At 70.0% G+C, this 54,111-nt stretch carries 52 protein-coding genes and 1 pseudogene; 25 read left to right on the forward strand and 28 right to left on the reverse strand.

Going from position 1 to position 54,111, the window contains the following annotated elements:
• Positions 1-71 precede the first annotated feature (71 nt).
• The 4 genes from G537_RS0125015 to G537_RS0125030 are packed head-to-tail and all read left to right on the forward strand — an operon-like array spanning position 72 to position 4,420.
• Positions 72-1,553: a sugar ABC transporter ATP-binding protein gene (locus G537_RS0125015; RefSeq protein WP_051249102.1), complete on the forward strand. Its 1,482-nt coding sequence runs from the start codon at positions 72-74 to the stop codon at positions 1,551-1,553.
• Positions 1,550-2,524 (forward strand): ABC transporter permease, encoded by a 975-nt coding sequence (locus tag G537_RS0125020; RefSeq protein ID WP_026872442.1) that lies wholly within the window; start codon positions 1,550-1,552, stop codon positions 2,522-2,524. Before G537_RS0125015 ends, G537_RS0125020 begins: the two co-directional genes overlap by 4 nt.
• A complete protein-coding gene (locus G537_RS0125025) occupies positions 2,521-3,468 on the forward strand; it encodes an ABC transporter permease (RefSeq protein ID WP_026872443.1) in 948 nt (315 codons plus the stop codon). Before G537_RS0125020 ends, G537_RS0125025 begins: the two co-directional genes overlap by 4 nt.
• A 13-nt stretch (positions 3,469-3,481) precedes the next feature.
• Complete coding sequence (locus tag G537_RS0125030; RefSeq protein ID WP_026872444.1) at positions 3,482-4,420, forward strand: Gfo/Idh/MocA family protein; 939 nt, start codon at positions 3,482-3,484, stop codon at positions 4,418-4,420.
• Between the two features lie 115 nt (positions 4,421-4,535).
• Here the strand turns inward: G537_RS0125030 and G537_RS0125035 are convergent, their stop codons facing one another.
• A complete protein-coding gene (locus G537_RS0125035; protein ID WP_051249105.1) occupies positions 4,536-6,734 on the reverse strand; it encodes a phosphocholine-specific phospholipase C in 2,199 nt (732 codons plus the stop codon).
• Between the two features lie 190 nt (positions 6,735-6,924).
• Positions 6,925-7,164: a hypothetical protein gene (locus G537_RS44340; RefSeq protein ID WP_162146147.1), complete on the reverse strand. Its 240-nt coding sequence runs from the start codon at positions 7,162-7,164 to the stop codon at positions 6,925-6,927.
• A gap of 21 nt (positions 7,165-7,185) precedes the next feature.
• Here G537_RS44340 and G537_RS39750 point away from each other — a divergent pair, with 21 nt between their 5' ends.
• From G537_RS39750 to G537_RS42330, 4 genes and pseudogenes are all read left to right on the forward strand, one after another.
• A complete protein-coding gene (locus tag G537_RS39750) occupies positions 7,186-9,498 on the forward strand; it encodes a TonB-dependent hemoglobin/transferrin/lactoferrin family receptor (RefSeq protein WP_081689024.1) in 2,313 nt (770 codons plus the stop codon).
• A gap of 167 nt (positions 9,499-9,665) precedes the next feature.
• Complete coding sequence (locus G537_RS42325) at positions 9,666-10,160, forward strand: calcium-binding protein (protein WP_026872446.1); 495 nt, start codon at positions 9,666-9,668, stop codon at positions 10,158-10,160.
• A 20-nt stretch (positions 10,161-10,180) separates the two neighbouring features.
• Positions 10,181-10,264: pseudogene (locus tag G537_RS45650) on the forward strand (hypothetical protein); the annotation flags it as partial.
• 87 nt (positions 10,265-10,351) lie between these two features.
• Entirely contained in the window at positions 10,352-10,861 is a 510-nt protein-coding gene (locus G537_RS42330; protein WP_026872447.1) for a calcium-binding protein, read from the forward strand.
• An 84-nt stretch (positions 10,862-10,945) separates the two neighbouring features.
• On the opposite strand, the gene G537_RS0125055 is transcribed toward G537_RS42330, so the two are convergent.
• The 3 genes from G537_RS0125055 to G537_RS0125065 all read right to left on the reverse strand — a co-directional run bounded on the left by G537_RS0125055 (position 10,946) and on the right by G537_RS0125065 (position 13,702).
• Positions 10,946-11,485, reverse strand: a complete 540-nt coding sequence (locus tag G537_RS0125055; RefSeq protein WP_026872448.1) for a GNAT family N-acetyltransferase — start codon at positions 11,483-11,485, stop codon at positions 10,946-10,948.
• Between the two features lie 144 nt (positions 11,486-11,629).
• On the reverse strand, positions 11,630-13,213 hold the full coding sequence (locus tag G537_RS0125060; protein WP_026872449.1) for an ABC transporter substrate-binding protein: 1,584 nt from the start codon (positions 13,211-13,213) through the stop codon (positions 11,630-11,632).
• A 33-nt stretch (positions 13,214-13,246) separates the two neighbouring features.
• Positions 13,247-13,702, reverse strand: coding sequence for a hypothetical protein (locus G537_RS0125065; protein WP_026872450.1), 456 nt, complete (start codon positions 13,700-13,702; stop codon positions 13,247-13,249).
• Positions 13,703-13,939: 237 nt separating this feature from the next.
• On the opposite strand from G537_RS0125065, the gene G537_RS0125070 reads away from it, so the two are divergent.
• From G537_RS0125070 to G537_RS0125090, 5 genes are read left to right on the forward strand one after another with little or no spacing between them, the layout of a single operon-like run.
• Positions 13,940-15,532 carry an ABC transporter substrate-binding protein gene (locus tag G537_RS0125070; RefSeq protein ID WP_425402303.1) on the forward strand — a complete coding sequence of 531 codons (1,593 nt, stop codon included), beginning with the start codon at positions 13,940-13,942 and terminating at the stop codon, positions 15,530-15,532.
• 4 nt (positions 15,533-15,536) lie between these two features.
• Entirely contained in the window at positions 15,537-16,613 is a 1,077-nt protein-coding gene (locus tag G537_RS0125075) for an ABC transporter permease (protein WP_425402304.1), read from the forward strand.
• The gene (nikC, locus tag G537_RS0125080; RefSeq protein ID WP_026872453.1) at positions 16,610-17,539 is read left to right on the forward strand and encodes a nickel transporter permease; all 930 of its coding nucleotides are present in this window, start codon (positions 16,610-16,612) and stop codon (positions 17,537-17,539) included. The genes G537_RS0125075 and nikC overlap by 4 nt, the downstream gene beginning before the upstream one ends.
• Positions 17,536-18,375, forward strand: a complete 840-nt coding sequence (locus G537_RS0125085) for an ABC transporter ATP-binding protein (RefSeq protein ID WP_026872454.1) — start codon at positions 17,536-17,538, stop codon at positions 18,373-18,375. The genes nikC and G537_RS0125085 overlap by 4 nt, the downstream gene beginning before the upstream one ends.
• A gap of 11 nt (positions 18,376-18,386) precedes the next feature.
• Positions 18,387-19,154, forward strand: a complete 768-nt coding sequence (locus G537_RS0125090) for an ABC transporter ATP-binding protein (RefSeq protein ID WP_211230504.1) — start codon at positions 18,387-18,389, stop codon at positions 19,152-19,154.
• Positions 19,155-19,191: 37 nt separating this feature from the next.
• Here G537_RS0125090 and G537_RS0125095 read toward each other — a convergent pair whose 3' ends face one another.
• The 7 genes from G537_RS0125095 to G537_RS0125125 form a co-directional block, all read right to left on the reverse strand.
• Positions 19,192-20,328 (reverse strand): branched-chain amino acid ABC transporter substrate-binding protein, encoded by a 1,137-nt coding sequence (locus tag G537_RS0125095; RefSeq protein ID WP_034852950.1) that lies wholly within the window; start codon positions 20,326-20,328, stop codon positions 19,192-19,194.
• 193 nt (positions 20,329-20,521) lie between these two features.
• On the reverse strand, positions 20,522-21,271 hold the full coding sequence (locus G537_RS42335) for a response regulator transcription factor (RefSeq protein ID WP_026872457.1): 750 nt from the start codon (positions 21,269-21,271) through the stop codon (positions 20,522-20,524).
• Positions 21,264-22,025 carry a helix-turn-helix transcriptional regulator gene (locus tag G537_RS0125105; protein WP_026872458.1) on the reverse strand — a complete coding sequence of 254 codons (762 nt, stop codon included), beginning with the start codon at positions 22,023-22,025 and terminating at the stop codon, positions 21,264-21,266. The genes G537_RS42335 and G537_RS0125105 overlap by 8 nt, the downstream gene beginning before the upstream one ends.
• 107 nt (positions 22,026-22,132) lie before the next feature.
• On the reverse strand, positions 22,133-22,261 hold the full coding sequence (locus G537_RS45470) for a hypothetical protein (RefSeq protein WP_281171502.1): 129 nt from the start codon (positions 22,259-22,261) through the stop codon (positions 22,133-22,135).
• Positions 22,262-22,453: 192 nt separating this feature from the next.
• A complete protein-coding gene (locus tag G537_RS42340; RefSeq protein ID WP_051249107.1) occupies positions 22,454-23,215 on the reverse strand; it encodes a helix-turn-helix transcriptional regulator in 762 nt (253 codons plus the stop codon).
• A 25-nt stretch (positions 23,216-23,240) separates the two neighbouring features.
• Positions 23,241-24,485, reverse strand: a complete 1,245-nt coding sequence (locus G537_RS0125120) for an MFS transporter (RefSeq protein ID WP_026872459.1) — start codon at positions 24,483-24,485, stop codon at positions 23,241-23,243.
• Positions 24,486-24,619: 134 nt separating this feature from the next.
• The gene (locus G537_RS0125125; RefSeq protein WP_034852952.1) at positions 24,620-25,321 is read right to left on the reverse strand and encodes an orotate phosphoribosyltransferase; all 702 of its coding nucleotides are present in this window, start codon (positions 25,319-25,321) and stop codon (positions 24,620-24,622) included.
• Positions 25,322-25,435: 114 nt separating this feature from the next.
• Here G537_RS0125125 and pyrC point away from each other — a divergent pair, with 114 nt between their 5' ends.
• Both pyrC and pcaD read left to right on the forward strand, forming a co-directional pair.
• Positions 25,436-26,479, forward strand: coding sequence for a dihydroorotase (gene pyrC, locus G537_RS0125130; RefSeq protein ID WP_026872461.1), 1,044 nt, complete (start codon positions 25,436-25,438; stop codon positions 26,477-26,479).
• A 37-nt stretch (positions 26,480-26,516) separates the two neighbouring features.
• Positions 26,517-27,293 carry a 3-oxoadipate enol-lactonase gene (gene pcaD / locus G537_RS0125135; RefSeq protein WP_026872462.1) on the forward strand — a complete coding sequence of 259 codons (777 nt, stop codon included), beginning with the start codon at positions 26,517-26,519 and terminating at the stop codon, positions 27,291-27,293.
• A gap of 6 nt (positions 27,294-27,299) precedes the next feature.
• Here pcaD and G537_RS0125140 read toward each other — a convergent pair whose 3' ends face one another.
• Positions 27,300-27,926 (reverse strand): LysE family translocator, encoded by a 627-nt coding sequence (locus tag G537_RS0125140; RefSeq protein WP_026872463.1) that lies wholly within the window; start codon positions 27,924-27,926, stop codon positions 27,300-27,302.
• A 225-nt stretch (positions 27,927-28,151) separates the two neighbouring features.
• On the opposite strand from G537_RS0125140, the gene G537_RS0125145 reads away from it, so the two are divergent.
• Both G537_RS0125145 and G537_RS0125155 read left to right on the forward strand, forming a co-directional pair.
• Positions 28,152-29,024 (forward strand): hypothetical protein, encoded by an 873-nt coding sequence (locus G537_RS0125145; RefSeq protein ID WP_155888758.1) that lies wholly within the window; start codon positions 28,152-28,154, stop codon positions 29,022-29,024.
• A gap of 343 nt (positions 29,025-29,367) precedes the next feature.
• On the forward strand, positions 29,368-29,781 hold the full coding sequence (locus tag G537_RS0125155) for an SgcJ/EcaC family oxidoreductase (protein ID WP_034852954.1): 414 nt from the start codon (positions 29,368-29,370) through the stop codon (positions 29,779-29,781).
• Between the two features lie 15 nt (positions 29,782-29,796).
• On the opposite strand, the gene G537_RS0125160 is transcribed toward G537_RS0125155, so the two are convergent.
• From G537_RS0125160 to rnd, 3 genes are read right to left on the reverse strand one after another with little or no spacing between them, the layout of a single operon-like run.
• The gene (locus G537_RS0125160; RefSeq protein WP_026872466.1) at positions 29,797-30,435 is read right to left on the reverse strand and encodes a glutathione S-transferase family protein; all 639 of its coding nucleotides are present in this window, start codon (positions 30,433-30,435) and stop codon (positions 29,797-29,799) included.
• Positions 30,432-31,622 (reverse strand): M23 family metallopeptidase, encoded by a 1,191-nt coding sequence (locus G537_RS39770; RefSeq protein ID WP_051249109.1) that lies wholly within the window; start codon positions 31,620-31,622, stop codon positions 30,432-30,434. The genes G537_RS0125160 and G537_RS39770 overlap by 4 nt, the downstream gene beginning before the upstream one ends.
• 8 nt (positions 31,623-31,630) lie before the next feature.
• Complete coding sequence (rnd, locus tag G537_RS0125170) at positions 31,631-32,779, reverse strand: ribonuclease D (protein WP_026872467.1); 1,149 nt, start codon at positions 32,777-32,779, stop codon at positions 31,631-31,633.
• 182 nt (positions 32,780-32,961) lie between these two features.
• On the opposite strand from rnd, the gene G537_RS0125175 reads away from it, so the two are divergent.
• Together G537_RS0125175 and G537_RS0125180 are read left to right on the forward strand one after the other, a co-directional pair.
• Positions 32,962-33,354, forward strand: a complete 393-nt coding sequence (locus tag G537_RS0125175; protein WP_155888759.1) for a hypothetical protein — start codon at positions 32,962-32,964, stop codon at positions 33,352-33,354.
• A 71-nt stretch (positions 33,355-33,425) separates the two neighbouring features.
• Positions 33,426-33,860, forward strand: coding sequence for a hypothetical protein (locus G537_RS0125180; protein ID WP_162146148.1), 435 nt, complete (start codon positions 33,426-33,428; stop codon positions 33,858-33,860).
• Positions 33,861-33,892: 32 nt separating this feature from the next.
• Here G537_RS0125180 and nadC read toward each other — a convergent pair whose 3' ends face one another.
• From nadC to nadA, 3 genes are read right to left on the reverse strand one after another with little or no spacing between them, the layout of a single operon-like run.
• Complete coding sequence (gene nadC, locus G537_RS0125185) at positions 33,893-34,759, reverse strand: carboxylating nicotinate-nucleotide diphosphorylase (protein WP_026872470.1); 867 nt, start codon at positions 34,757-34,759, stop codon at positions 33,893-33,895.
• Positions 34,756-36,297 carry an L-aspartate oxidase gene (locus tag G537_RS39775; RefSeq protein WP_051249111.1) on the reverse strand — a complete coding sequence of 514 codons (1,542 nt, stop codon included), beginning with the start codon at positions 36,295-36,297 and terminating at the stop codon, positions 34,756-34,758. Before G537_RS39775 ends, nadC begins: the two co-directional genes overlap by 4 nt.
• Complete coding sequence (nadA, locus tag G537_RS0125195; RefSeq protein ID WP_026872471.1) at positions 36,297-37,295, reverse strand: quinolinate synthase NadA; 999 nt, start codon at positions 37,293-37,295, stop codon at positions 36,297-36,299. The genes G537_RS39775 and nadA overlap by 1 nt, the downstream gene beginning before the upstream one ends.
• A gap of 329 nt (positions 37,296-37,624) precedes the next feature.
• Here nadA and G537_RS0125200 point away from each other — a divergent pair, with 329 nt between their 5' ends.
• Both G537_RS0125200 and G537_RS0125205 read left to right on the forward strand, forming a co-directional pair.
• Positions 37,625-39,118 (forward strand): sensor histidine kinase, encoded by a 1,494-nt coding sequence (locus G537_RS0125200; protein ID WP_026872472.1) that lies wholly within the window; start codon positions 37,625-37,627, stop codon positions 39,116-39,118.
• A complete protein-coding gene (locus tag G537_RS0125205; protein WP_026872473.1) occupies positions 39,115-39,756 on the forward strand; it encodes a response regulator transcription factor in 642 nt (213 codons plus the stop codon). The genes G537_RS0125200 and G537_RS0125205 overlap by 4 nt, the downstream gene beginning before the upstream one ends.
• On the opposite strand, the gene G537_RS0125210 is transcribed toward G537_RS0125205, so the two are convergent.
• Genes G537_RS0125210 through G537_RS0125220 form a run of 3 tightly spaced genes read right to left on the reverse strand, consistent with a single transcriptional unit; the run spans position 39,737 to position 44,143 of the window.
• A complete protein-coding gene (locus G537_RS0125210; protein ID WP_026872474.1) occupies positions 39,737-42,031 on the reverse strand; it encodes an FdhF/YdeP family oxidoreductase in 2,295 nt (764 codons plus the stop codon). The genes G537_RS0125205 and G537_RS0125210 overlap by 20 nt on opposite strands.
• Positions 42,032-42,053: 22 nt before the next feature.
• Positions 42,054-42,878 (reverse strand): formate/nitrite transporter family protein, encoded by an 825-nt coding sequence (locus tag G537_RS0125215; protein ID WP_026872475.1) that lies wholly within the window; start codon positions 42,876-42,878, stop codon positions 42,054-42,056.
• Between the two features lie 41 nt (positions 42,879-42,919).
• Positions 42,920-44,143: an oxalate decarboxylase family bicupin gene (locus G537_RS0125220; protein ID WP_026872476.1), complete on the reverse strand. Its 1,224-nt coding sequence runs from the start codon at positions 44,141-44,143 to the stop codon at positions 42,920-42,922.
• A 490-nt stretch (positions 44,144-44,633) separates the two neighbouring features.
• On the opposite strand from G537_RS0125220, the gene G537_RS0125225 reads away from it, so the two are divergent.
• Positions 44,634-45,593: an aldo/keto reductase gene (locus G537_RS0125225; RefSeq protein ID WP_026872477.1), complete on the forward strand. Its 960-nt coding sequence runs from the start codon at positions 44,634-44,636 to the stop codon at positions 45,591-45,593.
• Between the two features lie 3 nt (positions 45,594-45,596).
• On the opposite strand, the gene G537_RS0125230 is transcribed toward G537_RS0125225, so the two are convergent.
• The gene (locus G537_RS0125230; protein WP_026872478.1) at positions 45,597-46,604 is read right to left on the reverse strand and encodes an NUDIX hydrolase; all 1,008 of its coding nucleotides are present in this window, start codon (positions 46,602-46,604) and stop codon (positions 45,597-45,599) included.
• 188 nt (positions 46,605-46,792) lie between these two features.
• Here G537_RS0125230 and aspS point away from each other — a divergent pair, with 188 nt between their 5' ends.
• Positions 46,793-48,592, forward strand: a complete 1,800-nt coding sequence (gene aspS, locus G537_RS0125235; protein WP_026872479.1) for an aspartate--tRNA ligase — start codon at positions 46,793-46,795, stop codon at positions 48,590-48,592.
• Positions 48,593-48,648: 56 nt separating this feature from the next.
• Positions 48,649-49,464 (forward strand): EipB family protein, encoded by an 816-nt coding sequence (locus G537_RS0125240; protein WP_026872480.1) that lies wholly within the window; start codon positions 48,649-48,651, stop codon positions 49,462-49,464.
• Between the two features lie 16 nt (positions 49,465-49,480).
• Here the strand turns inward: G537_RS0125240 and G537_RS43135 are convergent, their stop codons facing one another.
• The 3 genes from G537_RS43135 to G537_RS0125250 all read right to left on the reverse strand — a co-directional run bounded on the left by G537_RS43135 (position 49,481) and on the right by G537_RS0125250 (position 52,600).
• Positions 49,481-50,353 (reverse strand): type II toxin-antitoxin system death-on-curing family toxin, encoded by an 873-nt coding sequence (locus G537_RS43135; RefSeq protein WP_081689030.1) that lies wholly within the window; start codon positions 50,351-50,353, stop codon positions 49,481-49,483.
• A gap of 126 nt (positions 50,354-50,479) precedes the next feature.
• Positions 50,480-51,181, reverse strand: a complete 702-nt coding sequence (locus tag G537_RS0125245; protein ID WP_051249115.1) for a superoxide dismutase — start codon at positions 51,179-51,181, stop codon at positions 50,480-50,482.
• A gap of 126 nt (positions 51,182-51,307) precedes the next feature.
• Complete coding sequence (locus G537_RS0125250) at positions 51,308-52,600, reverse strand: DNA polymerase IV (protein WP_034852959.1); 1,293 nt, start codon at positions 52,598-52,600, stop codon at positions 51,308-51,310.
• Positions 52,601-52,750: 150 nt separating this feature from the next.
• Here G537_RS0125250 and G537_RS0125255 point away from each other — a divergent pair, with 150 nt between their 5' ends.
• Positions 52,751-53,116, forward strand: a complete 366-nt coding sequence (locus G537_RS0125255; RefSeq protein ID WP_026872483.1) for a response regulator — start codon at positions 52,751-52,753, stop codon at positions 53,114-53,116.
• A gap of 263 nt (positions 53,117-53,379) precedes the next feature.
• Here the strand turns inward: G537_RS0125255 and rpmG are convergent, their stop codons facing one another.
• Entirely contained in the window at positions 53,380-53,547 is a 168-nt protein-coding gene (gene rpmG, locus G537_RS0125260) for a 50S ribosomal protein L33 (RefSeq protein ID WP_026872484.1), read from the reverse strand.
• 225 nt (positions 53,548-53,772) lie between these two features.
• A partial coding sequence (locus tag G537_RS44345; RefSeq protein WP_026872485.1) for a hypothetical protein occupies positions 53,773-54,111 on the reverse strand: 339 nt, incomplete at its 5' end.

A 54,111-nucleotide genomic window follows, 5' to 3' on the forward strand; every position in this document is an offset into this window, starting at 1 on the left:
CCGCTGACGCGGCGGGCCCCTCCCTCTCCCCGAGGAGAGGGAATTCGGGCCCCGATCCGGAGCACTCAGTGATGAGTCCCACACCGATCGTCGACTTCGCCGGGGTGGCCAAGAGCTTCGGGGCGGTCAGGGCCCTGGGCGGGGTCGATCTCGCCGTCGCGCCGGGCGAATGCCTGGGCCTCGCCGGGCACAACGGCGCCGGCAAGTCGACCCTGATGAACGTCCTGGCCGGCACGCTGGCGCCGGACGAGGGGCGGCTGACCGTGCTGGGCGAGGACCGCGCCGGCCGCTACGCCATCGGCCCGGCCCAGGCGCTCGGCATCCGCTGCGTGTTCCAGGAGCTGTCGCTCTGCCCCAACCTGACGGTGGCGGAGAATGCGCGCATCACCCATCCCGGCCTGACCGGGCCGGGATGGCGCCGCCGGGCGGGCGATCTCATCATCGGCACGCTCGACCGCATCTTCCCCGGCCACGGCATCGCGCCGGAGGCGGAGGTGGCGGACCTCTCGATCGGCCGGCGCCAGATGGTCGAGATCGCCCGGGCCTTCAGCGTGACGGATGCGCCGCTGCACCTCGTCATCCTCGACGAGCCGACCTCCTCGCTCGATGCCGTCGCGGCCGGGCAACTGCTGGACTATGTGCGCCGGCGGGTGGCCGAGGGCCTGTCGGTGATCCTGATCACCCACATCCTGGGCGAGCTGCTGTCCACCGCCGGCCGCATCGTGGTGATGCGCGACGGCCGGGTGGTCGGCGCCTGGAAGGCCGGCGAGATCGACAAGCCCGGCCTGGTCGCCGTCATGGGCCACGCCGCCTCCGCGGCCGCGGAGGCCCGGCCCGAGGCGGACCGGTCGGCTCCGGTCCGGGTGCGCGTGCCGGCCGGGCCGGCGACGGGGCTGGAGCTGGTGGCGCGGGAGGGCGAGATCATCGGCCTCGCCGGCCTGGCCGGGCACGGCCAGAGCCGCCTGCTGCAGCGGGTCTACGACGCCGCCACCGGGTCCCGCCTCGGCCGGCGCCGCGGCGGCGCGGAGGTGCGCGGCCGTGTCGCCTTCGTCGCCGGCGACCGCCAGACCGAGGGCGTGTTCCCGCTGTGGTCGATCGAGCGCAACATCACCATCCGCTCGCTGGCGGCTCTGCGCCGCGGCGGCCTGATCTCGCCGGCCGCCGAGGCGGCGCTGGGCCGGGAGTGGAAGGATCGGATCGGCATCCGCGCCCCCGACCTGTCCGGCGGCATCCTGACCCTGTCCGGCGGCAACCAGCAGAAGGCGCTGTTCGCCCGCGCCCTCGGCTGCGACGCCGACACCGTGCTGATGGACGACCCGATGCGCGGCGTCGATGTCGGCACCAAGCACGAGGTCTACGGCCTGATCCGGGCCCAGGCGCAGCAGGGCCGCAGCTTCCTCTGGTACACGACGGAGATGGAGGAGCTGGAGCACTGCGACCATGTCTACGTGTTCCGCAACAACCGCATCGTCGCCATTCTCGGCCGGTCGCAGCTGACCGAATCCGCCGTCCTGCAGGCCTCCTTCGCGGAGGAAGAGCGCCGCGCCTCATGACCGATCTCGCCTTGCCACGCCCGCGGGCCTCGTGGTCCGCGCCCTTGACCCGCGCCTCGACCTGGCGGGCGCTGCTGCCCTTCCTGTCGCTGGCCGCGATCCTGGTGCCGATCTTCCTGATCAACCCGAGAACGATGAGCTATCTCGGGCTGAACCTGATGCTCGGCCTGGCGATCCCGATCGTCTTCGCGACGCTGGCGCAGATGTGCATGCTGACGGTCAACGACCTCGACCTCGGCATCGGCGCCTATGTCGGCTTCGTCACCTGTGTCGCCGCCACCTGGCTGGTCGACAGGCCGCTTCTCGGCGTCGCCGTGCTGCTGGGCGGCGTCCTGGCCTATGCCGCGGCGGGCGCGCTGATTCATTGGCGCAACGTGCCGTCGCTGGTGGTCACGCTCGGGATGAGCTTCGTCTGGCTCGGCCTCGCCATCCTGGTGCTGCCCTCGCCGGGCGGCGCCAGCCCGGCCTGGCTGCGTGCGGCGATGGGCTGGAAGCCGCCCTTCGTGCCGCTGCCGATCCTGGTGGCGGTCGCGCTGGCCCTGCTGGTGCATCTGTTCCTGATGCGCTCGGCCGTTGGCACGGTGCTGCGCGGCGCCGGCGGCAACCCGAAGGCGATCGCCCGGGCCGGCTGGTCGCTGCTCAAGATCCGGGTCGGACTCTATGCGCTGGCCGGGGTGTTCGGGCTCCTGTCCGGCCTGTCGCTGCTCGGCCTCTCCAGCTCGGGCGACGCCAACATCGCCCAGCGCTACACGCTGCTGTCGATCGCGGGCGCGATCCTCGGCGGCTGCGACTTCGTCGGCGGCCGGGTGTCGCCGGTCGGGGCCGTGGTCGGTGCGCTGGTGCTGACGCTGGCCGGATCGCTGCTCACCTTCATGCGCATCTCGCCCGACTGGCAGATCGGCGCCCAGGGCGCGATCCTGATCATCGTCCTGGCCCTCAGGGCGCTCACCAGCCGGAGGCGGCCGCGATGACCCGGATTTCGTCCTGGACGTCGGATCGGCCCTGGCTGTGGTCCTGGGCCGGTGCCGTTCTGCTGTGGCTGGCGGTGGTCGCCATCTCGGCGGGCGAGGGCGCGGGGCAGGTGCTGACCGCCGCGCTCAGCTTCGGCGTGTTCTTCGTCGTCGTCGCCATCGGCCAGATGTTCGTGATCGCGATGGGGCCGGGCAACATCGACCTGTCGATCCCGTCCAACATCGCCCTGTCCGGCTCCGTCGCCATGATCGTCATGGCCGGGCAGGACGGCATGATCCTGCCGGGGCTGGCCGCGGCGCTGGTGGTCGGTCTCGGCGTCGGCATCGCCAACTGGGCGCTGATCCGCGGCTTCGCCATGCCGCCGATCATCGCCACCCTGTCCTCCAGCCTGGTGTTCCAGTCGGTCGCCATCGCCTATGGCCGGGGCCTGCGCATCTCCCCGCCCGAGAGCTTCGCCGCCTTCACCACGGCGCAGTTGGCGGGCGTGCCGGTGATGGCGGTCGCCGGCTTCGCCCTGGCCGCGGTCATGGCCGTGGTGCTGCAGCGCACGATCTACGGCCGGTCGGTGCTGGCGGTCGGCCAGAACCCGCGCGCCGCCCATCTCGCCGGGGTGAAGGTCGAGCGCACCCGCTTCGCCACCTACGCCCTGTCCGGCGGCTTCGCCGGCCTGGCCGGGGCGCTGATGGCCGGGTATTTCGGCGGCGCCTCGCTCGACATGGGCAAGGACTATCTCCTGAACTCGATCGCCGTGGTGGTGATCGGCGGCACCAGCGTCGCCGGCGGCCGGGCCAACCTGCCCGGGCTGTGGGGCGCGGCGCTGTTCCTGTTCCTGCTGGTGACGATGCTGAACACGCTCGGCACCGGAACCGGGTTGCGGCTGGTGCTGACCGGCCTGATCATCATCGCCGTGATCGTCGCGGCGGGCGGCGAGAAGACGCGCTGACGAGGAGAGAACTTTGGCCACGCACAAGATCGCCGTCATCGGCCTCGGCAAGATCACGCAGGACCAGCACCTGCCGGTGATCGACAAGAGCGGCGCCTTCGAGCTCGCCGCCGTGGTCAGCACCCGCGGCCTCAGCCATGGCGGGGTGCCGAGCTACCGCACCCCGGCCGAGCTCTACGCCGCCCGGCCCGATATCGGCATCGTCGCGGTCAACACCCCGCCGGAGGTGCGCCACGGCCTCGCCCGCGAGGCGCTGCTGGCCGGCAAGGACGTGCTGCTGGAGAAGCCGCCGGCGGCGACGCTGACCGAGCTCGCCGATCTTGAAGCCTTGGCCGCCGATGGCGGCCGGGTGCTGCTCGCCACCTGGCATTCGCGCTTCAACCCGGCGGTGGAGGCGGCGCGGGACCTGCTGGCCGAGGGCGGCGTGCGCTCGGTTCGGATCGAATGGCGCGAGGATGTCCGGAAATGGCATCCCGGCCAGGAATGGGTCTGGCAGCCGGGCGGCTTCGGCGTGTTCGACCCCGGCATCAACGCGCTGTCGATCTTCACCCGCATCCTGCCGTTTGTGCCCTTCGTCCGCAGCGCCGAGCTGACCTATCCGGCCAACCGGCAGACGCCGATCGCGGCACAGCTGGTCTTCGGCAGCGCCGATGCCGGCGCGCCCGAACTGACCGCCGATTTCGACTGGCGCGAGCAGGGCGACGAGAAGTGGCACATGACGCTCGAGACGGCGGACGGCCGCTCGGCCCGGCTGTTCAAGGGCGGGGCGGCGCTGTCGGTCGGCGGCACGGTCGTGGCCGAGGCGCCGAGCGAGGAATACGAGAGGATCTACGAGCGCTTCGCCGATCTGCTCGCCGCCCGCCGCAGCGACGTCGACGGCTCGCCGCTGCGCCTGGTCGCGGATGCGATGCTGGTGGGCAAGCGACTGACGACGGAGGCGTTCGAGTGGTAGTGCCCTTCCCCTGTCATGCCCGGGCTTGACCCGGGCATCCAGAGGGCGTCGACACCTTCTGGATTGCCGGGTCAAGCCCGGCAATGACAGGTAGGGAAGGGAGGCTCAAGCCTCCTTAAGCCAGATCCGTCTCGCCCATGGCGGGGTCGGAGACGCTGGGCAGGCCGTCCTCCATGCGCCCGGCGAAGCGGCGGGTGAACAGGACGTCGCCTTCGACCCGCGCGGTGAAGTCGTACCACTTGCCCTGCAGCAGCAGCGGCAGATAGGCTGTCGACTGGCCGCGCGGCGGCACCAGCTGCCGCCAGGGCAGGTCGAACAGCTTGTAGGCGTTGGCCTTCAGCGTGAACACGCAGGGCGCGTTGCCGCGGTTGGTCAGCCGCACGATCAGGCCGCAGGCGCGCTTGTCGTAGGAGACCGCGATCTCCGGCACCGGCTTGCGTCCGCCGGCGGCAACGGTGCCGGTGAAGTGCCGGTGGAAGCCGTTCGGCCCCAGCACCCACAGGTCGTATTTCCCGTAGTCGGGGGCGGTGCTCCACTCGCCGTCCAACTCCTTGCCCGCCTCGACCGAATAGCGGCGCGGCACACGGTCGAGATGCAGCCGGTCGTAGACGTGGAACACGGCGCCCGCCTTGCCGGTGTTGGCGAAGTTCAGCCGCACCCGGTTGTCCGCGGCCTCGGCAGTGACGGCCAGCTCATAGGGCAGGGCCCGCGACGGGCGGATGCCGCGGTCCTGGCGCGGGGCGGCCTGGGCCGTCTCCGACGGCACCGGCACCTGCGGCAGCGCCTCCTGCTGCGCCCGGATGGCGTCGGCCGAGGCCTTGGTCCGGCTCGGCAGGCGCGGCGGCTGCTCGCTGTTCGGGTTGAAGAAGTTGAAGGCCGAGGTCAGGTCGCCGCAGACCGCGCGGCGATAGGGCGGGATGTTCGGCTCCGCCACCTCGAAGCGCCGCTCCAGGAAGCGCAGCACCGAGGTGTGGTCGAACACTTCCGAGCAGACCCAGCCGCCGCGGCTCCAGGGCGAGACGATGTAGCAGGGCACGCGCGGGCCGGGGCCGAAGACGCGGCCGTCCGGCTTCGGCTGGCCGGTGGTGCCGGGCGGCACCGGGTAGTTGAAGCGTTCGAAGGCGACCGCCTGATCCGACAGGGTCGAGGCGCCGGCCGGGCTGCCGTCGGGGTTCAGCGAATGCACCGTCGGCGGCGGCACATGGTCGAAGAAGCCGTCATTCTCGTCGAAATTGACGATCAGGGCGGTGCGGCTCCACAGGTCCGGATCGGCGATCAGCGCCGCCAGCACCTCCTGGATGTACCAGGCGCCCTGCACCGGGCTGGACGGGCCGGGATGCTCGGAATAGGTGGCCGGCGCGATCACCCAGGACACCTGCGGCAGCTTGCCGGCCTGGATGTCGGCCCGGAACTCCTCCAGCCGGTTGCTGGCCGGGGTGGTCAGGGCGCTGCGCGGCATGGTGTTGCCGACGCCCTTGTAGAGGGGCTGGGCCCGGTCCTGGGATTCCTGCCAGGGGATGTAGGGCTGGCCGTTCGGGCCGTTGCCGATGGCCTCGCTGGCGCGGCGGTACTGCTTGAAGCCGACCAGCGGGTTGTCGCCGAAATTCTCCGGCAGGTTCTGATAGACCTTCCAGGTGACGCCGGCCTTCTGCAGCCGCTCCGGATAGGTCGTCCAGGTGTAGCCCAGGCTGGACGGGCCGAAATCGTCCCATTCGTTCACCACCGCGGCGACGCCGGCCCCGGTCGGGCCGTTGGTGCCGGTCCAGTGGTACAGCCGGTTCGGGTTGGTGCCGCCGTGCAGCGAGCAGTGATAGGCGTCGCAGAGGGTGAAGGCGTTGGCGAGGGCGAACTGGAAGGGGACCTCCGCCTCCTTGTAGTAACCCATCGACTGGTTCTCTTTGTAGCGCGGCCATTCGGACATCCGGCCGTTCGCCCAGGCGTCCTGCGCGTCGTTCCAGCTGTGCGGCGTGCCGGTCACGCGCTGGGCGTTGCCCTTCCTGGCGTCCAGGTGATACGGCATCACCACCCGGCTGCCGTTCGACTGCTGGAACACGCTCCGACCGTTCGGCAGCGGGATGGTGAAGCGGTCGCCGAAGCCGCGGACGCCCGTGAAGGTCCCGAAATAGTTGTCGAAGGACCGGTTCTCCTGCATCAGGATGACCACATGCTCGACATCCTTGATCGAGCGGGTGGCGTTGTGCGCCGGGATCGCCAGGGCCTGGCGGATCACCGGCGGGAACAGCGACAGCGCCGCGGCGCCGCCGGCCGCGGCTCCGGCCATCTTCAGGAAGTCGCGCCTGCTTTCGGATGTCATTTCGGACCCTCGAAGAGAACTCGACGCTCCGGTCGCGTCGGGGCAGTGATCGCCGGACATGCACAAGGGACAGCACCACCCTCCGCCGCGAATCCCCGGGATTCCCGCGTGTGGTAATGCGCTGATCAAAAAGATGGCCGGACCCTAGTCGAGGTTTGTTGCAGGCGGATGTCGCTTCGCTGGGTTTTCTTCAGAATGTTGTGGGCGATTTCTCTTGCCGATGCCGGCGGAAGGTTTCGCGGATGCTTTCCGAATCTGGCTTTGCATCGAACGAAATGAGATTGAGAATGATTTGCAGAATATTGTTGACGATCCGGCGCCGCTGCGGATAACTCACAGCCTGATCGCGCGGCACCGAGGCCACTCGGACGCCGCGCCGTCCCAATCCCGGTTCAGCCAGGCCGCATCGTCCCCAGCCGCCGGAGTCCATTCGCGGAGCGGGGGGTCATTCATGGTTGATCGGTATCGCGGGGCGCTGCGCCTGGGCGTGGCGCTGGGCGTCTTCAGTCTGGGCGCCCTGACTCTGGGCAGCAAGGTCGCCGTCGCACAGTCGGCGCCGGACACCACGCCGGCCGCGCCCGTCCAGCCGGCGCCGGCCGGGGCGACGCTGCAGCTGGAGCCGATCCCGGTGATCGGCGCCGCGGTCGAGGACCAGCCGGCCTGGACCGACAGCACCGACCGGGAGGAGCTGGACCGGAGCTTCGTCCGCAGCTGGCAGGATCTCGGCCGCCGCGTCGATGCCGGGGTGAACTTCAACCGGCAGAACGACAGCATCAACATCCGCGGCCTGGACGGCAACCGGGTGCTGACCACGATCGACGGCATCCGGCTGCCCTATCTCGACGACGGCGCCCGCGGATCGCAGGGTGGGCTGCGCAGCTTCGATTTCGACTCCCTGGCCAGGATCGACATCGTCCGCGGCGCCGATTCCAGCCGCTACGGCTCGGGTGCGCTCGGCGGCGTGCTGGCGCTCCGCACCTTCGACCCGGAGGACCTGCTGATCGACGGCCGCGACTACGGCGGCATCGCCAAGTTCGGATATCAGGGCGACGACGACAGCGTCGGCGGCAGCGCCGCGGTCGCGGGCCGCATCGGCGGCGACACCTATCTGATGCTGCAGGGCGGGTTCCGCATCGGCCATGAGCTCGACAACCGCGGCAATGTCGGCGGCTTCGGCGCCGATCGCACCAAGCCAAACCCGGACGACTACGACCAGCAGAACATCCTGGTGAAGCTGGCCCACCACTTCAAGGGCGGCCACCGCCTGTCCTTCACCGGCGAATACTTCCGTCGCCAGGACAACATCGACGTCAGGACCGACCAGGGGCCGGGCGAGAGCTACCTGATCGGCCACGACGACGGGCTCGAGCGCAGCGAGCGCAAGCGGGCCTCGATCGACTACGACTACGAGGCGCCGCAGCCGGGCGGGCTGCTGGACCGGGCGCATCTGACGCTGTACTGGCTGGAGACGGAGCGGACGGAAGGCAATGACGGGCTGCGCAGCGTCGATTCCCGCGCCTTCATCATCCCCGGCGACCCCTTCCTCTACGGCTATCCCAGCGGCCTCTACAAGCGCAAGAACCGGATCGAGGAGACGCTGTGGGGCCTGAGCGGCGAGGCCGAGAAGACGGTCTCCCTGGCCGGCCTGCCGAACCGCCTGACCGTCGGCGGCGAGTACTATCATGTCGGGATCGAGCAGCGCTCCAGCGGCGTCGACAACTGCCCGACGACGACCCGGCGGGCGATCTTCGGCCCGCGGCTGTGCGACTTCCTGCACACCAACCAGGCCGACATGCCGGAGGTGCGCGGCAACACCGTCGGCCTCTACGCAGAGGACGAGATCGCGGTGTTCGACGGGCAGGTGAAGATCACGCCGGGCCTGCGCTTCGACTGGTACGAGCTGAACCCGCACGAGACCGCGGCCTATCGCGACAACCCGAATGCCTCGGGCCTGCCGTCCTCCTCCTCCGACAGCGCGCTGTCGCCGAAGGTGATGGTGTCGTGGCAGGCGCTGGACGAGGTGACGTTCTACGCCCAATGGGCCAAGGGCTTCCGGGCGCCGACCGCCTATGAGCTCTATCTGAACTATGGCGGCCCGGGCACCTATCTCAGCCTCGGCAACCCGGACCTGAAGCCGGAGACCAGCAGCGGCTACGAGATCGGGGCGCGGCTCGGCGACGACGATCTCGGCGGCTCGATCACCTGGTTCGACAATTGGTACCGCAACTTCATCGACCGGGTCGCCGTCGATCCGGAGAGCGTCGGCGTGCCGTCGGGCAGCTATCCGCTGGGCGTCAACACCTACCTGAATCGGGCCAGGGTGCGGATCTACGGCATCGAGGCCGCGGCGCATTGGCGCTTCGGCGACGGCTGGCGGACCTGGGCGTCGCTGGCCTGGTCCGTCGGCCGCGACGAGGGGGCGGATACCTATCTGAATTCGGTCCCGCCGCTGCGCGCCATCCTCGGCCTCGGCTACGACACCGCCAGCTGGGGCGCCGACGCCTCGGTGACCATGGCGACCAAGCGGGACAAGGTCGAGGACCCGGATGTGGACTTCAAGGCGCCGGGCTATGCCATCGTCGACCTGACCGGCTGGTGGGAGCCCGAGCGGCTGAACGGCGTGCGCATCCAGGCCGGGGTGTTCAACCTGTTCGACCGGAAGTACTACGACGCGCTCAACGTGCCCGACGACCCGACCCAGCCGCTGCGCTACTACACCGAGCCGGGCCGCAGCGTGCGGCTGAACCTGACCTACCGGTTCTGAGGGACGGTCAGCGCTGCGGGAGATGCATCGCCTCTCCCGCAGCGCTGCCCGCTTGTCCCAACCCCGCCATCAGACGGGGCTCAGCTACCGCTTTTTGGGACCTGGAGAACGACACCCGAATCCAACGACACATTGGGCCCATATGCGTATTTCAGGAGAAAGCTCATATGGCCACGATCAACGGCACGGCGGGCGACGACACATTGAACGGCACCGCCGGCGACGACATCATCAACGGCCTGGACGGCACCGACATCCTGATCGGAGGCCAGGGTTCTGACGTGCTCGACGGCGGGAGCGGGATCGATACGGCGGCTTATTCGGGGTCCGCCGCCGGGGTCACCGTCGACCTCGCCGCCGGCACCGGCGTCGGCGGCGACGCCGAAGGCGACACGCTGATCGGGATCGAATTCGTGCGCGGGTCCAGCTTCGCGGACCACCTCTATGGCGATGCGGGGGCCAACTACCTGGACGGCGGCAGCGGCGACGACGTGCTCTGGGGCGGTGCGGGCGCCGACTATTTCTGGGGCGGCGGGGGGGCGGACACCATCAGTTATGAAGGGTCATCGGCTGCGGTCACCGTCGATCTGGGCGGCGTCTCCGGCTCCGGCGGCGATGCCGAGGGCGATACGTTCCAGTACTATCCATTGCGAACCTCATAGGCTCCGGCCACCACGACACTCTGAGAGGCAACGACGACGCCAATATCCTCAGAGGCGGCTCGGGCAACGACACCATCGAAGGCTTCGACGGAAGCGACGCTCTCGATGGCGGCGGCGCCGGGGCGGACCGTCTCGCCGGCGGCGCCGGCATCGACACCGCCTACTACACCTCCAGCTTGGCCGGTGTGACAATGGACCTCGCAGCCGGCACCGGCACCGGCGGCGATGCCCAGGGCGATACGCTGAACGGGGTCGAGCAACTGGTCGGATCCAATGCCAACGACACTCTGAGCGGCGATGGCGGCAACAACGGCCTCTGGGGCGGCGCCGGCGACGACACGCTCAAAGGCGGCGCCGGGGCCGATACGCTGAAGGGCGGCGCCGGCAGCGACAGCTTCGTCTACACCGCGGTCGGCGACAGCACGGTGGCTGCTGCCGGCAAGGACCTGATCGCGGATTTCGCCGCCGGCGACAAGATCGACCTGTCCGGGATCGACGCCGACGGCAACTCGGCCAATGGCGACACCGCTTTCACCTTCGGCACCGGCAACTTCACCGCCGGCGCGGGGCAACTGCGGGTCGTGGATTTCGGTGATGGCCGCCAGGGCGTCTATCTCGAGACCACCGGCGACAAGGCGGCGGATGCGATCATCACCGTCTATTCCGACCACGCCCTGACCGTGTCGGATTTCGTGCTGTGACGCCGGACGGCCCGGGTGCGGCGGGATGCGCCTGGGCCGATTCACGCCAGCGCGTTTCCAAAAAAGGTTTCTCAAAAAAGGTTTCTAAGGCTGCCGCGGCCGCTCCAGCAGGATGACCGGATGCTCCTTGTAGTCGGCGCGGCGGATCTCGCGATAGCCGCAGGTACCGGCCAGGCGCAGCGACGGTGCGTTGTCCGGGTCGATGATGCAGACGCTGCGGGCCCAGCCCCGGGCGTCGGCCCAGGCCAGGGCGGCGCGGACGGCCTCGCCGGCCAGGCCGCGGCCCTGGGCCCAGGGCGCCAGGATCCAGCCGGCCTCCGGCGCGCCGTCGAAGTCGGGCCCCAGGCCGCGCCGGAAATCGGCGAAGCCGACCTCGCCGACGAAGCGGCCGGAGGCGCGGTCACGCACCGCCCAATAGCCGAAGCCGAGCAGCGACCACAGCCCGCCATAGCGCAGCAGCCGCGCCCAGCTCTCCTCGGATGTGGAGGGGCGGCCGCCGATGAAGCGGGTCACCCCCGGGTCGGCCCACATCGCGGCGAGATCGTCGAAGTCCTCCGCCCGGTGCGGGCGGAGGACCAGGCGTTCGGTCTCGATGGTGCTGTCGGTCATGTCCTGGTTCGTCATGCATCGATCCTTAGGGTGGCGTCACCTGACCTCAACCGTCATGGCGAGGCGCGCAGCGCCGTGGCCATCGAGGGGTCGGTGCGAGCCGCCCTGGATGGCCACGCCCCTTCGGGGCTCGCCATGACGGTGAAGAGCAGCCAGGTCTCAGTTCTTCGTTACCAGCCGGTAGTAGATCTGATCGGAGGTGGCGCCGTTGACGTAACCCTGCACCGGCTTCGCCATCGCCACCTGGCTGACCGCCTGGAACATGATGACGATGGGCGAGGACGCCTGCACCTTGCGCTGCAGGTCGATGTACATCGCATCGCGCTTGGCGGCGTCGCGCTCCTTCAGCGCGGCCTCGGTCTCGGCGCTCAGCTCCGGCACCAGCCAGCTGTTGCGCCAGGTGGCGGTGCTCTGCGGCGACCCGTCGGAATTGTCGACATTGTAGGCGAAGGCGCCGGCGTTGGAATGTGGGTCCATGAAGTCCGGGCCCCAGTACAGCAGCACCGCCTCGTGGTTGCGGGCGCGGTACTTGGTGATCACCTGGCTGCCGGTGCCGGGCACCAGCTCCAGCCTGATGCCGGCCTGGGCGAAGGTCGACTGCAGCGACTGCGCGATCTCGGTGAAGGGCGGGCTGGAGATCACGTCCATCTTGATCGTCAGCCCCTCCTTCACGCCGGCCTCGGCCAGCAGGGCCTTGGCCTTGTCGACGTCCAGCTTGAACGGCGTGTCGTTCAGCGCGCCGGGGAAGCCCTCGGGCCAGAAGGCCTGATGCACCTTCATCTGGCCGCGCAGGAAGCTCTTGGTCATGCCGTCATAGTCGACGAGGTAGCGCATCGCCTCCCACAGCTTCGGGCTGCGCAGCGCCTCCACCTTCTGGTTCAGGGCGAAGAAATGCACCGCGGCCTGCGGATAGGTGCCGATGGCGATGCCGTCCTTGCCCTCCAGCGCCGCCACCTGGTCCGGCGTCAGGTCGCGCGCCAGGTCGGCGTCGCCGGCCTCCAGCAGCAGGCGCTGGGTCGCCGGCTCGGCGACGTGGCGGTAGATCACCGACTTCATCGCCGGCGCGCCGCGGAAATAGGACGGGTTGGCGCGCAGCGCGATCGACTCGTTCGGCTTGTAGGCGCGCAGCGAGAACGGACCGGTGCCGGCCGAGTTCTGGCCCAGCCAGGCATTGCCCAGGTCGCCGTCCCTGGCGTGCTCCATCACCGTCTTCTCGTCGACGATGGAGGCGGGGCGGGAGGCCAGGACGTTGAGCACGAAGCTGGGGGCGAAGTCGCCGCTGGTGGTGACCGTCACCTCGGCCTGGCCGGTCTTGCGCACCATCTGCTCGACATTGTCCGCCGTCCAGCCCAGTTGGGTCAGGACGAAGGCCGGCGCCTTGTTCAGCCGGACCGTGCGGGCCAGGGAGAAGACCACGTCCTCCGGCCGCACCGGATTGCCGCTCTGGAAGGTGACGCCCGGCCGCAGCCTGAAGGTCAGGGTCTTGCCGTCGTCGGACACGGCCCAGCTCTCGGCCAGCCCGCCGACCAGCTTCTGCATGTCCTCGGCCTCGTACTGCACCAGCCGGTCATAGGTGTTGGTGACGATCTCGCCGGAGGTGAACTCGTAGGCCTGGGCGGGATCCAGGCTGACGATGTCGTCGATGTTCTTGGCCACCACCAGGGCGTCGGCCGGTGTCGCCGCGACGGCTGGGAGCGGCGCCAGCAGGGCCGCTGCAAGGAAGGCGGATGTGAGGCTGCGCATTCTGTGTCTCCCTGTTCGTTGTTCGCGAGTCCGTCAGAGCAGGGCCGGCACCAGCAGCGGGGCCAGCCAGCGGCCGCGCTCGGCGGCGGCCTCGTCGTAGCGGCCCTCGGCGTCCAGCACGTTGACCGTGCCCAGCACCCGGCCGTCATAGACCACCGGGAAATTCAGCACCGCGCCGCAGCCCAGCGAGCCGATCAGCGCATGGTCGGGGAACACCTCGGCGATCTCGGCCAGGGTGCGGCCCAGGAACACCTCGCGCCGGCCGATCACCTGGGCCGACCAGCGGTTCTCCTGCATCGGCTTGCGGCCGGTGACGGGGTAGGCGGCGGCGTCATTGGTGTAGACCCGCTCCGCCTCCGCCGCGTCGGCGCGCAGCGCCATGATGGTGAAGAGGCGATGGCCGATCAGCGCCCGGTAGGCGGCGTCGGCGGCGAGGAACAGCGCCTGCGGCTGGCCCGGCTCCGCCTGGGCCGAGGCCAGCGCCGCCATGGCCGTCCATATATCGGCTGATCGACCCACCATGTCCCCCACCCCGCGTCCCCGTCGTCCGGCGAGCCTAGGCGGAATTCCGCCGGCGGCAAACGCCTTCCATTGGCGGGGAACGTTCCCGGGGAGCGGCTTGACTTTGGCCGGATGCGGCCAGGAAGATGGGCCGACCCCGGGGGGCCTGTGGGCCGCCCGGTTCCGTTCCATGGTCATGGACATAACGAACAGGGAGGGGAAAACGTGTTGAAGCGTTTCACCCGCAACATACTCGCAGCGACGATCCTGGCCTGCGCCAGCCTTCCGGCGATGGCCGAGACGCCGAAGGACACTCTGGTCGAGGCCTGGCAGATCGACGACATCATCTCGCTCGACCCGGCCGAGATCTTCGAGTTCTCGGCGGCCGAGTACCAGGCGCAGGTCTATGAGCGGCTGATCGGCTACGACGTCAAGGACGTCAGCAAGATCCTGCCCGGCGTCGCCGAGAGCTGGACCGTGTCCGACGACGGCCTGACCTACACCTTCAAGATCCGCGACGGGGTGAAGTTCCACTCCGGCAACCCGCTGACGGCCCAGGATGCGGCCTGGTCGCTGCAGCGCGCGGTGAAGCTGAACCTGTCGCCCGCCTTCATCCTCGGCCAGTTCGGCCTGACCGCGGAGAATGTCGACCAGATGGTCATGGCGCCGGACGATCGGACCCTGGTGTTCAAGACCGACAAGGCCTACGCCCCGACCTTCGTGCTGAACTGCCTGACCTCGGGCGTGGCCTCGGTGGTCGACAGCAAGCTGGTGAAGGAGCACGAGGCGAACGGCGATTTCGGCCATGAATGGCTGAAGACGCATTCCGCCGGCTCCGGCCCGTTCAAGCTGGTCTCCTGGAAGCCGAACGAGTCCCTGGTGCTGGAGCGCAACGACGACTACTGGCAGGGCCAGCCGGCCTTCCGCCGCGTCTTCATCCGGCATGTGGCGGAAGCGGCGACCCAGCTGCTGCTGCTGCAGAAGGGCGACATCGACATCGCCCGCAATCTCAGCGCCGAGCAGCTGAAGTCGCTGGACGGCAACCCGGACATCAAGCTGGAGAACGCGCCGAAGGGCTCGGTCTGGTACATCAGCTTCAACGTCCAGCATCCGCCCTTCGACAAGCCGGAGGTGCGGCAGGCGCTGAAATACCTGATCGACTACGACGGCATGGCCAACAGCTTCATGCGCGGCATCGCCGTCAAGCATGAGAGCTTCATCCCCCAGGGCATGCTGGGCGAGATCTCCGACCAGCCGTTCAAGCTCGACGTCGCCAAGGCCAAGGAGCTGCTGGCCAAGGCCGGGCTGCCGGACGGCTTCAAGACCACCTTCGACGTCTGGAACGCCTCGCCGTCGATGGACATGGCGCAGTCGATCCAGGGCACCTTCGCCCAGGCCGGCGTGCAGGTGGAGATCATCCCCGGCGACAACAAGCAGACCCTGACCAAGTACCGGGCCCGCAACCACGACATCTATATCGGCCGCTGGGGCACCGATTATCAGGACCCGAACTCCAACGCCGAGACCTTCGCCATCAATGTCGACAACGGCCCCGACGCCAAGTCGAAGACGCTGGCCTGGCGCAACGGCTGGCAGGACGCGGAGCTGACCAAGCTGGCGCAGAGCGCGGTGACCGAGCGCGACGGCGCCAAGCGGGCGAAGATCTACGAGGATCTGCAGCGCAAGCACATGGAGATCTCGCCCTTCGCGGTGATGTTCCAGCAGACCGAGGTGCCGGCGATGCGGAAGAATGTCGAGGGCATCACCTGGGGCCCGGCCTTCGACAGCAACTTCTACTGGACCGGCAAGAAGTCCTGAGCGCGTGACGGCTCCCGCCACTCTCCAGCCGGTCCCGGCCCGGCCCGGCGGCGTCCGCCGCCGGCGCCGGCGTGGGCTGGCGCTCCGCATCGCCGGGGTGGTCGTCTCGCTGGCGACCACCTTCTTCGGCCTCCTCCTCGTCACCTTCCTGATCGGCCGCGTGGTGCCGATCGACCCGGTGCTCGCCGTGGTCGGCGACCGGGCGCCGCGCGACGTCTATGAGAAGGCGCGGCTGGAGCTCGGCCTCGACAAGCCGCTCTGGGACCAGTTCGGCCGCTATGTTGGGGACGTGCTGTCGGGCGATCTCGGCACCTCGGTGCTGACCTCGCGCCCGGTGCTCGAGGATATCGGCCGGGTGTTCCCGGCGACACTGGAGCTGGCGACGCTGGGCGTCCTGTTCGGCATCGTCATCGGCGTGCCGGCGGGGGTGCTGGCGGCGGTCCATCGCGGCCGATGGCCCGACCATCTCGTCCGGGTGGTCGGGCTGATCGGCTATTCCGTGCCGATCTTCTGGCTCGGCCTCGTCGGCCTGCTGCTGTTCTACGCCAAGCTCAGCTGGGTCGGCGGGCCGGGGCGGCTCGACGTGTTCTATGACGGCCTCGTCGATCCCGTCACCGGCGTGATCACGCTCGACGCCGCGCTGGCCGGCGAATGGGACGTGTTCTGGAACGCGGTCGACCACCTGCTGCTGCCGGCGGCGCTGCTCGGCTACTACAGCCTCGCCTATATCAGCCGGATGACGCGGTCCTTCATGCTCGACCAGCTGCGCCAGGAATACGTCACCACGGCGCGGGTCAAGGGCGTGTCGGAACGGGCGGTGATCTGGCGCCACGCCTTCCGCAACATCCGCGTGCCGCTGCTGACGGTGGTGGCGCTGTCCTATGCCGGGCTGCTGGAAGGGGCGGTGCTGACCGAGACGGTCTTCGCCTGGCCGGGTCTCGGCCAGTACATCACCAATTCCCTGCTCAACGCCGACATGAACGCGGTGCTCGGCGGCACCATCGTCGTCGGCACCGTCTATATCGGGCTGAACATGCTGTCCGACCTCTTGTACCGCGTGCTGGACCCGAGGGCGCGATGACCGACCTCGCATCCCCACGCCCCGATAGCTGGCGCGCCTGGCTCCTCTCCGACACGCCGCGGTCGCGCGGGCAGGCGCGGCTCGGGCGGCTGTATCTGCTGTGGCTCGGCCTTGCGCGCAACCCGCTGGCGATGATCGGGCTGCTGATCGTGCTGACGCTGCTGGTCGCGGCGGCGATCGCGCCGCTGCTGGCCCATCAGTCGCCGATCGAGCAGAACCTGGCGGAGCGGCTGCAGCCCTTCAGCGCCGAGCACTGGCTCGGCACCGACGAGCTCGGCCGGGACATCTGGTCCCGCATCATCTACGGCACCCGGCTGACGCTGCTGATCGTGGTGCTGGTGGCGATCACCGCGGCGCCGGTCGGCCTCCTGATCGGCACCGTCTCCGGCTATCTCGGCGGCTGGGTCGATGCCGTCCTGATGCGCATCACTGACATCTTCCTGGCCTTCCCGAAGCTGATCCTGGCGCTGGCCTTCGTCGCCGCGCTCGGCCCCGGCATCGAGAACGCGATCATCGCCATCGCCATCACCTCCTGGCCGCCCTATGCCCGCATCGCCCGGGCCGAGACGCTGACCATCCGCAACGCCGATTTCATCAGCGCGGTGCGGCTGCAGGGCGCCTCCAGTGCCCGCATCGTCGCCCGGCACGTCGTGCCGCTGTGCCTGTCCTCGGTGATCGTCCGGGTCACGCTCGACATGGCCGGGATCATCCTGACCGCCGCTGGCCTCGGCTTCCTCGGCCTCGGCGCCCAGCCGCCGCTGCCGGAATGGGGGGCGATGATCTCCAAGGGCCGCAGCTTCATCCTCGACCAGTGGTGGGTCGCGACCATGCCCGGCATCGCCATCTTCGTGGTCAGCCTGGGCTTCAACCTGCTCGGCGACGGGCTGCGCGACATCCTCGACCCGAAACAGGGAGGGCAGTCTTGAGCCGCCCGCTGCTCGAGGTCGAGAACCTCTCGGTCACCTTCGACACCGCCAAGGGCCCGGTGCGGGCGGTGCGCGGTATGAGCTTCACGCTCGGGCGCGAGAAGCTGGGCATCGTCGGCGAAAGCGGCTCCGGCAAATCGATGACCGGCCGCTCGATCCTGCGGCTGGTCGGGCCGCCCGGCCGGGTCCAGGCCGACCGGCTGGTGTTCGACGGCATCGATCTGCAGCGCCAGAGCGAGCGCCAGATGCGCACGATCCGCGGCCGCCGCATCTCGATGGTGATGCAGGACCCCAAGTTCTCGCTCAACCCCGTGGTCACTGTGGGCGAGCAGGTGGCCGAGGCCTACCGCATCCACAAGCGCGCCTCGGGCCGTGAGGCCAAACGGCGGGTGCTGGAGATGTTCGAGGCGGTGCGCATCCGCGATCCGGAGCGGGTGTGGGGCCTGTACCCGCACGAGGTCTCGGGCGGCATGGGCCAGCGCATCATGATCGCGATGATGCTGATCCCCGACCCGGACCTGCTGATCGCGGACGAGCCGACCTCGGCCCTCGATGTCACCGTGCAGATGCAGGTGCTGGCGATCATCGACGACCTGGTGACCCGGCGCGGCATGGGGCTGATCTTCATCAGCCACGACTTGAACCTCGTCGCCAGCTTCTGCGACCGGATCCTGATCATGTATGCCGGCCGGGTGGTGGAGAGCTGCCGGGCGGCCGAGCTGCACCAGGCCAGGCACCCCTACACCCGCGGCCTGCTCGAGTCGCTGCCGCAGATCGGCGACACCCGGCCGTTCCTGCCGGTGCTGCAGCGCGACCCCGCCTGGCTGGAGGCATGAGCATGGACCCGATGATCTCCATCGAAGGGCTGGATGTCGTCTTCGGCGACACCCATGCGGTGCGCGACGCCTCGCTGGCCGTGGCGCGGGGCGAGAGCTTCGGCCTGGTCGGCGAAAGCGGCTCCGGCAAGTCCACCATCCTGCGCGCCCTCTCCGGCCTCAACCCGGAGTGGACCGGCCGGATCGCGGTCGACGGGCGGGAGCAGGGGCGGCACCGTGACAAGGGCTTCTTCAAGCTGTGCCAGATGGTGTTCCAGGACCCTTACGGTTCGCTGCATCCGCGCCAGACGGTCGACGCGACGCTGATGGAGCCGCTGGCGATCCACGGCTTCGACAGCCGCGACGCGCGGGTCGAGCGGGTGCTGAAGGAAGTCGGGCTTGGGCCCGCCTTCCGCTTCCGCTATCCGCACCAGCTCTCGGGCGGACAGCGCCAGCGCGTCGCCATCGCCCGGGCGCTGGTGCTGGAGCCGCGGGTGCTGCTGCTGGACGAGCCGACCTCGGCGCTCGACGTCTCGGTGCAGGCGGAGATCCTGAACCTGCTGAAGCGCCTGCGGGCCGAGCGCGGGCTGACCTATCTGCTGGTCACCCACAACCTCGCCGTGGTGTCGGTGATGTGCGACCGGCTGGCGGTGATGAACCGCGGCCGTATCGTCGAGACGCTGACCGCGGCGCAGCTGCATGACGGCACCGTGACCCAGCCCTACACCCGCCAGCTCCTTGAGGCCAGCCGCGGCTACGACCGCGCCGCCGCCGACCGGATCGAGGATTTCGCGGCCTGAAGGCCGGAGGCGCGAGGATCCGCGCCTCCGGTTCCGGTCACTGCGCGAGCTTGGTCAGCTGCGCATCGGTCAGCTGCACCATCTTGCCGTTCTGCCAGGCATAAAGGACGTAGTTGCTGCCGACCGGGTCGCCCTTGGTGTCGAAGGTCAGGGGCCCGATCACCGTGTCGTAGGCGCTGCCGTCATGCAGCGCCGCGGCGACCTTGGCGCCGTCGACCGACCCGGCCTTCTGCGCCGCCGCGGCCCAGGCCTGCACCGCGGCGTAGGTGTAGAGGGTGTAGCCCTCCGGCTCGTAGCCCTCGGCGCGGAAGCCGGCGACGACCTCCCTGGCCTGCGGCTGGTCGCGCATCTCCGGCCCGAAGGTGACCAGGGCGCCCTGGCCGGCCGGGCCGGTGATGGCCCAGAATTCCTGCGACACGGTGCCGTCGTCGGACAAGAACTGCGCCTGCAGCCCCTGGTCGCGCATCTGGCGCAGGATCAGCCCGGCCTCGTTGTGCAGCCCGCCGAAAAACACGGCGTCGACATCCGCCGCCTTCAGCTTCGACACCACGGCCGAGAAGTCGCGCTCGCCGACGGTGATGCCTTCGTACAGCACCTCGGTCAGCCCGAGCCCGTTCATCCGCGCCTTGGTCGCATCCGCCAGGCCTTTGCCGTAGGTGGTCTGGTCGTGCAGGATCGCGACCTTGCGGCCCTTATAGGCGGTGGCCAGGAACTTGCCGGCGACATCGCCCTGCTGGTCGTCGCGGCCGCAGGTGCGGAACACGGTCCCGATCCCCTGCTCGGTCAGCTGCGGGTTGGTCGAGCCCGGCGTGATCTGCAGCACCCCCTCCTCGGCATAGACGGTCGAGGCCGGGATCGAGACCGAGGAGTTGTAGTGGCCGATCACCGCCGCCACGCCCTCGCCGACCAGCTCGTTCGCCGCGGCCACGCCCTGGCGCGGGTCCGACGCGTCGTCGCCATAGACGATCGTCACCTGTTCGCCATTGACGCCGCCGGCGGCGTTCAGGGCCTTCACCGCGGCCTCGGCGCCGCGGCGGTACTGCTCGCCCACCGCGGCGTTGGGGCCGGTCAGCGGCCCGGCGACGCCCAGCTTCACCTCGGCCATCGCCGGGGCGTGGGCGGCCAGCGCGGCCAGGCCCGCCGTGACCAGCAGGATCTTGCGAAAGCTCGTCATCACATTTCCCTCGGATGTCGATGCGGGTCTGAGACAAGGTCAGCCCGACCGGTTGCCGGCCGCCGAATGCGGCCGGCGCGATGTCGGATGGAAGATCCCCGTTCGCGTCCCGCGTCGCGGCGCGGGATCGACTGCGACACTGTTCCAGGATGAGAAAAGCGTCTCAACCCCCGAGGATTGGGGGATGGCGGGGCTACGGGGTGAGCAGACCGAGGCTGAGGGCGGTGGCCACGGCTTCGCTGCGGCTGGTCGCCCGTAGCTTGCGCATGGCCGAGGCGACATATTCGTTGACGGTGTGGACCGACAGGGCCAGGCCGCGGGCGGCCTGCTTGCTGGAGGCGCCGCGCGCGATCCAGGCGAGGCAGTCGCGCTCGCGCGGCGTCAGCGGCGGGGCCGATGCATCGGGGGCGCGGGCCGAAGCGGCGGTAAGCCGGACCTGGATCTTCAACGCCCGGCCGATATGCGGGCCGAGATGTTGCAGCAGCCGGATCTCCTCCTGCCCCCAGTCGGGGCGGCGACGCGACCGCCACAGCGACAGATGGGCGGCCAGGCCATGCCGGTCGACATCGATCCAGTACAGGCCGCTGTGCCGGCCCTGCGGCTTGGCGTAGTCGTTGTAGAACTCGGTGCGGATGAATGCGGTCGCCGGCACCAGCATGCGGTCGACGAACACCGATCCGGCCGCCAGACCCGGCAGCTTCGGCAGCACCGGCCAGGTCTGGTGGTAGTAGGCGTTGTAGAGCGGGACGTAATCGGGGTCCGACTGGATCCGGATCGCAGCGTCGGTCGGCATCGGCGTGCCGGTCGGATGCAGCGTCACGGTGGAATCGCTGCCGAGCAGCCGCGACAGCCCGCCCAGCACCGATCCCCAGTCGTCCTGGCCCAGCGCGGCGTCATAGGCCCGGCTGATCAGCCCGTACAGCTGGCGTCCGTCGTCAGGCATCGAGCAGGCCGAGGCTGAGGGCCGTGGCCACCGCCTCGCTGCGACTGGTCGCCCGCAGCTTGCGCATGGCCGAGGCGACATATTCGTTGACGGTATAGACCGACAGGGCCAGCCGCTGGGCGGCCTGCTTGCTGGAAGCGCCGCGGGCGACCCAGACGAGGCAGTCGCGCTCGCGCGGCGCCAGCAGCGGCGGGGCGTCGCCGTTCCGCGCGCCGGCCGCGGCCAGCCGGTCCCGGATCTTCAGCGCCCGGCCGATATGCGGACCGACAAGCTGCAGCAGGCGGATCTCCGCGTCGCCCCAATCGGGGCGGCGCCGCGACCGCCAGAGCGAGAGATGCGCCCCCAGCCCGTGCCGGTCGAAATCGACCCAATACAGGCCGCTATGGCCGCCCTGCGGCCGGGCATAGTCGTTGTAGAACTCGGTCCGGATGAACTCGGCCTGCGGCACCAGCATGCGGTCGACGAACACCGGCTGGGCCTCCAACCGCTGCACCATCGGCAGGATCGGCCAGATCCGGTGGTAATGGGCGTTGTAGAGCGGGATATAGGCGGGGTCACAGCCGACGCGGACCGCGATGTCGGTCTGCATCGGGGCGCCGGTCGGGTGCAGCGCCGCGGCCTCGCCGCCGAGCAGCGCCAGAATCCGGCGCAGCACGACCGCCCAGTCCTCGTCGCCGAGGGCGGCGTCGTAGGCTTGGCCGACCAGCTCGGCAATGGCGCGGTCATCCGGCATGGCGAGGCAGGGCAGGGACACACGACAAACCGCCGGCGCGGCGCCGGCGGTCCCGGTAGACTATACCAGGTTTGTGGTGTTTTGGGGGCGCGCGATGACGTCCCGGGAGCCCCCGCCGGGTTACGGGATCAGTGCAAGGTCAGGAGCAGCACCGCCGCCGAGAGGGCCGTGCCGCCGGTGACCACGGCAAAACCCGGCCCGGCGCGCCACAGCAGCACCGCGATCAGCCCGAAAGCCGCCATCAGAACCGGATTCATCAGCTCACCTCCCACCCGATAGCGCGCCCCGCCGCGCCCGGCGGCTGTCTCCACAATGAAAACGGAATTTGCGTCGAATTGTTTCATTCTCGGCGCAAAAAAGCCGAAATCGCCCGCGGGCACGCAGCGTGATTCTCCGCGGCCGAGAGTCCCGGATCGCGGGATGCGCCTCAATCCCCGAGGATTAGGGGATCATTCGTCGAGCAGGTCGAGGACCAGCGCCTTGGCCACCGCCTCGGTGCGGCTGGCCGCATTCAGCTTGCGCATCGCCGATTCGACATATTCGTTGACCGTGTGGATCGACAGGTCGAGCTGGCGCGCGATCTCCTTGCTCGAGGCGCCGCGGGCGATCCTGGCCAGGCAGTCCCGCTCGCGCCAGGTCAGCTCCGCGCCGGTCCGGGTTAGGCGGATCGCCGAACGCCGGGCCGCGCCGGTGCCGAGGCGGCGCTCGATCTCCAGAGCCTGTTCGAGATGTGGGCCGAGGCGGTGGAGAAGACGGAGCTGCGCCGGCTCCCAGTCCGGCTGCCGCTGCGACCGCCAGACCGAGACCACGGCGGGCAGGGATCCGGCGGCCGGCCTGCCGCGGCCGAGCCAGAACAGGCTGGCATGCTGGTCCTGCGGCCGCAGGAAATCGGCGTAGAACTCGGTGCGGACATAGTCCCGGTCCGGCACCAGCATGCGGTCGATGAAGGTGGCGCCGCCGGACAGGCGCGGCAGCCAGGGCCGGATCGGCAGGATGCGGTGGTAGTGGGCACCGTACAGCCGGACATAAGCGAGGTCGATGCCGGCGACCACCGTCTGCACCGCCTGGTCCGGGGCGGCGGGCCGCTGCAGCACGGCGGCATGGCCGCCGAGCATGTCCGACAGCCCGTCCAGCACGGCGGCCCAGTCCTCGTCGCCGATCGCGGCGTCGTAGATCTGTCCGATCAAGTCCAGCAGTTGCTCATCCGGCATGGCGGACCATCAGGTTGGGGACGCGCTATTCCCCGGCGGCGGGGGAGGAGGCGAGCCCGGATCGCAGCCGCGCCTTGCCGAAGGCGACGCCGCGCTGCTCCGGCCCGAAGGCGATCAGCAGCGCGATCACCACCGCCACCACACCGGTCACCAGGGCCATGGCGAGGGCATAGTCGTTGCCGTTGGTGACGGCAATGTGGGTCTGCAGCGTCAGGTTTATGGCGGCCAGCAGATTGCCGGTCTGGTAGACGAAGCCGGGGAAGGTGCCGCGCGCCTCCTCCGGCGACAGCTCGTTCAGATGCGCCGGCACCACGCCCCAGGCGCCCTGCACCGCGACCTGCATGACGAAGGCGCCGGCCGCCAGCAGCACCGGGCCGGAGGAGAAGGCCCAGAGCGGCAGCGCCGGCAGGGCCAGCAGCGCCGCCGCGACGATCACCCGACGCCGGCCGAAGCGCTCCGACAGGGCGCCGCAGGCCAGGCCGCCGATGATGGCGCCGATGTTGTAGACGATCGCGATCAGGCTGACCTCGTGCGGGCCCATGCCGTGCTGGACCTTGAGGAAGGTCGGGTAGATGTCCTGCGTGCCGTGGCTGAAGAAGTTGAAGGCGGTCATCAAGAGGACGGCGTAGACCCCGAGCCGCCAGTGCCGACGCACCGTGTCGCCGAGGGAGATGCGGTCGCGCTCCACCCTCGTCTCCGCCCAGGCCGGGGATTCCGGGACGCGGCGGCGGATGTACAGCACCAGCAGGGCCGGCAGCACGCCGATCATGAACATGCCGCGCCAGCCGATCGAATCATAGAGCAGGCCGTAGACGATCGAGGCCAGCAGGTAGCCGTTCGGATAGCCCGCCTGCAGGATGCCGGAGACGAGGTCCCGTGACCGGGCCGGCACCGTCTCCATGGTCAGCGAGGCGCCGACGCCCCATTCGCCGCCCATGGCGATGCCGTACAGCATGCGCAGGATCAGCAGCACGGTGAAGGTCGGGGCGAAGCCCGAGGCGAATTCCAGCAGGGAATAGGCCAGGACGTCGATCATCAGCGTCGGCCGGCGGCCGAAGCGGTCGGCGGCGCGGCCGAACAGGAAGGCGCCGACCGGCCGCATCGCCAGGGTCAGCGTCACCAGCCAGGAGGTGGTCTCGGCCCCGGTGCCGAACTCCTGGGCGATATCAGTCAGGATGAAGACGAGAAGGAAGAAGTCGAAGGCGTCGAGCGTCCAGCCGAGGAAACTGGCGACCACGACGCTGCGCTGCTGGGCAGTCCACCCCTGCATGGCGAGCCTCTGAACCGTGGCTGCGGCGGGGCCCCCTTCCACGGCGCCCGCCGCCTCACGCCAGCTTCATCCCATGCGACGGTGCCCGTCTCGCGCCGATCGGGCATGGCTCCCGTGCCGGAACGGGAACGTCCTCAATCGGTCGGCATCTTGTCGATGCCGCCATGCGCTGCCGACCAGGAGACCGGGTCGTGCAGGAACTTCTCGACCTCGTCCAGCGTCTTCGGGTCGAAATGGTTGCCGGACTTGCAGAACTCCAGCACGTCCCACCAGGTGGCGAGCGCATGCAGCTCGACCCCGATCGACTCGAAGAACTTCGGCGTGTCCTTGAAGATGCCGTAGTTGAACACGACGAAGACGTGCTCGACCACCGCGCCGGCGTCGCGCAGCGCCTGGCAGAACTTGGCCTTGCTGCGGCCGTCGGTGTTCAGGTCCTCGACCAGCAGCACCCGCTGGCCCTCGGTCAGCACGCCCTCGATCTGGGCGTTGCGGCCGAAGCCCTTCGGCTTCTTGCGCACATACTGCATCGGCAGGGCGAGGCGATCGGCGATCCAGGCGGCGTAGGAGATGCCGGCGGTCTCGCCGCCCGCCACCGCATCGATCCGCTCGAAGCCGATCTCGCTGAGGATCACCGAGGTGGAGAAGTCCATCAGCACGCCGCGGATCCGAGGGAAGGAGATCAGCCGCCGCGTGTCGGTGTAGACCGGGCTGGCCCAGCCCGAGGTGAACTTGTAGGGCGTCTCGGCGTTGAAGCTGATCGCCCCGGCCTCGAGATATGCCTGGGCGGTCAGGCGAGCGATGGTCTTGCGGTCGGGGAAGCTGGTCGAGAGGATCATGGCGGGCTCCGGCGGATTTGGGGCTTGTTAGGACCGGGGCTGCCATCTGGCAAGCGGGGTTGCGTCCTTTGGGACGCATGGCCATGATCCGCCGGCCGCAGCAGGACACCCGCCATGACCGACCGTCTCACCCTCCGCCGCCCCGACGACTGGCACCTGCATCTGCGCGACGGCGCCATGCTGCGCGCGGTGCTGCCCCACACCACGGCGCATTTCGCCCGCGCCATCATCATGCCGAACCTGACGCCGCCGGTGGTCACCACCGCCGACGCCCGGGCCTATCGCGACCGCATCCTGGCGGCGCTGCCCGACGGCGCGCGCTTCACCCCGCTGATGACCGCCTATCTGACCGAGGGCACCGATCCCGACGACCTCGCCCGTGGCAAGGAGGAGGGGGTGCTGACCGCGGCCAAGCTGTACCCGGCCGGCGCCACCACCAACTCGCACAGCGGGGTGAAGGATCTCGCGAAGATCCGCCCGGTGCTGGACCGGATGCAGGCGATCGGTCTGCCGCTCCTGGTCCATGGCGAGGTGGTCGACCCGCAGGTCGACATCTTCGACCGCGAGGCGGTGTTCATCGAGCGCCACCTGCAGCCGATCCGGGCCGATTTCCCGGAACTGCGCATCGTGTTCGAGCACGTCACCACCCATGACGGGGTCGATTTCGTGCTGGACCAGGATGACGGCCGGGTCGGCGCCACGATCACGCCGCACCATCTGGTGCTGAACCGCAACGACCTCCTCGTCGGCGGGGTGCGGCCGCACTACTACTGCCTGCCCGTGGTGAAGCGCGAGCGCCACCGCCTGGCCCTGCGGAAGGCCGCGACCTCGGGTGATCCGCGCTTCTTCCTCGGCACCGATTCCGCGCCGCATCCGGTGCATGCCAAGGAGGCCGCCTGCGGCTGCGCCGGCGTGTTCAATGCCCGCGTCGCGGTCGCCTGCTACGCCCGGGTGTTCGAGGAGGAGGGGGCGCTGGGCCGGTTCGAAGCCTTCGCCTCGCTGAACGGCCCGGCCTTCTACGGCCTGCCGGTGAACGAGGAGACGATCACGCTGGTCCGCGGCGACGAGGAGCTGCCGGAGCGGCTGCCGGTCGATGGCGGCGACGACGTCCACGTCTTCCGCGGCAAGACCGCGCCGGGCTGGCGGGTGGAGGCATAGAAGCGGCGCCCGTCCGGAAACCACACGGAGACCGACCATGCCCCATGTCACCGTCGACGGATGCCGGCTGCACTATCGCCTCGACGGCCCCGAGGACGGGCCGCCGCTGCTGCTGTCGCACGCGCTCGGCGTCGATCTCGAGATGTGGGGGCCGCAAGTGGAGCGGCTCGCCCGCCGTTTCCGGGTGCTGCGCTACGACCATCGCGGCCATGGCGGCAGCAACGTGCCGCCCGGGCCGTACAGCCTCGACCGGCTGGGGCGTGACGCCGTCGGGCTGCTCGACGCCCTCGGCATCGGCCAAGCCGATGTCGTCGGCCTGTCGCTGGGCGGGATGGTGGCGCTGTGGCTCGGCATCCACGCGCCGGACCGCATCGGCCGCTTGGTGCCCTGCTGCACCACCGCCTATGCCGGCGGCCCGGAGCTGTGGGAACCGCGGATCGAGGCGGTGCGGCGCGACGGCATGGCGGCCCTCGTCGACGGCGTGATCGGGCGCTGGTTCAGCCCCGGCTTCCGCGAGCGGGCGCCGCAGACGGTGGACGGCATCCGCCGCAAGCTGCTGGCGACCCCGCCGGACGGCTACGCCGCCACCTGCGCCGCGATCCGCGACATGGACCAGCGCGATGCGATCAGCCGAATCAGGGCGCCGATGCTGGTGCTGTCGGGCACGCAGGACCAGGGCACGCCGCCGGAGCGGGGGCGGGAGATCGCGGCCGCCGTGCCGGGCGCGCGCTTCCAGGCCCTCGACGCCGCCCACATCGCCAATCTCGAGCAGGCGGACGCCTTCACCGCGGCGGTCGAGGGCTTCTTGGGCTAGGGGCCGCTACCCCGTCGGCCGGCGCGAGGCGGCGAGCAGCAGGCCGAAGCCGATCATCAGCCCGCCCGAGATCCGGTTGAACCAGCGGAACGGGCGGGCGCTGCGGAAGAAGCGGCCGAGGCGGGCGCCGATCAGGGCGTAGATCGTGATCGCCACCGCCTCCAGCGCCAGGAAGCTGGCGCCGAGCAGGGTGAAGCTGGCGGCGTAGTCGGATGGCACCACGAATTGCGGGAAGAAGGCGGTGAAGATCAGGATCGCCTTCGGGTTGCCGGCCGCGACCCAGAACTCCTGCCGGATCAGGGCGCCGAGCGGCTGCGGCCGTCCGGCCTCGGCATGGTCCGGTGCCCGGGCGTCGGCGCGCAGGAGCTTGATGCCGAGCCAGATCAGATAGGCGGCGCCCAGCCACTTCACCACGGCGAAGGCGAGTTCCGAGGCGGTCAGCAGCGTGCCGAGGCCGAGCCCGGCGACGGCGATCATGATGGCGAAGGCGACCAGCCGGCCGGAGGCGGCGGCCACGGCGCGCATCGTGCCGTCGCGGGCGCCGTTCGACAGCGACAGCAGGTTGTTCGGCCCGAACGCCATGTTCAGCGCGAAGCAGGCGGGCAGGAAGAGGAGGTAGTCGTCGAGCGTCATGATCCGGTCTCCGCCGGCGGTGCCGGCGGACGCAGCCTGCCAGAGATCGGGCGGCGGCGGAACCGTCGGAAACGGCGGTCCGTGCAGGCACAGCCATCTCTTGGGTTTTGCGGATTCGAAGAGTTTGTGGCCGTCCCAGAAAGGATTTAATCTCGGACACGTTGATCGGAGGCGGCATTGGTTGCCATAATCGGAACCGTCCGGAAGGTTTCGAGGTGAGGTTCCGTGCCGATCTCTGTTTCCGCCCTCGCCATGCGAGCCTATCTCGGCAGCGTCGAGCCGGTGCTGTTCCGGCTGCGGAAGGAGCAGCGGCTGCGCATCTGGGGGCTGGGGGCCGCCGACCTGCCGGAGGCGGCGCTGCGGCTGGAGGGCGAGAGGTGCGCCGGCGGCGACCTCTGCCGCCGCATGGTGTCCGCGCATCGCGACTATCTGGCGAAATACACCAGGCGCGGCCCGGACGGCATCGCCCGGCTGTGGCAGGGCACGCCCTGCCTGCTCGACCTCGGCGACTTCGCCGACGCCGAGGCCTATGAGAAGGAGATCCGGAAGAACTCCTTCGGCTACATCCTGCGGGAGACGCGCAAGGCGGCCAAAGCCGGCTATCGCTGCCGGATCTTCGACCGCTTCGCCCAGGGCGACGATATGCGCGATATCGAGGCGTCGAAGCTGTTCCGTTCCGGCGGGCCGGTGCCGCAGGCCTTCGCCCAGCGCTTCGGCCGCGGCAGCAGCGTCAAGGGCGACCCGTGGCTCGATGCCGAATGCCCGGAGCATTGGGCGGTCGACTGGGGCGTGTTCATCGAGGATGGCGGGCGGGACCGGATGGTCGGCACCATCGTGCTGCGCCGGATCGGCAACATCATCCGCATCGTCAGCTTCCTCGGCCATGCCGACCACCTGTCCGCCGGCGCGATGAAGCTGCTGTTCGTCGAGATCGTGCGCTGGCTGCTGCGCCGCGAGGATCCGCGGGTGCGAGGCGTGCGCTTCCTGCTCTATGGCGCGCTGGAGCAGGGCGGGCTGGGGCTGCTGCACTGGAAGCGGCGGTTGCTGGTGCGGCCCTTCGTCTTCGCCGACCCCGTCCCCGCCGGGGCCGCCGAATAACCCGGGGGGCCGACGCCACGATTGTGGCGGCGGGCGACCCCGGATCGGCCCGAAGACGCCATCTTCTCCGGCTGAACTGCCGTGATCGACGTCACCCGGGGAATGATATGGATCACGATGGTTCGGCTGCTTCGCGGCCCGGCATGGATGATGAGAGCTCGCGACCGCCGACCGTGCGCGTGCCCGCCAGCCGCTCGGCCGAGAACGCAGCGCGGATCGTCGCCCATCTGCGCTCGGTCCTGTTGGCGCCGGGCCGCTCGCGCGTGTGGGAGTAGCCCGATTTCGGCGAGTGCGGATCCGCGGTAGAATTCGCGAGATCACACTGGCACGTCGGGAGCTGACAATGTCGGAAGCCCTTCGGCTGGAGGACGTCCCGGCCGCGTTCATCGCGGCCTGGAACCGTCACGACATGGCGGCACTGGCCGCGCTGTTCGCGGAGGATGCGGACTTCGTCAACGTCGTCGGCCTGTGGTGGCGAAGCCGGGCGGAGATCGAGGCCGCTCATGCGGCGACCCATGCCGCCATCTTCAAGGACAGCCGCCTGGAAGGCGACATCGCAAAGGTTTCCCGCCTGGGGCCGGGAACCGCAGCGTTGCACGTGGCCTGGACGCTGACCGGCCAGAGCGGGCCGGACGGCGCGCCGGCCGGGCCGCGGCAGGGCATACTCCTTCTGGTGCTGACCGAAGCCCCGGGCGGCTGGCGGATCCGCATCGCCCAGAACACCGACATCGTGCCGGGCGCGACCGCGCCGCCGTGACCACGTAATCTTCCGCTAGCTGCGGCCGAGCACCTGTGCGCTCGGCCTGGCGGCGACTCGGTTCCACCAGGCCGCCAGCCGCTCACGCGACGCCAGCAGGTCCCTCCCCTCCGGCGCCATGCGGAAATAATCGAGGATCGGCGCGGCGTGCAGGTCGGCAAGGCTGGGCGCACCGCCCAGGAGCCAGGGGCCCTCGCCGAGGAAGCCTTCGAGCACGTCGAGGCAGAGTCCGGCCCGAGGCTGGGCCGCGGCGATCCGGGCCTCGTCGCTCGCTCGGCCTTCCCGCGGCTTCGACACCCGCTCGACATAGATGTCCCACACCAGCGGTCGGTAGGCGTAGCTGTCCAGGATGCCGATGATCTGGGTCAGCCGCGCCCGGCCGCGGGCGTCGGCGGGCTGCAGCGCCGGCCCCGGAAACGCCTCGTCGACATAGCGGGTGATCGCCGCGGTCTCGTAGAGCGCGAAGCCGTCATGCTCGAAGGCGGGGATGCGGCCGAAGGGATGGCGCTCGAGATGGCCGGGCGGCGGCCCCTCCGGCGCGAAGATGTCGACCTCGACCAGGTCGAACTCCACGCCCTTCTCCTGCAGCACCAGCAGGGCGGTGCGGACATAGACGCTGTAGCGGGCGCCGTAGAGGATCGGCTTTGCGGTCACGGCATCACCAGCTTGCGCTCGGTGTCGACCACCAGAGTGCCGGAGCGTTCCAGCTGGTAACGGCCGGTGTAGGTGCCCGGCTTCCAGCCTTCGGGCGGCGCGCGCCGGCCGCTGAAGACGGACCAGAGATTCTTCGATTCCGCCAGCACCGTCCGGTCCTGGTGCACCGGCTTGCCGTCCGGGCCGGCAATGGTGACGATCTGGATGTCGCCGCCGCGCACGCCGAAGCTTTCGGCCCACAGCACCAGCGGGGCATTCCGGCTTCCCTTGACGTCGGCATAATCGCCGCGCCGGGCGGCCTCCCAATCGGGCTGGCCAGCGGCGAAGCCGGCGGTCAGCAGCCCGGTCGGGATGTAGGGCACCTCCGCGGCCCACATCGGATGGCCGGCGGTCTGGCAGCCCGAGCCGACAGGAAGGGCGGTGAAGGGATCGAAGAAGGTCTCGCCCTTGAACACGCTGAACTCGACATGCGGGAACACGGTGTTGCCGGACAGGCCGATCTGGCCCAGCGGCTGACCGGTCTTGACCGTGTCGCCCACCTTCACCCGGAGGCTGCCCTGCTTCATATGGGCATAGCGCGTCATCCAGCCGCCGCCATGGTCGATGGTGACGCCGTTGCCGGCCTGGCGGCCCTTGACCGCCTCGACCCCGCGCTCCTCGACCGAGATGTCGGGCTCGCCGTCGCGGACGCCGATCACCGTCCCGTCGGCCGCCGCCAGGATGTCGACGCCGCTGCGCATCGCGGCGAGGTCCCGCAGGCGGATATCGGTGCCGTTGTCGCCGTCATAGCCCAGGCGGTCGCAGCGGAAATTGGCGAAACGCGGGCTGGGGTCGGTGTCGATGTAGTTCTGGATGAAACAGTCCCGGCCCAGGGTGCAGGCCGCAGGCCAGGCGAAGCGCGGCTCGGCCTCCGACGAGGAGGTGGTGACGGAGGGCGGCGCGGCTGCCGGCGGCGGCTCGGGCGACGGTGGGCTTGCAGGGGCCGGCTGAGCCTGCGGTGCCGGGGGCGGCGCGGCCTCGGGCTGAGGGGATGGCGGCTGCGGCGCGGGCTCGCTTTGGACGGCCGGTTCACCCGGCGCCGGCCCTTCGGTCTCCCGAGTGGAAAGCAGCAGATACGCGCCGACCGCAACGAGCGCGCCGATGGCGACGACGGTAGCGACGGTAACAGCCCACCACGCGCGCCGCATCTTTCCCCCTACAGTGCCACCACCCGGATTCGTCTGCCCTGCACCGCCAGCGCGATGCCGCCGCGCTTCAGCGCCAGCGCATCCTCGCCGAACAGCTCGCGCCGCCAGCCGTGCAGCGCCGGCACCTGGGCATTGTCGTCCATGGCGATGGCCTCCAGGTCGTCGCTGCCGGCGACCAGCTTCTGGGCCACGCCCTCATCCTCGCATTTCATCTTCAGGAGCACGCGCATCAGCTCGACCAGTGGTGCGATGCCGGGCGGGGTCGGCGGGCGCTGCACCAGCTTCGGCGCCTGGTCCGGCGGCGTCGTCAGGCCGCGGTCGACCGCCGCGATCAGCCCCTGGCCCTGCCAGCCCTCGGCCATGTTGCGGCTCATGCCGCGGATCCGGGCCATGGCCTCGATGTCGCGCGGGCTGTGCGCCGCGATCTCCAGCAGGGCTTCGTCCTTCAGGATGCGGCCGCGCGGGATGTCGCGCTTCTGCGCCTCGCGCTCGCGCCAGGCCGCGACCTCGCGCAGGATCGACAGGAACTTGGCCGAGGCGTTGCGCGGCTTCAGCCGCAGCCAGGCCTGCTCCGGCTCGGTGCGGTAGGTGGCGGGATCGCACAGGATCGCCATCTCCTCGTCCAGCCAGGATTCCCGGCCGGATTTGGTCAATTGCCTGCGCAGCGCCTCATAGGCCGGGCGCAGATGGATGACGTCGGCCAGGGCATAGTCGATCTGCCGCTCGGTCAGCGGCCGGTGCGACCAGTCGGTGAAGCGCGACGACTTGTCGATCCGGGCATTGGCCAGCTTGCCGACCAGGTTCTCGTAGCTGACCGAGTCGCCGAAGCCGCAGACCATCGCGGCGACCTGGGTGTCGAACAGCGGCGTCGGCACCTGGCCGGTCAGATGGACGAAGATCTCCACATCCTGGCGGGCGGAGTGGAAGACCTTCAGCACCTTCGGGTTGTGGACCAGCGCGAACAGCGGCGCCAGGTCGATGTCGGGCGCCAGCGGGTCGATCGCCGCCGCCTCGTCCAGCCCGGCGATCTGCACCAGGCACAGCTTCGGCCAGAAGGTGTGCTCGCGCATGAACTCGGTGTCGATGGCGATGTAGTCGGCCGCTGCCATGCGATCGCAGAAGGCGGCGAGCTCGGCGGTGGAGGTGATCAGAGTCATCTCCAGCGTTGTAGCGGATGGCCTTGCGATTGCCGAGTGCTTTGCACCGATGCCGATGCGAATGCCACCCGCGGCGAAACCGGCTAGTCTCGGGCCGGGACCGGGGTGGGGCCGGCTCCGAACGAGGCCATGCTTTCGCCATGGCCGTCCGGAAGCGTGGAGGCAACGGCAAGGAGGGCCGCATGAGACGATCCCTGGTATCCACAGCGGTCGCCGCGGTGCTGGCGGCGACGGCGCCTCTGTCCGGCGCGGCCGCCCAGGAGGAGGCGCCGACCGGCCTGTTCCGGGTCGGCGACACCGGCGTCCGCTGCCTGAAGCAGCCCTGCCCCTGGCGCGGCGTGGTGCCGGTCGACGACGAGAGCGTCGCGGCCGGGACCGTGCCCCCGGCCTATGCCGGCGACGCGCCGCCGGCGATCGCGGCGCCGCCGCAGCTGCTGGACCAGACCCGGAACGAGATCTGGCGCGCCTGGGCCTCGGGCGGCTGCCTCCTGGTCCGCGGCCGCTTCGACCGCCGCGGCGCCACGGCGGCGCCGGTGCTGTCGGTCGACCGGATCATCGGGCCATGCGGCCGATAGCGACGGGTGATACCTTCCTTCGGCCGGGAGCCGGCCCGCGGACGGAGACGATCTTGCCGACGATACTGAGAGTGATCGCCGTTCTGGAGCTTCTGGTCGGCCTGGCGTTGACGCTCTGGTGCTGGTTCGGCGAGCCGGAGAGCTTTTTGCTCGGGCTCGCGTTCCTCATTTCGGCACTCATCTCCGCCGCTCTGTTCGCGGCGCTCGCTCAGATTCTGGAGAATACGGAGCTGATGAGGTTGGAGGTCGGCCGGCTGCGGAATGATCTATGGCAGGAGCTCAAGAAGCTGCGGGACGGCGAGCCAGGCCCGAGCCGTCCGGCGCCTTCGCCACCGCCGCCGCGTCCGTCGACGTCGCCCATCAAGCAGGTGACCGACCCGATCACCGGGCGGATCGCCTACCAATATAACGGCGCGACCTACGACAGCCGCATCTCCGCCCTGGCCCAGCTCACCGAAGACGAACGGCGCGGCCAGAGGCCGCCGGGGGCCTCCGCATCCGGGTGACCCTCGGGGGCGGCGGCCGGCCTAAAGCGGTCTCACTCCTCCCCGTCGAGGCCGAGGTCGAGGATCGGGGCGCTGTGGGTGATCCAGCCGGCGGAGATCAGGTCGACGCCGGCGGCTGCGATCGCCGGCACCGTCTCCGCCGTCACCCGGCCGGACGCCTCGGTCACCGCCCGGCCGCCGACCCGGCGCACCGCCTCGCGCAGCTGGTCCGGCGTCATGTTGTCCAGCAGCACGGCGTCGACGCCCTCGGCCAGGGCCTCGTCGAGCTGGTCGAGCGTGTCGACCTCCACCTCGATCCTGACCAGGTGGCCGACCGCGGCGCGGGCCCGGGCGATCGCCGGCCGCACCCCGCCCGCCACGGCGATGTGGTTGTCCTTGATCAGCACCGCGTCGTCGAGGCCGAAGCGGTGGTTGACGCCGCCGCCGGCCCGCACCGCAAGCTTCTCCAGAGCCCGCAGCCCCGGCGTGGTCTTGCGGGTGCAGGCGATGCGCGCCTTGTGGGGCCGGGCGGCCGCGACCAGCGAGGCCGTGGCGGTGGCGACGCCGGACAGGTGGCACAGCAGGTTCAGCGCCACCCGTTCCGCCGCCAGGATCGGCCGGGCCGGCCCCTCGATCCGGAGCACCGCGTCGCCCGGCGCCACCCGGCTGCCGTCGGGCCTCGGCACCGAGACGGCGACGGCGGGGTCGAGCAGGCGGAAGGCCAGGGCGGCCGCGTCGGTTCCGGCCACCGTGCCGGGCTGGCGGGCGGCGACGACACCGCGCATCCGGGCTTCGGCCGGAATGACGGCGGCGCTGGTGATGTCGCCGGCACGTCCGAGATCCTCGGCCAGGGCGGCGCGGACGACCGGCTCGAGCAGAAGGGCGGGGAGGGGCGGGAGGGCTTCCATGGTGGGCCTCAGGGATGGGCAATGCCGGTGCGGGGCGCGTCGCCCTCCAGCACATCGGCGAGGGTGAGGAAGGAGGGCGCGGAGGCCGGGTCGGCCTCGGGGCAGTCGCTGCGGCACTGGGCGCCGCGGCTCTCACGCCGGCGCAAGGCGGCGGTTGCGATCAGCAGCCCGGCGAGGGCGCGGTCGGACAGGGCCGAGGGCGCGGCGTCGGCCAGGGGGCGCAGCGCCGCGGTCGCGGCAATGAGGCCGGCGCCGTCGCGCACCACGCCGACATGGCGCTCCATCAACACCCGCAGCGTAGCGACGATCCCGGCGTCCGGGGCGCCGCGGCGGGCGGGGCCGAGCGGCAGCGGGCGCAGCGGCGGCCGGGCCGTTCTGCCCCGGATGTCCTCGGCGATCCAGCCGGCATAGGCCAGCGCCTCCAGCAGCGAGTTGCTGGCCAGGCGGTTGGCACCGTGCAGCCCGGTCGCTGCCACCTCGCCCGCGGCCCACAGCCCAGGCACGGAGCTGCGGCCGCTGCCGTCCACGGCCACGCCGCCCATGTGGTAATGCGCCGCCGGTCGGATCGGGATCGGCTGCCGGGTCGGGTCCAACCCGGCCTCGCGGCACAGCGCCGTCACCCGGGCGAAGCGCTCCAGCCTGCCGCCCAGGCCGCGCGCATCCAGGAACACCATCTCGCCGGCCGAGACCCGGCGCCAGACGGCGCGGGCGATCACGTCGCGCGGGGCCAGGTCGCCCTGCGGATGATCCGCCATGACCCGCTCGCCCGAGGCCGTGACCAGCGCGGCGCCTTCGCCGCGCAGCGCCTCGGTCGCCAGCGGCATCGGATCGCGCCCGACCGCCATGGCGGTCGGGTGGAACTGCACGAACTCCAGGTCGCGCAGCACCGCTCCGGCCCGGGCCGCCAGGGCCAGGCCGGTGCCCGCGGCGCCCAGCGGGTTGGTGGTGTGGGCGTAGAGTCCGCCGACGCCGCCGGTCGCCAGCACCACGCCGCGGGCGGGGATCGCGACCGGCGCGCCGTCCTGCCACGCCAGCACGCCGCAGATGCCGGCCTCGTCGCGCAGCAGGGCGGTGGCGCGGGCGTGACGGATGGTGATCCGCGGGTCGGCTTCGGCTGCCCGGGCCAGTGTGCGCAGCACTGCGGCGCCGGTGCCGTCGCCGCCGGCATGGACGATGCGGCGGCGGCAATGCGCGGCCTCGAGGCCGAGGGCGAAGCCGCCGTCCTCCGTCCGGTCGAAGGGCGCGCCCAGCCCGGCCAGCCAAGCGATGCAGCCGGGCGCCGCCGCGGTGACGCGCCGGGCCACCTCCGGGTCGCCCAGCCCGGCCGCGGCGGCCAGCGTGTCGGCGGCGTGGAGATCCGGATCGTCATCGGGGCCGAGCGCCGCGGCGATGCCGCCCTGGGCCCAGCCGGTCGCGGCCTCGGCCCCGACCGGGGCGGCGGAGAGCAGGAGGACCGGCAGGGGCGCCAGCTTCAGCGCCGTGGCCAGGCCGGCGATGCCGGTGCCGATGACGACGACGCGGTCCTGCGGACGAAAAGAGATCGCGTCCATCACCGGACCTCCAGCATGCGCTCGACCGCGGCGCGGGCGCGGTCGGCCACGGCCGGGTCCAACTCCACCGCCTCGGTCATCGTCTCGAGCGCGCGCCGGATCTTCGGCAGGGTGATCCGCTTCATGTGCGGGCACAGGTTGCAGGGCCGGACGAAGTCGATCTCCGGGAACTGCACGGCGACGTTGTCGCTCATCGAGCATTCGGTCACCAGCACCACCCGGCCGGGCCGCTCACGGGCGACATAGTCGCTCATCGCCGCGGTGGAGCCGGCGAAATCCGCCTCCGCCACCACCTCGGGCGGACATTCCGGATGGGCCAACACGACCACGCCGGGATGGGCGTCGCGCAGCCGGCGGACATCGTCGGGGCCGAAGCGCTCATGCACCTCGCAGGCGCCCTGCCAAGCGATGATCTCGACCTTGGTCTCGGCCGCGACATTGGCCGCCAGATAGCCGTCCGGGATGAAGATCACGCGCGGCACGCCCAGGCTCTCCACCACCTTCACGGCGTTGCCGGAGGTGCAGCAGATGTCGCTCTCCGCCTTCACCGCAGCCGAGGTGTTGACATAGGTCACGACCGGCACGCCCGGATAGCGGCGGCGCAGCAGGCGCACATCCTCGGGCGTGATCGACTCCGCGAGGGAGCAACCGGCGGCTGCATCAGGGATCAGGACGGTCTTCGTCGGGTTCAGCAGCTTCGCGGTCTCGGCCATGAAATGCACGCCGCACAGCACGATCACCGAGGCCTCGACCCGCGCCGCCTCGCGCGCCAGCGCCAGGCTGTCGCCGGTGATGTCGGCGATGCCGTGGAAAATCTCCGGCGTCTGATAGTTGTGCGCCAGGATCACCGCATCGCGCTCCCGCTTCAGCCGCAGGATGGCGTCGATGTCGGGGGCAAAGCCCGGCCAGTCGAAGGCCGGGATGACGCGGGACAGGCGGCCGTAGAGCGGCGCGGTGCGCGCGGCGACGGCCGGGGTGTAGTCGGTCGAGACGGACATCGGGTTCTGCTCACTTCGAGAATTATGACGACGGGGCGGCCCCGAATCGGTGTCGCTCCGGTTACACTAATTCTCAGAATAAGAAAATCAAGGCTGCTTCGCTCAGGCCGCTGGACCGCGGCCCGAGCAGAGATGTTGTCACCGGCTGCGCGCGGCATCATCTCTCGACCAGCGCGGGCGAACCGAGCCGGCCCGAGGAAGAGCACCATGATCGCGACCGATCCAGCCGCCGGGCAGATTCGCCGGCTTCGCCGCCGATGACCGCCGTCCCGACCGCCGGGCTCCGGTCAGGCTTCGCCGCGCGGGCCTGGACCGGACGCGAGCGGCTCATGCCGCTGCTGACCGCGGCCCTCGCCCTCGCCATCTTCCTGTTCGATACCTTCAGCCCGATGAAGATCGCGGTGGCAGTGCTCTACGCCATCGTCATCCTGATGTCGGTCGGCTTTCTCGACCGCCGCGGCGTCCTGTTGGTGGCGCTCGGCTGCGGCGGGCTGACGGTCGTCGGCTTCCTGGTCGGGCTGCGGCACACCGGCTTCGAGGCGCATCTCCTGCGCGGCATCGTCAGCCTGTCGGCCATCGCCATCGCCACCGCGCTGGCCCAGCGCAGCCAGGCGGCGACCGCGGTGCTGCGCGACAGCGAACGGCGCTGGCGCGGCATCTTCCAGTCGGTCGGCGTGGCGATCTGGGAGGAGGACTTCACCCAGGTCCGGCGCCTGTTCGACGACCTCGCCCGACAGGGCGTCACCGACCTGCCGCGCCGGCTGGAGGAAGACCCCGACCTGGTCGAACGCTGCATCGCGCTGATGCAGACCGTCGACGTCAACGAAGCCGCCATCCGGCTGGTCGGTGCCGCGGGTGCCGCCCAGGCCATCTCCGAACGCTGGCGCGTCCTGCTGCCCGAGACCGTCCGGACCTGGCGCGACCTGCTGATCGCCCTGGCGGAGGGGCGGCCGTCCTTCGCTGGCGAGACAGTGCTGCGGACCATCGCCGGCGAGCGGCGGTCAATCCTGATCGCGGCGACCTTCCCGGCCGACGGCGCCCGGCCCACCGGCCTCTTGAGCGCCGTCGATATCACCGAGCGGAACCGGGCCGAGCGGGCGCTGGCCGAGGCCCGGGCGGAGCTGGCGCATGTCTCCCGCGTGGTCACGCTCGGCGAGCTGACGGCGTCGATCGCGCATGAGGTGAAGCAGCCGCTGGCCGCGATCGTCACCGACGGCCAGGCCTGCCTGCGCTGGCTCGACCGGCCGGTGCCGGATCTCGGCGAGGCCCGGGCCTGCGCCGGCCGGATCGTCGGCGAGGCCAATCGCGCCGACCATGTCGTGCAGAGGCTGCGCAACCTGACCCGCAAGGCGGCTCCGGAGCGGGCCGCGGTCGACCTCAACGCCGTCGTCGACGAGGTGGTCGAGCTGATGCGGCGCGAGATCGCCGACCACCGCGTGACGCTGCATACCCGGCTCGCGCCCGGGCTGCCGCCGGTGCCGGCCGACCGCATCCAGCTGCAGCAGGTCTTGATCAATCTCGTGGTCAACGCCATCCAGGCGATGGCGGAGACGCCCCGCCGCGACCTCACGATCGAGACCCGGACCGATTCCGCGCGGGAGGTGCTGGTCCTGGTCGGCGACAGCGGCATCGGCCTGGAGCCCGAGGCGATGGAGCATCTCTTCACCCCCTTCCGCACGACCAAGCCCGGCGGCATGGGCCTGGGGCTGTCGATCTGCCGCTCCATCGCCGAAGCCCATGGCGGGCGGATCTGGGCATCGCGCAACGCCGAGGTGGGGGTGACCTTCCATGTGGCCCTGCCGGCGGCCGGGAGGCAAGCATGACGCAGGCAACGGCCGAGGCGCCGCTGGTGCTGGTGGTGGATGACGAGGCCGCGGTCCGTACCGCGCTGGACAGCCTGCTGCGCTCGGTCGGCTTCCGGGTGGCCTGCTTCGCATCGCCGGAGGAGTTCCTGCGCAGCCAGCAGGCGCCGTCGGCCAGCTGCCTGGTGCTCGACATCCGGCTGCAGATCGCGAGCGGCCTGGACTTCCAGGCGCAGCTGGCCCGGGACGGGGTCCGCATCCCGGTCGTGTTCATGACCGGGCACGGCGATATCCCGATGAGCATCCGGGCGATGAAAGCCGGCGCGGTCGATTTTCTGACCAAGCCGTTCCGGGACCAGGATATGCTCGACGCCGTCGCCGCGGCGGTCGCGCGCGACCGGGAACGGCGGGCGGCGGAGCAACGCGCGGCGGAGATCGCCGGCCGGTACGAGACCCTGACCCCGCGCGAGCGGCAGGTCATGGCCCTGGTCGCGTCCGGGCTGATGAACAAGGAGATCGCCGGGCGGCTCGGCCTCAGCGAGATCACGGTCAAGATCCACCGCGGCCAGGTGATGCGGAAGATGGCGGTACGGTCGGTCGCCGACCTGGTGCGCATCGCCGACGCGATGGACCGCCGGTTCAGCGAGAGCGGCGGATGATTACCGGGATCGATTTGTAGGTCGGCGTGCCGCTGCGCTCGTCATAGGAGTCGAGCGCGACCAGGCCGTTGGCCTCGGGGTAATAGGCCGCGGCCGAGCCGCGGGCGATGTCATGGGCCACGGCGGTCACGCCGCGCAGCACCCGCGGCGGCCCGCCGGGATCGTTGGCCACCGCCTCGACATCGACCACATCGCCATGGCCGAGGCCGAGCGCCGCGAGGTCCTCCCGGTTCAGGAACACCACGTCGCGCCGGCCGGTGATGCCGCGGTAGCGGTCGTTCAGCCCGTAGATGGTGGTGTTGTACTGATCGTGGCTGCGGATCGTGGTCAGGCGCAGCGCGTCGGCCCGGGCCACGCGCGGATCCTCCTCCACTCCGGCGCAGACCAGGAGGTTGGCCTTGCCCGACGGCGTCCGCCATTCGCGCCGCGAGGCCGGCACGTCCAGCCGGAATCCGCCCGGCTCGGACACCCGCGCGTTGAAGTCGAAGAAATCGGGGAACACCGCCTCGATCTTGTCGCGGATGCGGGCGTAGTCGGCGATAAGCCAGGCCCAGTCGACCCTGGTGTCCGGCAGCGTCGCCATGGCCATCCCGGCGATGATCGCCGGCTCCGACCGCAGCTGGTCCGAGGCCGGGGGCAGGGCGCCGCGCGAGGCGTGCACCATCGACATCGAATCCTCGACCGTGACCGACTGGGCGCCGGTCTCCTGCAGGTCGCGCTCGGTCCGGCCGAGGCAGGGCAGGATGATCGACTCGCGCGCCAGCAGCAGGTGCGACCGGTTCAGCTTGGTGGCGATGTGCACCGCCAGGTCCAGCCTGCGCATGCCGGCGAACACCGCCTCCGGGTCCGACATGGCGACGGCAAGGTTGCCGCCGAGGCAGATGATCGCCTTGGACCGGCCGTCGATGATCGCCTGCACCGCCTCCACCGCGTTGTGGCCCTTCTGCCGCGGCGGGGCGAAGCCGAAGACCCGTTCGGTCGCGTCGAGGAACGGCTGGGACGGGATCTCGGTGATGCCGACGGTGCGGTCGCCCTGCACGTTGGAATGGCCGCGCAGCGGGCAGATCCCGGCGCCCGGCCGGCCGATGTTGCCGCGCAGCAGCAGCAGGTTGGCCAGCTGCTGCACGTTCGAGGTGCCGTGCCGGTGCTGGGTCAGCCCCATGCCGTAGCAGACGATGACGTTCTTCGCCTCGGCATAGATCCGCGCCGCAGCCTCGATATCCGATCGGGGCAGGCCGGACTGGGCCTCGATCACGTCCCAGGGCACCGTCTCCAGATCCGCCGCCAGCGCCTCGAAGCCGGTGGTCTGTTCGGTGATGAAGCCGCGGTCCAGCAGCCCCGGCCCGCCGACGGCGAGATCCGCGGCGTCGGCGGCCAGCAGCGCCTTCATCATGCCCTTCAGCACGGCCACATCGCCGCCGACCTTGACCTGGTGGTAGGCCGAGGCGATCGGGGTCGAGCCGAGGGTCAGCATCTCCATCGGGTTCTGCGGCGCGGCGAAGCGCTCCAGCCCGCGCTCACGCAGCGGGTTGAACACCACGATCGGCACGCCGCGCTTCGACGCCTCGCGCAGCGTCGTCAGCATGCGCGGGTGGTTGGTGCCCGGGTTGTGGCCGATGCAGAAGATCGCATCGCAGAGGTCGAAATCCTTCAGCGTCACCGTGCCCTTGCCGACGCCGATCGACTCCGGGAGCCCGACGCTGGTGGCCTCGTGGCACATGTTCGAGCAGTCGGGGAAGTTGTTGGTGCCGTATTCCCGGACGAAGAGCTGGTACAGGAAGGCGGCCTCGTTCGAGGCCCGGCCCGAGGTGTAGAACTCGACCATGTTCGGGTCGGCGTAGCCGCGCAGCCGCTCGCCGATCCGGCGGAACGCCTCGTCCCAGCTGACCGGCAGATAGCGGTCGGTGGCCCGGTCATAGGCCATCGGATGGGTCAGCCGGCCCTGGTCCTCCAGCGCATGGTCGGTCCAGCCCCACAGCTCCGCGACCGGGTGCTCGGCGAAGAATTCCGGCCCAGCACGCTTGCTCGTGGTCTCCCAGGACACCGCCTTGGCGCCGTTCTCGCAGAACTCGAAGGACGAGGTGTGCTTCGGGTCGGGCCAGGCGCAGCCGGGGCAGTCGAAGCCGGAGGGCTGGTTCATCCGCATCAGCGCGCGGGTGTCCTCGGCGATCGCCATCTGGTCCTTGATCGCCCGGGCCACCGCGCCGAGGGCACCCCAGCCGCCGGCCGGGCCGTCATAGGGCTTCACGCCCGGCACGTCGTTGTCTCTCGGCATCGGGGTGCTCCTCGGATCGGGGTCAGGCGCGCGGCAGGGCGTTGGATGGCTGGACGGCCGGGGCGGGGGCCTCGACCTTCCGCTCGGCGCCGCGCTCCTGCAGCCAATAGCCCAGCCCGACCATCAGCCCGCCGCCGGCGAGGTTGCCGAGCGTCACCCACACCAGGTTGTGCACGGCGCCGCCGAGCGTGACCGTCTCCGGATGCTCGCCCATCAGGGCCAGGGCGAAGACGAACATGTTGGCGACCGAATGCTCGAAGCCGCAGGCAACGAAGATCGCGATCGGCCAGAAGATCAGTGCGATCTTGGCGGCATCGTTCTCGGTGCGGCCACACATCCAGATGGCCAGGCAGACCAGCCAGTTGCACAGGAGGCCGCGGGCGAACAGCTCATAGCCGGGCGCGGCCATCTTGGCGGCGGCGACGGTGAAGAACTCGCTGCTGCCGTCGGTCAGCAGCACGCCGCCGCCGGCCATGTGCAGCAGCGCCGCCAGCACCGCCGCGCCGACCAGGTTGCCGAGCCAGCAGGCGATCCAGACGCGCAGCATGTCGCCCACGCCGCTGTCGCCGCGCAGCGCGGCGAAGGGCATGTACATGGCGGTGCCGGTGAACAGCTCCGACCCCGCGAAGACGACGATGGTCAGGGCCGAGGCGAAGACCGCGCCCATCACCAGATGCGACCAGGACGGGTCGGCATGGGCGCCGACGGTGAACATGAAGATGTCGCCGAAGCCGATATAGGCGCCGGCCAGGGCCGAGCCGATCAGGAAGCTCAGCAGATGGGCCCTGACCATGTCGGCCTTGTGCGCCCCGGCCTCGGCGTATCTGGCAATGGTGTCGCGGTACATCGCCGGTCTTCTCCTTCACGGCGCCGAATGTCGTCGCCGGCTCAGCCGGCGACGACCGGGGTCTTGTCCTTGCGCAGCGCGTCCATCACCGCCTTGTCCAGATTGAGATGGCCCTGCACCAGCTCCGGCGGGGTCAGCGCCAGCCACTGGTCGAGCGAGATGTCGGCGTAGTGGTCGCTCTTGAACATCTCGAGGAAGCGCAGCGTGGTGCTGCCGGTGTTCTCGATGTAGTGGCCCATGGCAAAGGGCACGAAGCCGACATCGCCGGCCGTGAAGTCGAAGGTGCGGGCGGTGCCGACGGCGCCGAACACGCCCATGCGGCCCTGGCCCTCGATGTAGTACTGCCACTCGTCGGCATTCGGGTGCCAGTGCAGCTCGCGCATGCCGCCGGGCTCGATCTCGACCAGCGCCGCGGCGATGGTCTTGGAGACGGGGAACACCGAGGAGTCGGTGATCCGGACGGTGCCGCCCTTGGTCTTGATCGGGTCCTGCGCCATCATCCGGTGGCTGAAGGTCTGCGGCACCGGCGTCGCCCCGGCGATCTTGTCGCCGGCCAGCGGTCCGGGGATCGGCAGGTTGAAGATGTAGCGCTCGCGCGGGTCCGGCGTGTGGCCGAAATATTTCGTGTCGACGCCGAAGTTCTTGCCCAGCACCGAGGCCGGCACGTGCTTGAACCAGTCGCTCAGCAGGAAGGTGCTGTCCTCGTCGAACTCGCCGTCGTCGAAGACCAGCAGGAACTCGCAGCCGTCCTTGCCGAGGCCCTGGATGGAATGCGGGATGCCGGACGGAAAGTACCAGAGGTCGCCGAGGCCGACATCGTCGACGAAGTTGTTGCCGGCGGCATCGACCGCGGTGATCCGCGCTTCGCCATACAGCATGTAGGCCCATTCGGCCTGCTTGTGCCAGTGCAGCTCGCGGGTGCCGCCGGCGTTCAGGCGCATGTTGACGCCGGCGATGGTCTTGGAGATGCCGAGCTCGCGCACCGTGACCTGGCGGGTCCAGCCGCCCTCCTCCTGGCGCACATGCGAGTCGGAGAAGGAGAAGCGGAGATTCGGCAGCGTGCCGCTGTCGGTCCGCGGCGGGTTCAGGATGTCCGGGCTCTCGGCGGCGCGCATCGCGTCCTTCGGGCCGGGGTCGGTGCCGCCGCGGCCGGGAGTCATCGGCTGCGGCACGGCCGCGGTCTGGGCCTGCGCGCCGGTGGCGGCGACGGCGAGGCCGCCTGCGGCCATGGTGCCGAGGGCGGCGCGGCGGGTGAACAGGGTCATGTGTTCCTCCAGTCCTTCGTGGTCCCGGCTTTTCAGGAGCCGGACCGCACGCCGCGGGGCATGGCCGACGCGGCGGCGTCATCGGATCCACGCGTCGATCGTCTTCCCGGGAGGCGGCGAGGTGGAGGTCGGGACGACAGGGCGTCGGGGCCTCGCCTGCGCCTTCGGCCGAGGCCGATTGGCACGCTGGCTCGGCGGTCGGGGTGGGCCGTTGCCGTTCCGGCCGTCGATGCCCCGGAAGGAAACGCCCTTTACGCGGCCCGCACCATCATATTGGCGGTTCGCCTCGTAACCGCGGGCGGTGCCATGAGCCATACCTTGGTATAGGCGAGCCGATCGACAGCACGCTCCGTGGGCGTTGAGCACCGGCCGGCCCGCCGCCTAGATTGGCACAGGGGCAGAGGGGCGCCGCGGCACGCCCGAAGTTGTCCGCAGCAGGTCCGGCCGGGCCGCTGGCGCTCCGGCCGGATGCGATCGCAGGAGAGAGACCGTGGAACTGCGCAATCTCGGCCGGTCCGGCCTCCGGGTCGGGCCGCTGGCCTTCGGCGGCAACGTCTTCGGCTGGACTGTGGACGAGGCGACCTCGTTCCGCCTGCTCGACGCCTTCGTCGATGCCGGGCTGAACCTGATCGACACCGCCGACGTCTATTCGCATTGGGCGCCCGGCAACAAGGGCGGCGAATCGGAGACCGTCATCGGCCGCTGGCTGAAGCGCAGTGGCAAGCGCGACCGGGTGGTGATTGCCACCAAGGTCGGCGGCGAGATGCCGGGCCGGCCGCCGCGGAAGGACCTGTCAGCAGCCTGGATCCGCGAGGAGGTAGAGAACTCGCTGCGCCGGCTGCAGACCGATGTGATCGACCTGTATCAGTCGCATTGGGACGACCCGGAGACGCCGCAGGAGGAGACGCTGGGCGCCTATGCCGAGCTGATCCGGGCTGGCAAGGTGCGGGCGATCGGCGCCTCGAACTTCTCGGTCGAGCGTCTCGCCTCGGCCCTGATGCTCAGCGCCGAGAGCGGGCTGCCGCGCTACGAATCGCTGCAGCCGCATTACAACCTCTACGACCGTTCGGGCTATGAGGGGCCGCTCGAAGATCTGTGCCGGCGCGAGGAGATCGGCGTCATCACCTATTTCTCGCTCGCCGCCGGCTTCCTGACCGGCAAGTACCGCAGCGAGGCCGACCTGTCGCAGAGCGCCCGCGGCGGCCGCGGCATGAAGGACCGGCTGAACCCGCGCGGCCTGCGCATCCTCGACGCCCTCGACCAGGTGGCGAAGGCGCACGGCGTCCGCCCGGCCACGGTGGCGCTGGCCTGGCTGATCGCCCGGCCCGGCATCACCGCGCCGATCGCCAGCGCCACCAACCCGGAACAGCTGCAGGACCTGGTCGCCGCCACCCGTCTGACCCTCGCGGCCGACGAGATCCGGCTGCTGGACGAGGCCGGCCGGCAGTAGCCTTCAGCTAGGCCGGCGCGACAGCGGCAGCCTCACGCCCGGTTCCGGCAGCTCCTGCAGCACCTCGCGGCGGAAGCGGACCAGCCGGGCCGGGCGGCCGCCGGTCCCGCCGGCCACCTCGCCGGTCTCCTCCACCAGCCCCTGGCTGTCGACCAGGCGGCGGAAGTTGGGGGCGTGCAGGCGCAACCCCGCCAGAGCCTCGACCGTGCGCTGCAGCTGCGACAGGGTGAAGGTCGGCGGCATCAGCTCGAACACCACCGGCCGGTACTTGATCTTGCCGCGCAGCCGGCCGATCGCGGTGGCCAGGATGCGGCGGTGGTCGGCCGCCATCGGCGCGCCTTCGGCCAGGGCCGGGCAGGCGGGGCCGCGGCCGTCCCGATGCGCCTCGGCGGCGAGGCCCGCCTCGTACATCAGCTCGTAGCGCTCCAGCACCCGCTCCTCGCCCCAGGGCAGGCCGCCCAGGCCGAAGGCGATGCGCAGCCTGGCCTCGCGCCGCCGCCGTTCGGCGTCGCCGGCGGCGGCCGCGGCCCAGCCGGCCAGGGTCGCCTCGATCCGGTCCAGGAGGTCCGGGCGGCCGCCGCGCCGGTCCTCCCAGGGGAAGTGGTGGTACCAGTCGCTCCACAGGCTGTCGCCCCAGCCGGCCGGCGCGGCCTCGCGCAGCAGCGCCAGATAGCCGACCGACAGCACCCGGCCCGGCCCGGCCAGCTGCCGGTCGCGGTCGCCGAAGGTGTAGAGCTGCTCGACATAGCCCAGCGGCTGGCCGGTCTGCGCCTCGACCCAGGCGCGCAGCCCCAGCTCCAGCGTCCGGTGCTGCGGCTCCAGCGGGCCGGCGGGCAGGGTCGGGATGCCGTCCGGGCCGCGCAGCGCCAGCACGCGCGGCGTGTCGCCGGCCACCGCCACGACCACGGCCGACAGGTCGACGGTCACCCGGTCCTGGGCGGCCCGGCTTTGCGGGGCCCGGCTCGGGGGGGAATTTGGCGCCCGCGGCGCCTTGGCCGTCACGCCGGCCATCGCGGATCCGAAGCCTCGACTCTCATGCCGCCAGGATAGCATGCGCGGGCGTCGCTTCGGTGACTCTCCGGGAGATACGGCGGGGATATGCCGACGGAAGAGGGCAGGGGCGTCGAGCCGCGGCTTGACAGGCCGGCGCGGGCAGTGTCACTGACCGGCGTTTCATGCCAAGGTCCGAGAGCGATCCCATGCACCCCTACCGCACCCATACCTGCGGCCAGCTTCGTCCCGAACAGGCCGGCGAAACCGTCCGCCTGTCGGGCTGGGTCCATCGCAAGCGCGACCACGGCAATCTGCTGTTTCTCGACCTGCGCGACCATTACGGCGTGACGCAATGCGTGGTCGACACCGACAGCCCGCATTTCGCCGCGGCCGAGGCGGCGCGCGTCGAGAGCGTCGTCACCGTCACCGGCGTCGTGGTCCGGCGCAGCCCCGAGACCGTCAACGACAAGCTGCCGACCGGCGGCATCGAGGTGCGGATCAGCGAGTTCGCGCTGCAGTCCTCCGCCCAGGTGATCCCGCTGCAGGTGGCGTCGGACGAAGAGGCGGGCGAGGACATCCGCCTGCGCTACCGCTTCCTCGACCTGCGCCGGCAGAAGATGCAGCGCAACATCGTGCTGCGCAGCGAGGTCATCTCCTCGATCCGCCGCCGCATGATCGAGCAGGGCTTCCGCGAGTTCCAGACGCCGATCCTGACGGCGTCGAGCCCGGAGGGCGCGCGCGACTTCCTGGTGCCGGCGCGGCAGCACCCCGGCAAGTTCTACGCCCTGCCGCAGGCGCCGCAGCAATTCAAGCAGCTGCTGATGGTGGCCGGCTTCGACCGCTACTTCCAGATCGCGCCCTGCTTCCGCGACGAGGACAGCCGCGCCGACCGGTCCCCGGGCGAGTTCTACCAGCTCGACTTCGAGATGAGCTACGTCACCCAGGAGGACGTGTTCCAGACGATCGAGCCGGTGCTGCGCGGCGTGTTCGAGGAGTTCTCGGACTTCACCGGCACCAAGCGCGCGGTCACCGCCGGCGCCTTCCCGCGCATTCCCTATGCCGAGTCGATGCTGAAATACGGCAACGACAAGCCGGACCTGCGCAACCCGCTGGTGATCTGCGACGTCACCGCCGTCTTCGCCCGCGAGGACGTGACCTTCCGCGCCTTCAAGGGCGTGATCGAGAAGGGCGGCGTGGTGCGCGCCATCCGCGCGCCCAAGGTCGCGGACCGGCCGCGCAGCTTCTTCGACAAGCTGAACGGCTGGGCGCAGGAGCTGGGCGCGCCGGGCCTCGGCTACGTCGTGTTCGAGGCCGGCGCCGGCAAGGGGCCGATCGCCAAGTTCCTGGAGGCGGGCGCCCAGGCGGCGCTGCGCGAGGCGACCGGCGCCGAGGACGGCGACGCGGTGTTCTTCGTCGCCGACCTGGAGGCCGCGGCCGCCAAGCTGGCCGGCTTCGCCCGCACGAAGATCGGGCAGGAGCTGGAGCTGATCGACCCGAACCGTTACGAGTTCTGCTGGATCGTCGACTTCCCGATGTACGAGCTGAACGAGGAGACCGGGCAGATCGACTTCAGCCACAACCCGTTCTCGATGCCGCAGGGCGGGCTGGAGGCGCTGGAGTCGCAGGACCCGCTGACGATCAAGGCGTTCCAGTACGACATCGTCTGCAACGGCGTCGAGCTGTCCTCGGGCGCGATCCGGAACCACAAGCCGGAGATCATGATCAAGGCGTTCGAGATCGCCGGCTACAGCCGCGAGGTGCTGGAGGAGAAGTTCGGCGGCATGCTGTCGGCCTTCCGCTTCGGCGCCCCGCCGCATGGCGGCTCGGCCCCGGGCATCGACCGCATCGTCATGCTGCTGGCGGACGAGCCGAACATCCGCGAGGTCATCGCCTTCCCGATGAACCAGCGGGCCGAGGACCTGCTGATGGGCGCCCCGGCCGAGGTCGACCCGGCCCGGCTGAAGGAGCTGCACATCAAGCTGGACCTGCCGAAGAAGGCCGGCTGACGGACCGCGGCGCCGCGGCGCTTGCATCCGTCCGCGGCTTCGGGCTGAGATGGCGCATGTTCCGCACCGCGCCATCCGCCGCCCTCGCCCTTCTGCTGCTGTCCGGCACCGCCCAGGCCGCGCCGGCGGTGGCGCTGCAGCCGCACCGGGCGGTGTATTCCCTGACGCTCGACATGACGCGGGGGCAGCGCAGCGTGATCTCGATCGAGGGCCGGATGGAGTACCGCTGGTCCGCCGCCTGCGACGGCTCCAGCTTCGAGCAGAACTATCAGGTGGCGATGGTCTACGCCTCGGGTGACACCATCACCCGAAAGACCCGCTATGCCGGCTGGGAATCGGCCGACGGGCAGGAGCTGACCTACAATCTCAGCTCCTCCACCAACGGCGAGGACAAGGAGGACATCCGGGGCACGGCGCGGCTCGACGAGGCCGGGGCCGGCGACGCGGTGTTCAAGTCGCCGCCCGACCTGTCGCAGGCGCTGCCGGCGGGCAGCCTGTTCCCGACCGCCCATATGCAGCGGCTGGTCGAGGCGATGCGCCAGGGCCGGCCGATCTTCACCGCCGGCTTCTTCGACGGCAGCTCCACCGACGGGCCGCAATATGTCAGCGTCGCGATCGGCCGCACGCAGCCGGGCGACCCCGCGGCCGACCCGCTGCTGCGCGGCCCGTCGCACCCGATCAACATGGCCTTCTTCAAGGTCGCCGAGGGGCAGGACAAGGCCGGCGAAGGCGCGGAGCTGCCCGAATACGAGCTGCGCCAGCGCCTGTTCGAGAACGGCATCGCCGACCGCATCGTCATCGACTACGGCGACTTCGCCATGGCGGCGAAGCTGGACACGCTGGAGCCGATCGCGCCGCCGCGCTGCGAGTGAGAAAGCCTCAGTTCGCCTATCTGAAAGCTAATCTCCGAAGAGGTTCTCTGTATTTCTTGATGAGCGTCAATGGATCATCTACGCCCATAAAAAATGATTGGGAGTCGTACCCATGTTGTGCGTCTAGCTTCATGGCGGCTCGGACGATATGTATATCTTTTCTGCTCACTTCTTTCGTCCATCCGTGAAAGCCTATATGTGCTATTCGGTAAGGATCAATTGGTGTTTCTAAATCGTCTGCAGAAAGGAATCTCACGACATCAATTCTATTTTTTCTGGGATCTTGGAGTTTGACGCCATGCTTCCGTATAATCCCATCTAACTGATTATATGTTATTATTTTTGAACCAAGATCAATTTCTCGTGTATTGCGCTTTAGAAAATGAGATATGGTCTCAATTTCTCGGTCTAGGCCGATAAGTTCCGAATGTCCGTATTTTGGATATTTTGACAAGTTGTTGTCTGCAATGTCCACCATAAAATCTTCATAGTCTTGATGTGGGAGAGTCGGCGTTCTGCCAATTTTCTGTAAATGTAGGATTGATGTTAGGAAAGCTGTTCTCTTGTTCGCATCATGGAATGGATGATTTTTGATGAGTCCGTAAAGTAGAGTGGCGCAAATTTGTATTCTATCGTTCCACTTTGGCTTTCCGCCAAATTGCACAAATTGGCGGCTTAGAGCGGAGTGAAGAAGGTTTAGATCTTTCGGTCCTATCCCGCCCAATCCTTCTCCAGTATTTGCAAAATATTCTGCTAATAAGAAGTGAGCCTTCAGTACTTCTCTTATGCCAATCGTGGTTTGTCCTGCATAGTGATCGTCTGCTCCTATCTGAATTAACCATCTATTATGTTCCGAATGAATGTAATCTAAAATATTTTTGTCTGCCATCTGTTGTTCTCTCGTGTGAGGTCTGAGGGTGCGAGTTTGGAGTAGGAATAGTATTTTCCGATTTGATGGAATGGCAAGCAGCGATAATGCGCCCTCGCGTGGGGCGCATTATCTAAATGCAGTTGTTTAGGCGCCCAGCCGGTCCGAGACCACCGACCAGTTGACCAGGGTCTCCATCACCGCCTTGACGTGGTCGGCGCGGCGGTTCTGGTAGTCCAGGTAGTAGGCGTGCTCCCACACGTCGATGCCGAACAGCGGCTGGCCGCCATGGGCGAAAGGCGAATCGGCGTTCGAGGTGCCGACCAGGCTCAGCTTTCCGGTGTCGGCCACCAGCCAGACCCAGCCGCTGCCGAACACCTTGCCGGCGGCCTCGGTCGTCGCCTTGACGAGGCCGGCCTGGTCGCCGAAGGCCTCGGCGATCGCCTCGGCCAGCCGGCCCTGCGGCGCCTTCGGGCCGCCGGGGACGAACTGTTCCCAGTACAAATTGTGGTTCCAGGCCTGGCCGGCCTGGTTGAAGACCGCGGCGTCCTTGGCCTCGGCGGACTTCACCACGACCTCGGCCAGGGTCATCGACTCGTAGGGCGTGCCCGCCGCCAGCTTGTTCAGCTGGTCGTAATAGGCCTTGTGATGCTTGCCGTAATGCAGGCCGACGGTCTCGGCGCCGATCGTCGGGGCCAGCGCGTCCTCCTTGAACGGCAGCGGCGGCTGCTTGAACGGCCCGGCCGGGGCCGCCGCGGTCTGGGCCGCGGCCGGGCGCGGAGCGCCGAGCCGGGCGGCGGTGGCGGCGAGGGCGGCGGTGCCCAGCGTCAGGGCTTCACGTCGGTTCATCGCAGGCTTCCTCGATTGGGCCGGCAGGGCCGGCGGATCGCGTGGACAGCAGATGGGACCGGAGTCTCCCCGCGACCAGTGCCCGCGCCCAGCGGGAACTGCCGCGACCGAAGGACGCGACCGCTTTCATCCGGGGCGCCGCGGCGGGACGGAGCGGCCCTTGGTGATGATGTCCGGGCCCAGCTTGCGGCGCACCGCGTCGACCGCCTCCTCGACCGCGCGGCGGCGGGCGGGGGCGGGGTCGAGCAGGTCCGGCGGGTCGGCCAGGCGGCCCTCGACCAGGTCGGTGCAGCCGACGCCGATCAGGCGGAAGGCCTCGCCGCTGGCCGCCTGCTCGACCATCGGCACCGCGGCGCGCCAGATCGTCTCCGCCAGCTGGGTCGGGTCGGGCAGGCGGTGGCTGCGGGTGAGCTGCCGGAACCGCGCGGTCTTCAGCTTCAGCACCACGGTGCCGCCGGCCAGGTCGTGCTTCTTCAGCCGGGCCGCCACGGTCTCGCACAAGGGCCACAGCTCGCGCAGCAGCGCCTGCGGGTGCTGGATGTCGGTGTTGAAGGTGGTTTCGGCCGAGACGCTCTTGGTCTCGCCGTCCGGGTCGACCGGCCGCTGGTCCTCCCCGCGGGCATAGCGGTAGAGGCGCCGGCCGAACACGCCGAAGCGGCGGACCAGCGCGCCCTCGTCCATCCGGCGCAGGTCGCCGACGGTGCGGATGCCGTCGCTGAACAGCTTCTCGCGCATCACCTTGCCGACGCCGGGGATGATGCCGACCGGCTTGTCCGCCAGGAAGGCCATGGCCTCGGCCCGGCCGATCACGGCGAAGCCGCGCGGCTTGTCCAGGTCCGACGCGATCTTGGCCAGCATCTTGTTCGGCGCCAGGCCGATCGACAGGGTGACGCCGATCTCGCGCTCGACCTGCCGGGCGATGGCGGCGCAGGTCTCGGCCGGGCTGCGGCCGTGCAGCGCCTGGGTGCCGGACAGGTCGAGGAAGGCCTCGTCCAGCGACAGCGGCTCGACCTTCGGCGTCGCGGCCAGGAACAGGGTCCGGATCTGCCGGCTGACCGCGGCGTATTTGGCCATGTCCGGGCGCAGCACCACGGCGTCGGGGCAGGCCTCCAGCGCCTTGAACATGGGCATGGCCGAGCGCACGCCGTACAGCCGCGCGACGTAGCAGGCGGCGGAGACCACGCCGCGGGTGCCGCCGCCGACGATCACCGGCCGGTCCTGCAGCTCCGGCCGGTCGCGCTTCTCCACCGTGGCGTAGAAGGCGTCGCAGTCGAGATGGGCGATGCTGAGCTGGTGCAGCTCGGCATGGCGGACCAGGCGGGGCGAGCCGCAGCGGGCGCAGCGCCGCGCGCCCGGCGGCGGATGTGCGCCGCAATCCCGGCACAGGCCGGGCAGCAGGGCGGTCCGGTCCGGCTTCAAGGTCGCGTGGCTCCTAGGATCGGACATGGCGCGATTGTACCCGTTTTGTACCGGACGCGCATCGGGGCTCGGATCGCGGCTTTACAACGCGAGATGCCGGATCGATCTTGGCTGGCCGGGCCAGCGGAGCCGGCGCTGGGGGACCGGGGCATGCCGAAGACCGTGCTGATCGTCGAGGACAACGAGCTCAACCGGAAGCTGTTCGTCGACGTGCTCGAGGCCAACGGCTACGCCACGGTCGCCACCGACAGCGCGTCGGAGGTGATGGCGCTGGCGCGGGCGCACCGGCCCGACCTGATTCTGCTGGACATCCAGCTGCCCGAGATCTCGGGGCTGGAGGTGACGCAATGGCTGAAGGCCGACCGGGAGCTGGCGGCGATCCCGGTGATCGCGGTGACGGCGCTGGCGATGAAGGGCGACGAGGCGATGGTGCGGGCCGGCGGCTGCGACGACTACATCTCGAAGCCGATCAGCGTCGCCGGATTCATCGCCACGGTGCGCCGGCATCTGGGCTGAGGCGCATGGCGTGAAATATTGAACCGTCATGGCGAGCCCCGAAGGGGCGTGGCCATCCAGCGGCTCAATCCTTGAGGCCAGGGCCACTGGATGGCCACGGCGCTTCGCGCCTCGCCATGACGAAATGGGGGCCAGAGAGTCGATCTCAAAAGGCCGCCGCTATCACGCCGGAACGCAGGCATGCAAAAGGCCCCGCCGGAGGCGGGGCCCGGTGCGGACAAGCGGAGAAACGGCGCCCGGTCGGCCCGACCGGGACGTGCCGCTTACTTGATCTTGCCTTCCTTGAACTCGACGTGCTTGCGCGCGACCGGGTCGTACTTGCGCAGCGTCAGCTTCTCGGTCTTGGTCTTCGGGTTCTTCTTGGTGACGTAGAAGAAACCGGTGTCCGCAGTGCTGTTCAGGCGGATCTTGATGGTGCTCGGCTTGGCCATGATGCTGGTCCCAATATGACTCCGCTCGGCGCCGCATCACGGGCCGGGAAGCGCGCACCATAGCGTCCGCCGCGCGCGAGTCAAGTGCGGCGGTGTCCGGGCCGGGCGAGAGCCTCGATGCCCAGCCCCCTCACCCTCCCATTCGCTGTCGCGAATGGGCCCCTCCCTCTCCCCGAGGAGAGGGAATCGAGGCGGCCATAGGCGGGGTGTCCGCCGGCCGGGCCGTCACCCAGTGTCGGGTGCGGGCTTCGGGTCGTCGACATAGAGGCCGAGGCCGAGGGAGCGGCAGAGGCGGTCGGCGGTGGTGGCGGTGGTCTCGGCGTCGAGCCACCCGGTCACGTCCGGCTCCTGCAGCCGGGCCGCGAGGCCGGCCCGGAGCCCCGGCACCCGGGTCGGATCCCGCACCTCGGCGAAGGCCCGCTCCATGGCGGCGGCCACCGCCTGCCGGCGCCGGGCCCGCTCGGCCGCGACCGCGGCCGGGCCGCCGGCCGGCTGGGCCGGGCGCGGCGTCGCCGGCCAGCCGAGGGCGCCCCAGCGGGACCATTCCTCGGACAGGCCGAGGCC

This window comes from Inquilinus limosus DSM 16000, from assembly GCF_000423185.1.
Taxonomy (GTDB): domain Bacteria; phylum Pseudomonadota; class Alphaproteobacteria; order DSM-16000; family Inquilinaceae; genus Inquilinus; species Inquilinus limosus.

Excerpts from the sequence above, each read along its gene's own strand:
- G537_RS44340 (WP_162146147.1), bottom strand. The coding sequence starts at position 7,164 with ATGGACTCCGGCGGCTGGGGACGATGCGGCCTGGCTGAACCGGGATTG.
- G537_RS45470 (WP_281171502.1), bottom strand. The coding sequence starts at position 22,261 with ATGAATCCGGTTCTGATGGCGGCTTTCGGGCTGATCGCGGTGCTGCTG.
- G537_RS42325 (WP_026872446.1), top strand. The coding sequence starts at position 9,666 with ATGGCCACGATCAACGGCACGGCGGGCGACGACACATTGAACGGCACC.
- G537_RS0125060 (WP_026872449.1), bottom strand. The coding sequence starts at position 13,213 with ATGCGCAGCCTCACATCCGCCTTCCTTGCAGCGGCCCTGCTGGCGCCG.
- G537_RS0125230 (WP_026872478.1), bottom strand. The coding sequence starts at position 46,604 with ATGGCCGGCGTGACGGCCAAGGCGCCGCGGGCGCCAAATTCCCCCCCG.
- G537_RS0125065 (WP_026872450.1), bottom strand. The coding sequence starts at position 13,702 with ATGGCGGCGCTGGCCTCGGCCCAGGCGGAGCCGGGCCAGCCGCAGGCG.
- rnd (WP_026872467.1), bottom strand. The coding sequence starts at position 32,779 with ATGACTCTGATCACCTCCACCGCCGAGCTCGCCGCCTTCTGCGATCGC.
- G537_RS0125120 (WP_026872459.1), bottom strand. The coding sequence starts at position 24,485 with ATGCAGGGGTGGACTGCCCAGCAGCGCAGCGTCGTGGTCGCCAGTTTC.
- G537_RS0125125 (WP_034852952.1), bottom strand. The coding sequence starts at position 25,321 with ATGATCCTCTCGACCAGCTTCCCCGACCGCAAGACCATCGCTCGCCTG.
- G537_RS0125245 (WP_051249115.1), bottom strand. The coding sequence starts at position 51,181 with ATGAACCGACGTGAAGCCCTGACGCTGGGCACCGCCGCCCTCGCCGCC.
- nikC (WP_026872453.1), top strand. The coding sequence starts at position 16,610 with ATGACCGACCTCGCATCCCCACGCCCCGATAGCTGGCGCGCCTGGCTC.
- rpmG (WP_026872484.1), bottom strand. The coding sequence starts at position 53,547 with ATGGCCAAGCCGAGCACCATCAAGATCCGCCTGAACAGCACTGCGGAC.
- nadA (WP_026872471.1), bottom strand. The coding sequence starts at position 37,295 with ATGTCCGTCTCGACCGACTACACCCCGGCCGTCGCCGCGCGCACCGCG.
- G537_RS0125200 (WP_026872472.1), top strand. The coding sequence starts at position 37,625 with ATGCCGCTGCTGACCGCGGCCCTCGCCCTCGCCATCTTCCTGTTCGAT.
- G537_RS0125210 (WP_026872474.1), bottom strand. The coding sequence starts at position 42,031 with ATGCCGAGAGACAACGACGTGCCGGGCGTGAAGCCCTATGACGGCCCG.
- G537_RS0125255 (WP_026872483.1), top strand. The coding sequence starts at position 52,751 with ATGCCGAAGACCGTGCTGATCGTCGAGGACAACGAGCTCAACCGGAAG.
- G537_RS0125020 (WP_026872442.1), top strand. The coding sequence starts at position 1,550 with ATGACCGATCTCGCCTTGCCACGCCCGCGGGCCTCGTGGTCCGCGCCC.
- G537_RS0125175 (WP_155888759.1), top strand. The coding sequence starts at position 32,962 with ATGAGACGATCCCTGGTATCCACAGCGGTCGCCGCGGTGCTGGCGGCG.
- G537_RS42330 (WP_026872447.1), top strand. The coding sequence starts at position 10,352 with ATGGACCTCGCAGCCGGCACCGGCACCGGCGGCGATGCCCAGGGCGAT.
- G537_RS0125055 (WP_026872448.1), bottom strand. The coding sequence starts at position 11,485 with ATGACGAACCAGGACATGACCGACAGCACCATCGAGACCGAACGCCTG.
- G537_RS0125090 (WP_211230504.1), top strand. The coding sequence starts at position 18,387 with ATGATCTCCATCGAAGGGCTGGATGTCGTCTTCGGCGACACCCATGCG.
- G537_RS42340 (WP_051249107.1), bottom strand. The coding sequence starts at position 23,215 with ATGCCGGATGAGCAACTGCTGGACTTGATCGGACAGATCTACGACGCC.
- G537_RS0125155 (WP_034852954.1), top strand. The coding sequence starts at position 29,368 with ATGTCGGAAGCCCTTCGGCTGGAGGACGTCCCGGCCGCGTTCATCGCG.
- G537_RS43135 (WP_081689030.1), bottom strand. The coding sequence starts at position 50,353 with ATGGCAGACAAAAATATTTTAGATTACATTCATTCGGAACATAATAGA.
- G537_RS39775 (WP_051249111.1), bottom strand. The coding sequence starts at position 36,297 with ATGGACGCGATCTCTTTTCGTCCGCAGGACCGCGTCGTCGTCATCGGC.
- G537_RS42335 (WP_026872457.1), bottom strand. The coding sequence starts at position 21,271 with ATGCCTGACGACGGACGCCAGCTGTACGGGCTGATCAGCCGGGCCTAT.
- G537_RS0125220 (WP_026872476.1), bottom strand. The coding sequence starts at position 44,143 with ATGACCCTGTTCACCCGCCGCGCCGCCCTCGGCACCATGGCCGCAGGC.
- aspS (WP_026872479.1), top strand. The coding sequence starts at position 46,793 with ATGCACCCCTACCGCACCCATACCTGCGGCCAGCTTCGTCCCGAACAG.
- pcaD (WP_026872462.1), top strand. The coding sequence starts at position 26,517 with ATGCCCCATGTCACCGTCGACGGATGCCGGCTGCACTATCGCCTCGAC.
- pyrC (WP_026872461.1), top strand. The coding sequence starts at position 25,436 with ATGACCGACCGTCTCACCCTCCGCCGCCCCGACGACTGGCACCTGCAT.
- G537_RS0125025 (WP_026872443.1), top strand. The coding sequence starts at position 2,521 with ATGACCCGGATTTCGTCCTGGACGTCGGATCGGCCCTGGCTGTGGTCC.
- G537_RS0125015 (WP_051249102.1), top strand. The coding sequence starts at position 72 with ATGAGTCCCACACCGATCGTCGACTTCGCCGGGGTGGCCAAGAGCTTC.
- G537_RS0125035 (WP_051249105.1), bottom strand. The coding sequence starts at position 6,734 with ATGACATCCGAAAGCAGGCGCGACTTCCTGAAGATGGCCGGAGCCGCG.
- G537_RS39750 (WP_081689024.1), top strand. The coding sequence starts at position 7,186 with ATGGTTGATCGGTATCGCGGGGCGCTGCGCCTGGGCGTGGCGCTGGGC.
- G537_RS0125240 (WP_026872480.1), top strand. The coding sequence starts at position 48,649 with ATGTTCCGCACCGCGCCATCCGCCGCCCTCGCCCTTCTGCTGCTGTCC.
- G537_RS0125140 (WP_026872463.1), bottom strand. The coding sequence starts at position 27,926 with ATGACGCTCGACGACTACCTCCTCTTCCTGCCCGCCTGCTTCGCGCTG.
- G537_RS39770 (WP_051249109.1), bottom strand. The coding sequence starts at position 31,622 with ATGCGGCGCGCGTGGTGGGCTGTTACCGTCGCTACCGTCGTCGCCATC.
- G537_RS0125095 (WP_034852950.1), bottom strand. The coding sequence starts at position 20,328 with ATGACGAGCTTTCGCAAGATCCTGCTGGTCACGGCGGGCCTGGCCGCG.
- G537_RS0125205 (WP_026872473.1), top strand. The coding sequence starts at position 39,115 with ATGACGCAGGCAACGGCCGAGGCGCCGCTGGTGCTGGTGGTGGATGAC.
- G537_RS0125215 (WP_026872475.1), bottom strand. The coding sequence starts at position 42,878 with ATGTACCGCGACACCATTGCCAGATACGCCGAGGCCGGGGCGCACAAG.